Raw genomic sequence first — 57,671 nt, forward strand, 5'->3', positions numbered from 1 at the left:
GAATCGTGTGTGAGGAAATAATACCTTCCATTTTCTGAGGGAGCTATCGCCCTCACCTCCTGAGGATCAAAAAGGCCTCCCGCTGAACCATGAAGCTGCACACTAGTAACCACGTTCCCGTTATTCATATTCATTTCATAAATATAGGGCACCGGTGGAACCGTCCCCCCAGTACCTCCTATAACCAATCTTGTCTGATCACAGTTAAAAGTAATATTCCAGAATTCAGTAGATGTAAAAAGACCTCCCGGGTTTGCATTATTCCAAACAAGACCTCCTGCAGGACTTACTTTTTGAATACGAGCTGTAGACCCATTCGAAACATAAGAATTTCCCGCTATATCAGTAGCAAATGTTCCAAGCCACATAGTAGTGTCATATGGAGTATTGTATGTCCACTGCAGAGTACCAGCCTGATCATACTTTAGCAATTGTAATGGCATAATTCCCCCAATTATATAAACATTACCTGCCCCATCACGTTCACATTCCCAAATACACTTCCAGTTTGTGTTAAAATTTGGCGTTTGTGTCCACGGATCAATTACTACTGTCCGCATTCTATTATAGTCACTTAGCTCAAAAGAAATGACATTTCCCATTATACGATATTGAGAATGTATAACATCACTTACATTTCCCTCGTAAAATGTAAGTGGGGCATGATCAATTATGTCTCCCAATACAGTAGAGGTTCTAATCGTACCATCTGACTGCATCTGAATATCTTTTGAATAACTTAGTTTTACAACAGAAGGGTCTGAACCAGGATGCAAAACAACCGAATATTTAATTCCAATTTCCGGATGAAATTCATACACTACATCAATATTTGGATATAAGTCTTTATATATTAACTTTTGAAATGATGGAATCTTATTAATATTGATTAATTCCCGATTCGAGTTATAAATAGTGTAGCTATGATAAAAAGAGTCCTCATTCTCAGCAATTATTCTGACATTTGGATTAGCACCCACCCAAAAAGCAGTAAGCTCATCACGTGTCTCTACAAGTCGGTTATAAAAATCAGCTTCCTGAAATTTCTGCCAATCTTCATTATTATTAAACCCTTCTGCCTTCCTTGATTTTCTATATTCTTTTTCGGCCTTACTGCGTCCTCTTTTATCCTTGTGTGATAGTTCAAAAATAACTCCCGACTTAGTAAAGTAGTAATTATGATTTCCACCATCATGCGCATAATGAATTTCATCATCACTACTTTTCAACCGATCATCAAACTGCCCTTTATTTTTAATAAAAGAACGATTTTGCCCCAGTTCCCTTTCCCAAGAAGACTGACCTACGGCAAGTTTCGTATTACAAATTAAGAAAACAACAAAAATTTGTAGTAGCAAATAGTTTTTCATACTAAACTCTTATTTTACCTTAACAGCAAATAGTTTTGACCTAAATTGGCAACCAATTTTGTACAATTATAAACTACTAACTACTTCATATTCTATCAAAAAACGAATAGTAGCACAGTAACAAGTAGTATAGCAATAAGTTACCAACAATCTGTAAGGTTAATTTATCTTGTCAAATGTATTCAAGAAAACAATTCAATAGTACAGGGCTGCCCCCTCAATTAACAGAATATTGTGTTTATTTGTTAAATAATTAACATAAAATAGTAGCTCTATTTAAATGAAACCCTAAAATTCCTCTATTTCATCCAGATAGGGTTTATTTTCCATAACCCAAAGTAGCAGGCTGTTATTTCTGGCATCCAATTCCAGTTTCTTACAAATACGTGATCTATAATTCTCAACTGATTTAACAGAAATAAATAACAAATCACTGATTTCTTTACTTGTATATTTCTGACTGACCAACTTTAATGTCTTCAACTCAACCTGAGTCAGTTGTTCCAGTTTCTTAAGCAGGTTTTTTATTTTCCCCTCGCTTTCTTCTTCCATTTTTCGCAAGCCCTGGGCAGAGAATCTTTTCCCTTCCAGCACTTCGTGAATACATTGCACCAGTTCTTCTGATGTATGGTCTTTTACTAAATATCCAACCGCTCCGCTATTAAAGGCTTTACGCTGCATTTCTATATCGTTATACATTGTAAGGATGATCAGTTTTGTCTCCGATTGTTCACTCACTTCCTGACATACCTGTAACCCGGTCATTACCGGCATATCAATATCAAGAATGGCAATATCAGGTGATTCTTTAAGAATAGAATCTGCAGCTTCTTTTCCGTTTGTAAATTCCTGAATTTCTATATCCTCAAAGGAAGCTTCTAAAAGTGATTTTACGCCACTTCTAAAAATCGGGTGATCATCAGCAATAACAACTTTCATGGGATAAAGATATAATTATTTCTTTACATTTTTTGCACACAGACTATTCGAAACGAATGACACAACGGAAGCCTTTCCCCCTATTATCAGAGAAGATAGCCCTACCTCCAATTTTAAGTGCACGTTCCCGGATCGTATTCAGACCAATTCCATCAGAGATTTCCTTTTCTGTAAATCCTCTTCCATTGTCCATGTATTCAAACTGGTAATATCCTCCCTGCTGCACAAGAATAATTTTAAGGGCCGATGCATTCGCGTGCTTGATCGTATTATTAATTGATTCCTGCACAATTCTGTACACCTGTGTCTGGATTTCAAGCGGTAAATCATCAGCAGCTTCCGCTACTTCATAACTGCAAACAATTCCCGAACTTTTCTGTACACGCTCAGCCAACGAAGCAATTGACCTGACCAAACCTATTTTCTCCAGATAGGAAGGGTGAAGTGTATGCGACAGATTCCGCGTCTGGTTAATCATTTCTCCTACTTCCCCGTCCAATCCGTCAAGATTGTCAATTTTCCCCTGTCGGTATAAATTGATTTTTGATTTAATTACAGACAAAGACTGTCCGATATCATCATGAAGATCTCTGGATATACGCGATCGCTCCTCATCGATATTCGAGATTAATTTTTGCGTATAATCTCTTTGCTGCTTTCTTCTTAATCGCACATGACGGTTATGGAAAAATGCTAAAACAAGCACAAGAAAGGATACCGAACTGATAATAATGATGTTAATTCTTGAATTATTCAGCGCATTATCTTTGGCTAACAACTCGATTTCCGCATCTTTCTTTTCCAGATCGTAAATAACCTGTAGTTCAGCCATTTTTTCAGCATTATTTACTTCAGCAAGACTATCATGTAAAGAATAAAACTCTTCATAAGCTGCAAGTGCTATTTCATACCGCCCCAGATCTTTTAAAATCATTGACTTAAAACGAAGACCACTTGCTTCATCTTGTTTTGACCCTACCTTATCCGCATATTCCAGCCCGGTTTCAACATACCCCAAAGCTTCATTGTAATTACCTAAAGATCTGGTAACTGAACCTTTGAGAAAGTAGGCTTTTGGCAGGAAAGGGTAATCACCTGTCATTTCAAAAATATGTATGGCAGAATCTATGTATAACAGGGCGGTGTCTTTCTTTCCTAATTCACTATACGAATTGCTGAGGTTTAATAGTGTCACTCCTATGCCTTGTGGAAATCCCAGATTCTCAGCTTTTATTAATGTACTCCCATAATGTTCACGAGCTGCTTCAAAATCTCCTTTCTCGGATGAAATCAGCCCCAGATTATTATGCAGATTAAAAGCCAGACGTTCTTCCCCGAGTTCCTCCGCATATTTCAAACCTCTCTGCAAATCTTTTTCAGCCTCTTCGTATTGTTTATTATAAAACTTAATCAGACCAATATTATTAAGCATCATACTGATATGATACTTCGAATCAATTTTTTCCGCTGACTTTAGTGCTTTGAGATAATAGTCCATTGCGTCGTTCCGGTTACTCCGCGATTCGGATATAATTCCCAATCCGTTATAACACTCTACGATATTCTCTCCATCCCCTCTTTCAATTGATTTTTCCAGTAGTTCTTTGAACTGCTTTTCAGCAGTATAGCTATCGCTATCTACTAAAATAAACGCTTCCCGGATTAAAGTAGTGTTGTATAGTGTCCAGTCTTCATTTTTCTTCGCCAGCTTCTTGGATTTAATATAGTATTGTGCTGACGAAACCTTTTTCCTGGAAAAATAATAGTAGTTACCATAATACTGATAAATCAAAGCTTCTCTTGAAAGATCCTTTAGTTCTCTTGCAATTTTTATTGCACTATCTCCATAAGAAAACACAGAACTGGAATCATAATACGTGCTCTGTCTTATATTTTTGGCTAAACTGTCAAACTGTTCTTCTAATTGCTCTTTATTCTGTCCAAAGCAAGTGATTATCATTAAATTGACAACACAAAATATGCATAATTTCATGTATTTTGGGATTTCATAAGTTGGCGATTAAATGTAATATTTTTTTAACAATTTGAAAAATAAAATAACAACTTATTTTACTATTCAAACATCTCTAATTGGTAACGTCTACTTTTCCCTTACTCTAAAGAGGAATCAGAATACATACTTCCTTCATAATCAATTAAAAGAAGAATCTCCTTTTATACGCAAGAAAAAGCAACTAAACGAACATAACAGACAACTTATCGACAACAAAAGCCAACTAGTCGAAAAATAATACTAATTAACATTTTATTTATTGTTCGGTAACTAAAAAACCATGTACTTTGCGCCGCATTTTAATTATGCATGCATAATAAATAATAAAAAACAACCGAAAAAACACCATGAAAATCGTATCTACACTTGTATTGTTGATGGCATTAATCTCTAACTACAGTTTGTCTCAATGTACATTTACATCTTCCAACGGAACCGGATATGAAGTTACTATTTCATTAACTCCGTACGAGATTGTACAACTTACCACTCCATCCGATTGTGGTTCTACAGTCAATTATGGAATCAATTTATTCTACTCGGTAAACTTCAGAGGGAAAAGCCCCAACGGAGGTCTGAACACACTGAACGGAATACTTTATATAGGAAACGACCAATTAAGCTTTGACCTACCGGAGCAAGGTGGTTCAGGAGTTACCATGGCGGTTCTGGTTAATCCATGTGATTACCGCGATCAGATTCCACAACCTCCTGTTCAGGCTACAATACATATTCAAGGTCCTGGTATCAGTAATCAGGTAAATGCTCCTTGCGAATTAGCGGGATCTCCTCTACCTGTAGAACTAACTGCTTTTGAAGGTGTTCAAAACGGTAACGGAATCAGGCTAAACTGGACAACTGCCAGTGAAAGAAACAATGATTACTTCATCATTCAAAAGTCTACAAACGGAACAGATTTTGCAACGATTGATTACGTTAAGGGTTCAGGAACGACAACTGTTGAACAAAACTATGTGTTCGAGGATCAGGAACCTGCAAAAGGAGTCAATTATTATAAGTTAATACAGGTTGACTACGATGGAACTCAAGAAGAAAAAGGGGTGATAAGTGTAGATTATACAAAATCCGATAATGTTTACTTTTATCCTAATCCAGTAGCAGGAACTACTTTATTTGTGGATGAAGTGGCAGATGGAAGCTCTCTTCAAATTATCAGCATGCAAGGAACACTAATCAAACAAATGGATCTTACAAGTATTACTGAAATTCAACTGAATGATGTAATGTCAGGCACTTATTTTTTCCGCATTCTTGATAAGAACTTCGGGACTGTTACGACAGAACGTATTATTATTCGATAAATACTATTGAACGAAAACCAGTTTCACCTGTTTACCGTATATTGGTTAGGTGAACTGGTTTTCTTATGAGAAGTATTCTTTCTTTATTGTTCGGCTGTTTGATGTATTCACAGCTATCAGCTACAACATCCCCCTATATTTCGGAGTTAGTAGAAAGTCCCCTTGAAATCGAAGGAGAAAAACTTCTTTATTACCACTCCGCAACCCGCGAATTTCAGCTCTCCGAACAAACAACTCCTGAGGACATTGTTTCAGCATTTTCCCTGTACACCAAAAAGAGTCCCAATTTTGGTTTTGCGCGGGAAGACGTCTGGATCGCCTTCATTATAGAAAATCCACATACACGAAGTATTTCCGGGTATTTACAGTTTGATAACCCTATTATTGATGTTATTGATGTGTATTACTGGGATCAGGAAGATCATAAGTTCAAGATAACAGGACAAACAGGAGATCAACGTGATTTTTCAATGCGCTCGCTCGACAGCAGGTACCCCAATGTATTTACCTCTCTCCCGGCAGAGCAGCAATCCTTCTTTTTGATACGGTTGAATAATGGCGGAGAACAGTTTCACTTCGGATTATCATTCCAAACCAGTAAAACAATACTTGAGCAGGATCATTTTCACCAGTTCTTTTTCGGGATCTATTTTGGAATACTGCTCTTCGTTCTTCTCTTCAATGTTTTTCTCTATTTTTCAATGAAAGAAAAACTATCCCTTTATTATATCGGCTATCTGTTTAGCCTGGGAATCCTTCAGCTTTCTCTCAATGGTTTCGGAAAAGAGTTTGTCTGGACAAATTCAGGCTTCTTAGCGAATCACATCAACCCCTTATTTGCTTCAATGGGCGTGTTCTTTCTGATTCTCTTTGTCCGCTCCTTTCTTCAGCTCAAAAAGATTCTTCCGAAAATAGATCGTAGTTTTGTTATCATCAGCTACGTAGTTCTTCTTAACTCCGTGCTTTCCGTCATTCCCAATGCGCACATCTATTATTTCTCTGTTCTTGCTATTAACGTAATTACCCTGCTACTTACACTTGCTATTATCCCTGTTGCTCTATACGCCTGGAAGCAACATTTCAAGTCGGCGCGCTATTTTACACTTGCTTTTTTAGTTCTCATTATTGCTGTAAGCGCATTTGTTCTTAAAAACTTTGGAGTTATCGAATCCAATCCCTTCTCAGATTATGGCATGCAATACGGGTCTGCTCTTGAGGTTATTCTTTTGTCCGTAGCGATTGTAGACCGCTTCAAACAGCTCAGGGAAAAGGCCATTAAACGCCTCAACGAAGTCAATGAATTCCGAAAAAGAATTAATGAGGAACTGGAGATAAAAATCAGGGAGCGGACCCGGGAAGTTGTTCAGCAAAAGCAAAAGATAGAGGGTCAGCATGCAGAACTTGAATTCAAGAATAAAGAAATGGTCAGCAGTATTTCGTACGCAAGACGTATACAGGATGCTATACTTCCATCTTTGAAAAAACTGGACCAATCACTTCCCGAATATGGTATTCTTTATATTCCCCGCGATATCGTTGCCGGGGACTTTTACTGGCTAAAAAATATCCGGAAGGATGATCAAAATTATATCTGCTTTGCTGTCGCTGATTGTACGGGACATGGTGTACCGGGAGCGATGATGAGTGTTTTATGCCACAATGCTCTGAACAGTGCTCTTGACGAAGTAGATCAGGTTACTCCCGGAAAAATCCTGGATAAGGTCGATGAATTATTAAAAGAAGATTTGTCTGGAACTGAGAACCAAATCCGCGACGGGATGGATATCAGTCTTATTTGTTGGAATACTACCACACAGGAAGTATTCTGGGCCGGGGCAAATAATGCACTTTGGATTTTTTCAGAACATAAAGATACCATTCGGGAGGTTGCTCCCGACAAACAGGCAATCGGTTGGGGTGAAAATAAAACGCCGTTTACCTCACATGCCGTTTCTCTTTTACCCGGAGACACGCTTGTATTGTATACAGATGGTTTTGCAGATCAGTTCGGAGGGGAAAAAGGAAAGAAATACAAAAGCCGAAATCTCAAAAACTATATATTGAATCTTCAATCGTCTGCCCTCCCTCAACTGACAGATCAGTTATCCGAAGAATTTAGTGAATGGAAACAACAGGAAGAGCAGGTTGATGACGTATGTATTATGACTGTCAGGCTTTTTTAACTTCCCGGTTGTAGTTTCCTATATCCAAAAGGAAATCTATATTTTCTTCAATATGGTTTCCGATGACAATCAGATTAACTCCTGCTTCTTTGAATTTGTCTATCGTTTCTATTGATTTAATCCCTCCACCAACAATAATAGGTACTTGAATTTCCTTTCTCAATTTATAGATCCAGTCAGTCGGAACTAGATTATATGCTCCGCTTCCGGCATCAAAATAAATCAACTGAAGCCCCAACATCATACCCGCTAAAACTGTATTTCGGGCAATTGAAAACTGTTCACCGGGAATAGGAGTTGTCTGACTGACATACTGAACCGAAGTCTGTTTCCCTCCATCTACTAATACATAAGCTGTAGGAATAATCTCCAGATTCATTTCCTGCAACTCAGAAGCTGCAGCAATATGATGACCGATTAAATAATCCGGATTACGTCCTGAAATAAGGTTTAGAAAAAACAACGCATCCGCATCATCCGAAATTTGGTGGGAAGCCCCCGGAAACAGGATTACCGGAAGTTGCGTATGTTGTTTTAGTAAAGCGATACATTGTTTGAGATCTTTTGCAGAAACGGTACTACCTCCTACTAAAAAGTAATTTACTCCAGCAAATTCGGCTTTTTGCGCCAGACGAACGATGATTTCTTCCTCTTTCGTTTTTTCAGGATCCACAAGAATAGCAATTTGTCCTGTTTTACCGGAAATTTCATCAAAAATCGCTCTTCGTCCTTTGTACATCGTTTGTATTTACAGTGATAATCAGGTCTTCTCTCGTAAAAATAGCTATTTCTGTAGTATACCACTGATTATCTACTCTAAAATTACCTTTCAGGCGATTCTCAGATAGTGGAACCAGACACAAATCTTCCGCAAAAACTACTCCTTCCCGTCCGGCCAGTTTAAATAACGCTTCTTTTGATGACCAAAGTTTAATCAGGTCGGCTGTCGAAGTGGGATCAAAGTTCGTATACTCACTTCTGTGCAAAAACTTTTCTTTTATCCGGTGCACCTTTTCCCGAACAGGTTCCAGATCAAAACCGACCGGAACATCTTCTGAGAAAGCAATTCCTGCTACATTCGGCGCATGACTGATAGAAATAGCGGGGCCTTTTTCCAGAAACGGGGCTCCATTTTCCCGGTAGGCTATCACACTATCGCTTCCGAACAACTCGTTCTTCAGCAACCGGGTAGCAATGAATTCTCTCTTTCTCTTTGGCAGCAAGAATTTACCAACCCGCTGACGTTCCGAATCTGAAAGTTGTGCGATGTAGCCATCTATTTCAAAATCATCGAAAAACAGCAATTCAATCCTCACCGTTTCGTTGACATTGATCGATTCTCTTTTAAAATCGTACACCATTCTTATTTTGTTGTCTCAGCAACCCTAGGAATTTCAACTATTTCAATGATTTTCGCATGCTCCTTATTTGTCCCTTCCATATCTTCCGCTTCTACCATCTGTAGTTTCAAACGGCTTGTAAAATCCTCGCGAAGTGAATCTGGCGTGCTCAAAAAGATCTGTTCCATTTCCATATTTGTCGAATCTGCAACTACCGGATACGTTTTACCACCAAATTTCACGATATGTGCATCTGCCATATAGAAATAATGAACGTCTGCCCAAAAAGGTTTTGAAAAGTCAACTTTTTCACCTGATTTTTCAAGTGTATAATCCAATGTTGTAGCTTCCTCCACATCAAAATCAGTTACCATTTCAATTGCGTCCCGTTGTGCTTTATACCTGATTTCACGATCCGGAAAGGCAACTGTCACGTTTCCTTTGTCTGAATTCCATTCTCCAAAAGAAGCATAAGGAATTTCATCTTCCCCGAGATACGTTTCCAAAATTACCGCAGTTCCGTCATCCTTAAGATGAACTATCGTCTCAATCCCCTCACAATCTGCACAGGGTAATACTTCTTTAAAAACTCCCGGAGAAACCTCTTCTACATATTCTACCTCCTCATTATTACTCTCTTCACTTTTTACCTCTGATTCTCCCGAACAGGAAAACAAGAACAAAGAAGCTGCTACCACTACACCTGTTGTATAAAATTTCATCACGATCCTTTTTGCTAAGATACAAAACTCCCCAATCTTCCGGTTAAGACTGAATTAAGTTTTAATAATTTCGGGGATCGTTCCACAATTCGGTTCTAAGTCCCAAAAAACCTCCCAGGTAACTTCTTAATTTTCCCCCATGAGATTTACCCAGATACTCAACAGTAACAAAAGCCCTCATTCTCCACTTCGGAACAACCATATAGCCAGTCGTCAATTGCACTTTTGTCCAGTTATACTTATCTCCGTTCCCAATATAAAAACCATATTCTCCGGGTCGGTTATTGTACGACTGAATGATGTCTCCTCCCCAGGAAATACTGTCAGAAAAATCACTTCCTCTCAATGCATATACAACATCGACATTAAAGTCCCACCTCTCACCAACATATCTGAGGCGCGTATTCCATTCAGCAAAATTAGCCCCATACGGATGCGCTAATACAGTTCCCTGATGTGTAAACGATTGTCCGGTTGTCCCATGGGTATAAGTATAGGGTCTTGCAAAATTTACTTCTGTAAGATATCGCAGCCCTTTTATCCCAAATACGTTTCTTCCTTTCACCCCCAATTGCGCAGCAAACTTATTGGCCCACCAACCATTCGCCGCCATGATTTCCTTCAACAGAAAATCATCAATCATCAACTGCCCGTAAACCTGAAGTGACGGATAAATTTTCTGGCTCAACTGAATTCCTATTTGTACTTTGTCGGAAGAGCCTAAGCCATACTCCACAGGTCGGTACAGAATAAAAGGATTTAGGTACTCCCACTCAAAAGGGCGACTCTGACTACCGGCTTTACCACTGTAAATAACAGACTCAAAAAAACTAAAGTTAAATCCTTTGAACAGATTCAGGCTCAGATAGTGTGTCGCAGCATGTTTTCTAAAAAAACCTCCAGCCAGATCTCTTTCACGCAAAAGCTGGTGCAAAATTACATACTCGGCTCTCCACACTCGTAAGCGCAATGAAACAAACGGATAAGGTGTTCCATAACCATCTAATAAAAGAGAACGATCTCCCTCACCAAATTTGTTATTATCTAATCCCACCTGAAAATTAAAGAATTTATTGGGAGAATAACTGATTCTTCCTCTAAGATCATGGTACTGATAGGTTGTAAATCCCTGATTCTGAAATCTGAAAAATGCGGTAGGATATGCGCCGCCCGAATATATAATAGCGTCTCTGTTTGCCAGCCCTCCGGCATACCCCAATTGCATATATAAGCCTTTTACCGGAGCATATTCAATACCTACCCCCACTCCCGTCCGTAGATCCAATCTGTTTTCGGTAATTCCTCCGACAAGATCAGCAACCGGAAATATAGAAAACAGGTTTGTATGTGTATAATCGACCGTATCCTTCTTCATATCCGTCCGACGTTTTGCAATTTGCGGATAAATTGAAGTGTGACGATCAAATGATTTCCACCCGTCTGATTCCGTTGAGTCTTCAACAAAGTATGTATTCCATAGCAATCTCTCCTGACTATATGCCAATCTGAAAACCAAAACGCCTATGACAATCAATAGTATTCTCATCAGAAATCAAAATATCGGTTTTCTAATTGTGTTCTCAACCCAAAACCGACATATAAAGTCTGCGAATCCGATGAGGGAAATGCTTCTTTACGGTACAGCATTGATAAAAAGATCTGTAAATTATTCATCCGGTTAAACCGGTACAATACATCTACCTGCTGCAAGAATAGGCGTCCGTTTTCGATCACAGAAGGAATAGGAGATACAGCCAATAACCGGTCTCCCAACATCCCTGTATTTAGATTTCGTGTCGTACGATATAGATTTGTTTTGGATTCAATTGCTATCCGTTTCCATTCATACGACAAGCGCACAATAGCCTCAGAAAAATTATTCCCTACAGGATGAACCAATGGTAAATTATTATGGGAAAAGTTCAACCTTCGGTTAGGATGTGTATAAAAACCTTCAGGAACAGTATTATACTCTACCTGAAAAAATAAATTCCGGATGCGAAAAGGTTCTGACCATCTCATACCAACCTGATAAGCCGGCGAAAACGACCTGAAATCATCTAACGCCAACTGACCATATACATGAAAGTGTGCCGGCAACTTAACCAACATATTAATCCCAATCATCGAGTTGGACCGGGTTCCTTTTGTTCCTAAAACGGCTGTATTTATAATCGGAACCGGATTATAATACAACCCGTGTACTCTTCTGATTTCAGTAGAATCACCTCTGTCCCATACGGTAGATTCAAAAAAGGAGATTGCAGCAAATTCCCAGGGTTTATAAGTAAAATAGTGTGCTGAAAAACCTTTCTTTTCATATTGTCGCTCGGTAGCATTTGACTGAATCTCCGTACGAAGCAGGTTCAGCTGTTGTCCATAGATTGCTTCTCCACTTAACTTCTTATTGATCCGGTACGAAAACCTGAGATAAGGAGCATTCGCTGAGTAGTCAGAAAGTAGTACCGAACGGTACCCCGAACCTACAAAATGTCTGTTATTACCCAGTGACACTCTTAGAAACTGGAAAGGTCGGTACGTCACTGATCCAGTAACATAGGCATAATCGAACGCATCCCCTTTAAAAGGCTTGGTTCTGGCTGCCCCGGGAACAGAACCATTCTGTTGTATATAATTTCCAGACCCCGGATAATACTCTCCGGACTGCGTAATATAGTGCGCCTGATAATCTGCAAATCGTTGCTGATTTTCTCTGAAATCAGAGGAAAAAGAAACTTTATCTGTGATATCACCTTTTACTTCAAATCCTCTCGTATTACAAAACAAATTAGTCGTTGTTACAGCATGCAAATCACGTCCCAATGAGAAATCTACAATAGGATTTACAGTTATAAAATATCCATTGCCTTTGATCTCAAAAAAGTGTTCCTGAAATAACTTTCTTCCCAGCCATTTTCGCTCTTTCTTATCTTCATTCAAATGGTGGATTTGAAACGTAGTTTCTTCTGTTTCCGGAAAAAAGGAAGCTCCCGTGTAGGTATAAGCATACACCGAATCCGGTAGTATCTCATACGTTGTATGGTACAGTCTGTCTTTATAAAAATCCACCATGGGATAAAATCGCTGCTGAGCAGAAAGTGCAACGGGAAAAAGTAGTAGGATATACAGGAGGAGTTTCACTATCCGGGTAGATTTTCAGCAACAAAAAACGGATTATACAGATTGGGTTTATTATACGTCAATGGCAAACCTGTTTCAGCATTTAGAACGGTTCCTCCAGCTGCTTCGAGTAGCGCCTGACCGGCTGCAATATCCCATTCCATAGTCGGAGCGAATCGCGGATAGCTATGCGCCTTTTGCTTAACAAGATCAATAAATTTCAGTGCGCTCCCCTTTCTCAAATACGTTAATTCACCATATTCTGATTCCAGATTATCCAGGTAGTCTGTAATCATTCCTGAATCATGACTACGGGAAGTCAATACAACTATCGAATCTGAACTCTCACTTTCACCTTTATCAATTTCTTCAATATCCGGAGATGCATTTGTATAAAATGCCTGAAACAATCCCATTTCTTTACCTCCAAACATCATATAATGTTCTACCGGGGAAGCAATTAGTCCGAATACTGGTTTCTCATCTACCACAAGGGCAATGTTTATGGCAAACTCATCATTTCGATTCACAAATTCTCTTGTTCCGTCAACCGGGTCTATCACCCAGCATTTGTGCCAGTCTTTTCTTTCTTTAAAATCCCGGTTCTTCATTTCTTCACCAATGATAGGGATTTTTGTAGGAGCTAAAAACTCTTCGATAATCTGCGAAGATCGATAATCAGCCTCGGTAACCGGACTCCCATCCGACTTAATGATCGTATCGAAATCATTCACATACACATCCAGAATCTCATCCGTAGCGGCAATAGCTGCACGAATGGCTGCCTGAATTTCACTATCGAATTGATTGATGGTCATGAATTGATTAATTTTAACAAATCTCCGGCTAAAGAACTTGCGCCTATACGGAACAGATCAGGAGTTAGCCAATCTTCTCCCAACTCCGCCAGTACAACATCTCTATACAAAGCCGCATCATCAAAGGTACGAATTCCTCCACTGGGTTTAAATCCTATTTTTTTTCCGGAAGCTTCAAATTCTCTTCGGATTTCCTGACACATAATCCGCGCTGCTTTAAATGTTGCTCCTATTTCACACTTTCCCGTCGAGGTTTTTATGAAATCAGCTCCTGCAGAGATCGCAAGAGCAGAAGCAGACCGGATATTTTCATCTGTTTTTAATTCCCCTGTTTCCAGTATGACTTTTAGTTTTGTTCGCCCTGAACTCTCCTTTAATAGTATGATTTCATGCTTCGCAGCTTCCATATCCCCTCCGAAGAATAACCCTCTGTTAAGGACAATATCAATATCATCTACTCCACTTTGTGCCGCTGCCTGCACTTCCGTTTGCTTCAATCCGGTGAATGTCTGACCATGTGGAAACCCTCCGGCAACTACTGCAGTATGAATTTTCGAATTCGTAAGACGAGATACAACATGTTCACCAAAATTGGGAAAAACGCAAATTGCTGCCACAGCATTTCCCTGTGTCTCATTATCGAGTGCAAAATCAATCAGCTTGTCAACCGAATAAACAGAATCCGTAGCATTCAAAGTTGTCAGATCGATGTAGGAGAATAATTCTTTGGCCAGTAACTTCATGGAGTAAAATTTACTCAAAAATGCGAAAATAGATTGTAAATATCAAAGAAAACTTACCGCATATAAACAAAAATCCCCTCGTCTAAACGAGGGGATATCAATTTCTTATCCAAGTCTGAAATATATCGGAACGGTGTATCGAACTCGCACCGGTCTACCTCTCTGTTTTCCAGGAGACCATTTCGGCATGGCTTTCACCACTCGCTCGGCCTCTCTGTCTAATTCAGGAGTAACTCCCCGTACCGTCTTCACCTGAGTGATCGCACCGTCTGTTTCGACAACAAACTGAACGTATACACGTCCCTGATCTCCCATTTGAACGGCCATTTCAGGATATTTAATATTCTGCTGAATAAATTTCATCATGGCTTCTTCTCCACCCGGGAAAGAAGGTTGCTCTTCAGGGAAGTCTACAATCTTCTCAGGTGGCGGCGGAGGTGTGTTTGTCACCTTAGGTGGTTCCACATCCGGTGGGGCAATAGACATTTGCGTCTCTTCCTCATCGTTTTCTACCTCGTTCACCTCATCTGTTGGTGGTGGTGGAACTTCAGGTTCCTCCGGTGGTGGCGGAGTGTCTTCCGGTGGTGGTGGTTCTTCCTCCACAACCTGCTCAAACTGAATTTCCTTATTGATTGCATCATCTTCCCCGCCGTCTCCGTTTCCGGAAGAAACGCCATAAGTAAACGCAACCAAAACAAAAGCTGCCGCAAAGAACAATCCTACACCAACCAAGGCTGGTCTCAATTGTTCCGCATCAACTTCCGGGTTCTTTTTAGGTTCCATATTTACAATTTATCCGTTGCTAATATAGCAATTTTATCAAAAACTATGCCTAAACTAAAGATTCCTTCCCATAAATAAAACGGAATAAAAGAATCCCCATTAAACATCCTATAATATTAGCCAAAATATCCCAAATTTCAAAATATCTGCCCGAAATAACACTTCCCTGTATCAGTTCAATTATAATCCCAAGAACTATAACTCCCAAAACTACCACAAGTAGCGCTTTTCTTTTCAACCATGAATACACATACTGTTTTTTTAGTCCTACCAACCATAAATGTGTCAGCATACCATAAAAAAACCAGTGCATCAATTTATCGAAAGCAAACAGGCTAACAACGTGCTGAGGCATTTCATCTCCCGGAGCTAAACTGAGTGCTATAAGCAATATCAGCCATAAAATACCGGGTATTAAATACCGCCAGAACATACTTACCCTACAAGAGCCTTGTAATCATCAGCAGAAAGAAGGGCATCAAGTTCTGAAGTATCTGACAACTTCACTTTGATCATCCACCCATCACCGTAAGGATCACTGTTTACTGCTTCAGGATTAGCTTCCAGTTCCGTATTGAACTCAAGAATTTCTCCACTCACAGGCATAAACAAATCGGAAACGGTCTTTACCGCTTCAACTGTTCCGAAAACTTCTTCTTTATCAAGAGTCTCGCCTTCAGTCTCAACTTCTACATAAACGATATCACCCAACTCACTCTGAGCAAAATCCGTGATTCCGATTGTAGCAGTATCTCCTTCAACACTCACCCATTCATGGTCTTTTGTGTATTTTAGATTTCCAGGTATGTTCATTTTATCTGATTTTTCTTTTGGCAAAATTAATCTTTTTGGTCAATCTCACCCCATGTAAAGGGATATTAAAAAAAATGCCTGTGCTGCAGAGATAAAATCTTACTCTCATTCCTTTACAGCACAGATATATATCTTATTGTCTACTAACTTTTACTCTGAAAATTTCCTCTCCCGACTGGATTGTCAAATGATATACACCAGTTGATACATCTGTTAGGTTCAACTCGTATAATTCTGTCCCGGAAATGATCTCAGAAAATAACTGTTTACCCGACATATCAAACAAGGAGACAATCACATCCTGAAGATTTCCACCGGGTAATTCCACGTAAAGTTTACCTCCTGTAGGATTCGGGTAAACTGTGATCAATTCTTCGGAGTACTTTTTCAGATTTGTTCCTGCATTAGCATACGCTCCCTCCATTGATGTAGCCCCGGTGTTACCCGGATCCAACCAGGGCTTTAAACGAGCCTGGTTCGATGTTCCGTTTCTATCCCAATCCGAATACAGTTTCCCGTACAAATCAGGGGAGCTGGTAGATGCACAGGTAGAAAGTCCACCTGACAGTTGTCCAACAATACGCCCGTTCTGATTAAAGATCGGAGATCCCGAAGAACCACCTTCTGTAACACCATGACCATTTGTTGTCGCAGCCCATCTTACACGCCAATGTGCATCAGTTGCCCCACCATTATAGGTAGAAGATAATAATGTTGTTGAATATGTTGAGATTTTCTTTGCACTTCCAGCAGGATGATGAATTCCGACTCCCGAAGTGGCTGCAACATCTCTTCTATCCCAACCTGCGAAATACGCTCCGTATGAATGCGGAATATTTGAATTCAGCTCTGCCAGATAGAAATCTGAACCTGCCACCTCATTGTCTCCCGGAGGATTGTTTAAAGTTCCGTTAGCCGATGAAGCTCTAACCTGGCCCCCAGACATGGTCTGTGAACCTTTGGAAGGATCAAAACCATTTCCCGATGGCTGACATACTGTTTTTTGATAATTCCAATACCAAACCCAGGCAGAAATATTAGTTCCGACTGACGGCTCTCCACAATGCCAGGCACTTAAAATGTAGGGTTTAAAATCCATTGCCGTATTATTAACGACAGCACCTGAACAGACAAATACAGATCCTCCCTGATTAAAAGAGTAATGAACAACTGAATTAATCTGATCTTCCCAACCATTTCTTTCTGGAGTACAAGCTACATCAACCTGACAAGACGCTGCTTTCAAAGAAAAATTATTATCCGAATATACACCAACGTGATCCTGAACACCTCTGTAGAAATACGCAACTTCTCCAATTGCGATTTCAGGACGCAGGTAGGTTCCCTTAGGTGCAAAATATTCTATTGTCAGCAAATCTCCCTGTACCATTTCCATTGCCCGGAAGGTAGGAGTATTTGATGTGTAGGCACCTAAAATCTGCTTCTTATTCTTGTTATATACAAAAAGCTCTGCCCCGGTCGGCAACTGAATATCCTTTGAGAAGTACAATCCTAATGCCTTTGCATTCTCTGCGGTAATTGATAAACGCCATACCTGAGAACCATCTTCAAGCTCGTACCAGGTTCCTGAGTTTTCGGGGTTCAGGTTAACCGGAATAATTACACCAACCCGATATGGCTTACTCTTCAAATCTTCCTGTTGATCTTCAATAGACAATTGTTCTGTGTCAGGAGCTTGAAGCGAAACTACCTGATGATTTACCTGAAAGGAATTCCATGATTTTTTAAAGGATACCGGGATCCCCCCCTCACTTACTTGTGCCTTCAAGGTTGTCATTCCCAACAACACTGCACCGGCATAAAGTAAATACTTTTTCATTCTATTACAGTTTATTATGGTTTAAAAAAGGTAAAGCAACAAAAGTCGGAAAGAGAGACAAATGTATCAAATTATTTGTTTCGGACAAATAGCCCGTAAGATCATAATTACTACATCATTACTATAATCTTACTCTACAATTCTTATTTTTGCCTAAATTACAATGCATGAAGAAAAAAGTTCTGCTGGTAGAAGATGAAGCCTCCCTGAGAGAGATGATTAAGTTAAATCTGGAAATGGAAGGTTTTGAAGTTGAGGATACTTCTGATGGCAAAATGGCTTTGGAAAAAGCAGACAAACTTGACGAATATGCACTTGTGATCCTGGATGTAATGCTCCCGCACGTGAGTGGATTTGACATTTGCCGCACTTACAGGGAGCACTCGAATGTCCCCATCCTATTTCTCTCCGCAAAAGGAACAACAACAGACCGGATTGCCGGGTTAAAACTGGGAGCAAATGATTACCTGCCTAAACCCTTTGATCTGGAGGAGTTACTGCTCCGGGTATTCGTTTTGACAGGAAAAAATGAATCTACTACAGCAACCGAAAAGTTGCTGATTGGTAATAAATCGGTTGATTTTAAAACATTTGATGTGGAAGAAAACGGAAGCCCGGTCACAACACTCACCAAGCGAGAAATTGATTTACTTCAACTGTTCAACCTTCATTCGGGAGAAGTTGTTTCGCGTAACATGATACTGGATGAGATTTGGGGGGTTGACCAATACCCTACCTCAAGAACTATTGATAATTATATTCTCAACTTCCGAAAAATCTTCGAAAAAGATCCTAAGCACCCTGTTTATTTCCATTCTATCAGAGGGGTTGGATACAAATTTACTCCCTGATACTGATTCAAAATATTACTTTTGCAGAATAAAATTTACGAGCATCATGTATTCAAACAGGCAAAAACAAAGACGATACGACATTACCTACCTGAAGATGGCTCAAACATGGGGAAATCTTTCACATTGTAACCGAAAAAAGGTAGGAGCTCTGATAGTAAAAGACAGAATGATCATATCTGACGGATACAATGGTACTCCCTCCGGATTTGACAACGACTGTGAGGACGAGAACGGTATGACAAACTGGTATGTGCTCCATGCAGAAGCTAACGCGCTTCTAAAAGTTTCGAGATCAACCAACAATTCTAACGGAGCAACGTTATATCTTACACTATCGCCCTGTAAAGAATGTAGCAAACTTATTTTGCAGGCCGGAATTGCCCGGGTTGTGTACAGAGATGAATATAAAGACCGGTCCGGAATTGACTTTTTGATAGAAGCCGGAATAACGGTAGAACAAATTTCCTATACGGATGAAGAATAACATAAAACTCTTTTTTCCCCTGATTGTTGCTCTGGCACTTGCCGGAGGTTACTATATGGGTCTTCAGTTAAATAAGAACTCACTTATAACTTACGGAAAATCCTCTTCCGATCTGGGGGCCAAGTTTGAAAGTATTCTGGAGGTTATTGAGGAAAGATATGTTGATACGATTGACAGGGATCACTTTTTAGACAAAGCCATCAATGACGTTCTCCACAAACTCGATCCGCACTCAAACTACATTCCTTCTTCCGAGGTGGCTCGTATGATGGAAAGTATCGACGGAAAATTCGGCGGGATAGGTGTCCGGTTTATGTTACACAGAGATTCCCTTGCTATTACACATGTCATCCCTCTCTCTCCTTCTGAAAAGGCTGATATACTCCCCGGAGACCGTATTATAGAAGTAGACGGAGTAGAACTAAGCACAATTTCTCTCAGCAATAGCTGGGTAATGGATCATCTGAAAGGAGAACCGGGAACCAAGGTTGCTGTAAAAGTTTTCAGAAATGGTAAAACATCAAAACATGTCATAACACGTGGCATTATTCCCTTGGAAAGCATTTCATGCGCTACGATGATCACTCCCGATGTCGGATATATTCGTTTAGAACAATTTTCCCAAACCTCTTCGGACGAGTTTTACTCTGCCGCAACGATTTTGAAGGTGAAAGGAATGAAAAAACTCATTTTTGATTTACGTGATAACGGAGGTGGCGTACTCGGTAGTGCCATTGAAATTATTGATGAGTTTCTGGAATCGGGGAAACTTATCGTCTATACAGATGGTGCGAACCAACCCGAGAGAAGATACACTTCCTCTTCGCGTGGAATTCTGAAAGATATTGAGGTTGCCGTTCTTATCAATGAAAACTCAGCTTCAGCCAGTGAAATTGTTGCAGGAGCTATTCAGGATAACGATCGCGGTATGATCATTGGTCGCCGTTCTTTTGGAAAAGGACTGGTACAGGAAGATATTCCTCTTCGTGACGGGAGTAATATACGTCTTACGGTTGCTCGTTATTACACCCCAACCGGGCGCTGTATTCAACGCCCGTATGGAGAAAACGTTGACTATACAGAGGATTTCTTCCACCGTTATGAAAACGGAGAATTATACGCTGTGGATTCTACTCTATTTGTGGACTCTCTCAAATACACAACACCTGGTGGACGCACCGTATATGGAGGCGGGGGAATCATGCCGGATATTTTTGTACCCTATGATTCGAGCCACTCCAGTTTTTACCTCTCCGAATTACGTTACGGTCTTGCCTTCGGTCATTTTGCCTTCGATAAAGTAAATGAATGGGGAAGAAGCAAGTGGAAGAATGAGGATATCTATGCTAAAACATTTTCTGTTTCCGATGCATTACTGAATGAATTTTTAACGTATGCCGAAAAAGAACTGGGTATTGACCGGGATATCACGGGGGAAGAAAAAAGCAAAGCCAATCTACGCAAATACCTTAAAGCAGAAATTGCCCGACAAATCTGGGTAGAACAAGGTTACTTCAGAGTCATTATGGAATCAGACCCGGAAGCATTGAAAGCTATCGAAGTCTTGCATTAATTCAGTATTAGATTATAGATTGAGGGAGCTTGGTAACTCCCTCATTTTTGTTTATTGCATTTTATATCGCTTGCGACATAAAATATTTTTACTTACATTTGTATCGCGAACGATATAAATTAATTAATATGAACCGCTTTACATTACAATTTATCTTCCGGTTACTACTAGGTGCTGCTCTCGTCTATGCGGGAACAGGTCATCTCACTTTTCTGCGTTCAGAATTTCAGGCACAGGTTCCACAATGGCTTCCTATGAATACGGATCTCGTAGTTATACTTTCCGGTGTCGTAGAGATTGTACTGGGACTATCCCTATTAGTAGGAGGGAAATACAAACAAACTGTAGGTTGGATAACAGCTCTGTTTTTTATAGCCGTGTTCCCAGGGAATATTGCACAATACCTTAACGGAGTTGACGCATTTGGTCTGGATACCGATCAGGCACGATTGATCCGCTTGTTTTTTCAACCTGTTCTCGTAGTTTGGGCGCTGTGGTCAACCGGAATTTTAACTAAAAAAATAAACTAATGAAAACTGATTTCTATTCATTCGATGCAACAACTCTCCAGGGAAAAAAAATCAACATGGAAGAGTTTAAAGGAAAAACAATTTTAGTTGTAAATACAGCTAGTAAATGTGGTTTTACTCCTCAACTGGAAGGATTGGAGGATATGTACAAAAAACATGCAGATCAGGGATTGGTCATCCTCGGATTTCCATGTAATCAATTTGGTAATCAGGAACCGGGAGACGAAGAGTCTATCGCAGAAGGATGTGTAATCAATTACGGTGTTACCTTTCCGATGTTCGCTAAGATTGAAGTTAATGGTCCTAATACACACCCCTTGTTTGGATTTCTTAAATCAAAATTAGGTGGATGGTTTGGAAGCCGGATCAAATGGAATTTTACTAAATTTCTTATCGATAGTAACGGGAAACCCATCAAGCGATTTTCCCCCATTACCAAACCTGAGGCAATTGAAGCATACATTCAGAAGCATCATTTATTAAATGCGTAGTTATGAAATATGAACAGTTAAAACTGGATAACCAGATCTGTTTTCCTTTATATGCGGCTTCCCGATTGGTGATAAGAGAATACCAACCTATGCTGGACAAACTGGGAATTACCTATCCTCAGTATCTGGTACTCCTTGTACTTTGGGAACAAAATGGTCAACCGGTAAATGATATTGCAAAGAAGTTAATTTTGAATACCAATACCATTACCCCTTTACTTAAACGTTTGGAAACACAGGGGATCGTTACAAGAGAACGATCTAAAGAAGATGAGCGTAAAGTAATTGTTTTACTTACCGAAAAGGGGAAAGCACTACAGGATGAAGCTTCCTGTATTCCCATGCAATTAGCAGCAGGAATGCAGGCTACTGATGTCACAACAGAAGATTTAGCTGAACTCAAAAATCAATTGCACGCTTTTATAGATTTCATGAAGAAAAAGGCATAAAAAAAACGGAGGTTCTAACCTCCGTTTTTTTGGTAACAATAAACTAACCTGCATCAAATTGACAGACTACTTTGCCAATTCTTCTTTTACAAGTGTGGAAATGACCTTTCCGTCAGCTTTTCCGGCTAACTCTTTAGAAAGCGGCCCCATTACCTTACCCATATCCTGTGGTCCTGTAGCACCTACCTGAGCAATTTTTTCACGAACAGCAGCACGTATTTCATCCTCTGACATCATCTCCGGCATATATGCTTTTATGATTTCAGCCTGCAACAATTCTTCCGCAGCAAGATCTTCACGTCCCTGTTCTTTGTACAACTCGTATGTTTCAATACGTTGTTTGTACAACTTCATGATAACTTTTGTCTCCACTTCTTCCGTTACTTCACCAGCTCCTGATGTCGCCTCAAGTAAAAGTTTAGACTTAATATCACGCAATGCAGCAAGCTTCTCTTTCTCCTTTGCGAGCATTGCCTGTTTAATATCGTTGTTAATCTTTTCTGTTAATCCCATTTCCTTTTTCTATTAATCTACGTTGTCGTGTAAGAATGAATTATTCCCCCGCAAATCAGACTTTCCTTCTTCATCACTTCCAAATAATCCGAATCTGGATACACTCGACTCAGATGAATGTGGCGTATCATCCAACGTTATATTTCTACGCATAAAAGCAGGCTCTTTTTCCAGCTCCGAAATACCATCCGGTTTTTTCAGCTTACTGGTATACTCACGAATACGCATCATTCGCTCCTCTGCTTTTCGTTGTTGTTCTTCCGGAGAAAGTCCTGTTTCAACACTCTCCGTGTTTTCAACTTTTGCTTCCAGATCATCCTCCAACACGTAACGCGTTACTTTTTCTTCTTTCTGACTTTCTGTTTCCGAAGGTTTTTCGAAGCTCACTTCCTCAGTGATTTCGTTTTTCACTTCCCAGTCAAATGAAATTGATGCCTGCGAATCTTCTTCTTTCTCTGTATCTTCATGAACAGAAGTAAAAGTTTCCTCTTCTTCATCAAGGCTATAAAAAACCTGTTGTTGTTTTGGTTCTTCTTCTAACTTTGGCTCTTCAGCTACTTCATTTTCAACAGTAGTATTTACCTCCTGCTCACTCACCACCTCTTTTTTCAAAAAAGGCATTTCTTCCACCTCTTTCTGCGGTTCTTCTACCGGAGTTGACATCGGTGTTTTAATCTCTGCTTTGGCTTCTTCCTCCAGTTTACGGAATGTTTTTTCCGGAGCTTTTTCAAAACCCGTTACCGGAGAGGAATTAAAACCCGTTGCAATCAGTGTCACGCTAATACCATCTCCAAGAGAAGTATCCTGACCATGTCCCCAGATCACATCTGCTGTTGAACCTGCTTCATCCTGGATATAATCCGTAATATCCGCAATTTCATCCATCAGCACCTCCTTATCACCATACGTAATGTTCAACAATACGTATTGCGCACCAGCAATATCATTATCATTCAACAATGGAGAAGAAAGCGCTCGTTGTACTGCCTCTATTGCACGGTTTTCACCTTCAGCCATTGCTGATCCCATGATAGCCACACCACTATTACGCATAACCGTGTTAACATCATTAAAGTCAACATTAATAGCTCCGGTTACCGAAATCACTTCTGCAATTCCTTTTGCAGCAGTAGTAACTACATCATCTGCCTGTGCAAAGGCATTCCCCAGGCTAAGGTTCCCATACATCTCACGCAAACGCTCATTGTTAATAACCAACAAGGTGTCTACATTCTGACGCATTTCTTCAAGACCTGCTTCGGCTTGCTGTCTTCTCTTTCTTCCTTCGAAATTGAAAGGAACAGTAACAATACCTACGGTAAGTATTCCCAGATCTTTGGCAAGCTTCGCAATAACCGGCGCAGCACCTGTACCTGTTCCACCACCCATTCCGGCAGTTACGAAGACCATTTTTGTATTCTTTTCAAGAACTTCTTTGATCTCCTCAATATTTTCAATTGCGGCATTCTTTCCTATTTCAGGAATAGACCCCGCTCCTCTACCTTCAGTCAGACTTGGTCCTAACTGAATTTTTACGGGAATCGGAGACATCTCCAAAGCCTGACAATCAGTATTACATACTACATAGTCAACTCCTTTAATTCCCATACTAAACATATGGTTTACGGCATTGCTACCTCCACCCCCAACTCCGATCACTTTGATAATCGAAGATTGTCCTTTTGGCATATCAAATTCCATACGATTCAGGTTTTTTACTGTTTATTGTTGTCTATTGTTTCTTATTCCTCTTCTTCAAACCATTTCACCCCTTTGGTGATCAACTTCTCAAAGAAACTTCCTTTGGTTCTCTTCGAATGCGTTTTTATAGTACTTGAAGCATGTGTCATGGACTCCCGCTCCATTTTCTGGAATCCTTTGATCACCAAACCAATCCCGGTTGCATAAATCGGGCTAGTCAGGTTATCAATATTCGGAGATGGTGCCAGATGCTCGTTCGGATATCCCACACGTGTATCCATTCCGGTAATGTATTCGAACAATTGTGTTACGTGCTTTAATTGCGCACCCCCACCCGTTACCACTATTCCTCCGATCAATCTCTTTTCGTAACCTGAATTACGGATTTCATAGTGTACATGTTCGATAATTTCCTCCATACGTGCCTGAATGATACTCGCCAGATTCTTCACAGAGATCTCTTTTGGTTCGCGACCTCTCAATCCCGGAATACAAACGATTTCGTTATCCTGACTTTCGCTTGCCAAAGCAGAACCAAATTTTTGTTTCAACAACTCTGCCTGACGCTTCATTATCGTACATCCTTCTTTGATATCTTCAGTAATCACGTTTCCTCCAAAAGGAATTACAGCTGTATGTCGAATAATTCCTTCATGGAAAATAGCCACATCTGTAGTACCACCACCGATGTCTACCAAAACAACACCTGCTTCTTTTTCTTCATCAGAAAGTACAGCCTCAGAAGAAGCCAAAGGTTCAAGAATCATCTCATCTACCGTAAGCCCTGCTTTATCCACACATTTTTTAATATTCTTTGCTGCGGAAATTCGTCCTGTGATGATATGGAAGTTTGCCTCCAGACGCACACCGGAAATACCAATCGGGTTTTTGATCCCCTGGTCACCATCCACAATGTACTCCTGAGGAAGAACGTGAATAATTTCTTCACCCGGCTCCATTACGAGCTTGTACATGTCATCAATCAGGGCATCAATATCGATTTGCGAAATTTCGTCTTCATTGGATTTACGTGTCAGAATACCCCGGTGCTGCAAACTTTTGATATGTTGCCCTGCAATACCAACATTCACCACATTGATCTCAAGGCTTCCCTCAACTCTCTCCTGCGCCTCACGGACAGCAGTCACTATCGACTGAACTGTCTGTTCAATATTTGATACAACACCACGTTTCACACCTAATGACTCGCTGCGTCCCATGGAAAGAATTTCTATTTTTCCATGTTCCGTTCTGCGACCAACAAAGCAGGCAATCTTTGTGGTTCCGATATCCAGTCCTACTACAATTTCATTCGACATTACAAACTCCTTTTGGTGCAAACTATTTGTTTCTTAAACTTCAAATTTATTGTCTCATATTTCCCCCATCCGGCAAATGGCATTGCCTCACGGTAAAAAATCTTTAACTTATCAAATCGTTCTTTAATAACCGCTTCATCATCAATCTTTCCAAAAACGATTTGCTGCATTCCTACTCTCGGAATCAACACAAAATCACCATTTTCTTCAATATGGATCTGGGTGATTTGAGCGTGCAAGAAGGCATCATTACAAACATAGTTTGTTATTGCATAGATCTGAGGCAGAAGACTAATACTTTTCAAACTGTCATTGTTAATTATTTCGTTTATATCCGGGTCATACAGCTTATCTCTAACCTTTCCTGTAACCGGAATTACACGTGCTGTATAGATCGGTGACAAAGGCATTTTTTTTCCTTTGTCGTCCAGATAATAGCTTTCTCCACGGGTATTAAAGACCCGTGCAACCGGTCTCCGGATCTTTCCTGAAATGGTCCACTCGCCACTTAAAGACGCATAGACTTTAGCCTCCTCAATTTCAGGCATTTCAACCAAAACCTGCTCAATAAATCCGGTATTCAGTTCTTTACGCTGAATGGATTCAATTTTAATTCCTTTTTTTACCAGTCGCTCCTTTACATCTTCTGAGCTTAAAAAGACATTGTCTTGTGGTGTTTCAAGAACAATTTCCGGAAAATCCATTACACGCTCTTCGTGTGACTTCTTTGTAAATCGCATAGCAATAATCACTCCTATACAGAAAAGTCCCCAACCGATGTATTTAAGATTTGCTTTCATATCAGCCTTTCTCTTAGGGGTTGTACAATTCGGTCAATATCTCCTGCACCAATTGTCAGTAAAACGTCCCAATCAGATTTGGTCACGTACTCTATCGCTGCATCCGGAGACAACACCTGTCCCTTATCGCCTGACACTTGCCCCACTAAAGCTTCACTTGTAATCCCTTCTATGGGAAGTTCACGAGCCGGATAAATAGGAAGGACTATCAACTCATCTAATTCGGAAAGTGAACGGGCAAATTCAGGCATAAAATCACGTGTTCTACTGAATAAATGCGGCTGAAAGATTCCCAAAACACGCTTTTCCGGATACAACAAACGGATCGAGGACAAAAGAGCCTTGATTTCCGTCGGATGATGTGCATAATCATCTATATAAACCCTGTTCGGTTCTTTAATGATGTACTCAAAGCGTCTTTTGACACCTTTAAATGACTGCAACCCTTCTATAATTGCCTCTTTTGAGACTCCAAGTTCCAGGCTAACCCCAATCACTGCCAATGCATTCTCAGCGTTATGAATCCCGGGAACACCCAATATTACATTTTGCCACACTTCATCGTACACACGTATCTCCATACGAAATGTACCTGCTTCGTACCGCAAATTCATCCCCTGAATGTCTGCTTCTCTGCTTAACCCATAACGAATCTGTTTACAAGCAGAAGGCAATTGAATGGTATCATGTATAAGCAAAAAACCCTCAGGATCAATTTTATTGATATACAATTCAAATCCTTCCAGCAATGCCGAAGCACTTTCGTATATATCAAGATGATCTGCATCTACCGCCGTAAGCACTCCTCCAAAAGGATGCAACTGTAAAAAGGATCGATCAAACTCATCCGCCTCGACAACACTGATATCGGAAGAAGAATCTAACAACAAGTTGGTCCCGTAGTTGCTACTGATTCCTCCGAGAAAAGCATTACAACCAATACTCTGATGCAGTACATGCGCTAACATTGTACTAGTCGTTGTCTTACCGTGTGTTCCTGCCACACCAATTCCTTTCGTATACCGGGTAATGTATCCCAGCATCTGCGCCCGTTTCATCATTACATACCCCATATCTCTAAGAGCTTCTAACTCTCCGAAATCTGTGGGAACAGCGGGGGTATAGATAACAATTGTCGATGTTTTGTCTAGCTTTCCGACAACTGCTTCTCCCCAATCCTCAAAATGTATATCGATTCTCTCTTTTTGTAATGTATCTGTAAGTGGAGATGGAGTTTTATCATAACCGGACACCTTCTTCCCCATCGCATTAAAATATCTTGCCAATGCAGACATACCGATACCTCCGATACCGATAAAATAGACGCTATGTACTTCTTTCAGATCCACTATATCACGTTGATAATTTCCTGTACAATATCCTGCGTTGCATTTGGCTTCGCCAGAGTTTCAATAGCATCACTCAATCCTATCTGCGCTTCCGAATCTCCTGCAAGCTGTAAAATTTCATTCGCTAATACACTCCGGGCTTCAGTATCTTTCACTAATCTGGCTGCCCCTTTGTTCACTAATGCCATAGCATTTTTTGTCTGGTGATCTTCTGCCACATTCGGTGACGGAACAAGAATCACCGGTTTTTTTACCAGGCAAAGTTCAGACACCGAGATCGCTCCTGCTCTTGAGACAACAATGTCCGCTGCCGCATACGCCAAATCCATTTCAAAAATGAAAGGGTTTAACCATACACCATCCGGTAAACGATCCTTCCATTTATTCAATAGAGCATCTGCATAGTATTTACCACACTGCCAGATTACCTGAATATTATTTTCGGCAAGCTTCTGGACACTTTCATCCATTGCATCATTTAATGTTTTGGCTCCCAGACTTCCTCCGATTACCAAAACGGTTTTCTTCGCTTCCGACAACCCAAAATGCGCAAATGCTTTATCCTTCTTCCCTTCAATTTTTGTCACTTCAAGCCGAACCGGATTCCCTGTAACTGCAATCTTTGAAGGAGGAAAAAATCTTTCCAACCCCTCATAAGCAACACATATTTTAGCTGCTTTTGCAGCCAGCCATTTGTTGGTTTTGCCAGGAAATGAATTCTGTTCCTGAATGACAGTAGGTATTTTAAGTGCATTCGCCATTTGCAAGGTGGGTCCTGAAGCATATCCTCCAACACCAATAGCTACCTGTGGATCAAATTCTTTCACAACTTTTCTTGCTTTCATCAGGCTTGAAAGCAATTTAAAAGGCAATACTAAGTTTTGTACTGTGATCCTACGCTGTAACCCTGCGATAGGCAGCCCTACAATTTTATATCCGGCAGCAGGCACTTTTTCCATTTCCATTTTTCCCTCTGCACCAACAAAAAGAATATCGCACTGCGGAAACTTTCTTTTTATTTCATCTGCAATAGCAATAGCCGGAAAAATATGTCCTCCGGTTCCTCCACCACTTATTATTACGCGTTTCAGTTCTTTCATTCTATGCTTCTTTTACTTGTTGCGACCGCGCTACACTCTGGATAATCCCCAGTGAAACACATACCATTACCAAAGCAGACCCTCCCATTGCCAAAAAAGGCATGTTCTGTCCCGTAACCGGGAAAATACCCGTACACACCAACATATTTACAGATGCCTGTGTAATCAAAATCAAACCGATTCCAACACACAAATAGACTTCAAAAAGTCGCTCGGATTTCAGACCAATTCGAATTATCCGAAACAACAAAATCAAGTATGTCAGAATAAGACCAACAGCACCAATAAGACCAAATTCCTCAACAAAACTGGAATAGAAAAAATCTGCGTATGCCTCTGCTGTATAGAGCTTGAGTTTTCCTTTACCCGGGCCCACTCCACTAACTCCGCCATTGTGTATCGCTAACTCAGCATTAATTGACTGCGCATTTGTCAATACATCTTTCTCTTCTGCTGCCCGATTCAGAATCCGGTTTTCCCAGGTTTCGTAACGCGGAAGGATATTCAGATCCGGAGCTGCCTTATGCAAAGCAACCATCAATCCTCCAGCTACGATTCCACCGCCTATCAGGGTAAGAATCATCTTCAAGCGGACCTGTCCGATAAACATAATAACCAACGCAATAGCAAAAATAATGGCTGCTGTAGAAAAGTTATCTTTTGCAATCAACGCAACTATCAATAAAACAGGCCATATAACCGGCCAGAATCCTTTTTTCCAATCATGCAAAACATCTTTCTTCTTGACCAAAAGCCTAGACAGATATATAATTAAGGCTAATTTGGCAAAATCAGAAGTCTGAAACGTCAGTGATATAATCGGTATTCTGATCCATCGACTGGCATTATTTACCGTAACACCAAAGAAGAAAGTAAATATCAATAAGGCTATTGACAGGTAAAAAATAAATCTTGCCAGACGGGAAAGCAGAACGGGACTTTGCTTATGCACCCAAAACATCAACCCAAAACCAATGATTACATATACGAAATGCTTGAAAAGGTATTTAAACGGTGTCCCTCCTTCAGTTTTCACCAAAATAGGAACAAAACTATAGACCGTTATTAATGAAAAAGCGAGCATAAGGATTGTTAAAATCCAAATAGCCTTATCCCCTTCCAAATATTTTAATACACTCTTTACCATTAGCTGTTACAGCTTCTACTTTTAGAAATACACACAAGAATTCTCTTTTGTGATGATCTATTCATCGCACAGATTTCATCCCCGTGATTATACGTCGATATCATTAAAGAGCTCGTACAGCTGTCTTAAATTGATTTCCTCTATCCTCGTAGTTTTCGAATAAATCAAAACTTGCGCAAGCAGGAGAAAGTAAAACCGTTTCTTCTTTAGCTGCCAATCGATATCCAAAAGCAACTGCTTCTTCGGACGAAGAGGCTTCGACAATGGTAGGAACCACCGATTTAAACGTCTCAATGATTTTTGAGTTATCTGTTCCCAGGCAAATGATCGCTTTCACTTTCTCTTTTACCAAATCAATTAGTTCTGAGTAATCATTTCCTTTATCAACACCACCTACTATCCAAACAGTTGGTTTCTCCATACTCTCCAGTGCATACCAGGTAGAGTTTACATTGGTCGCTTTTGAATCGTTAATAAATTCAATTCCGTTTACCCGCGCCACAAACTCAAGTCGGTGCTCTACGTTTTGAAAATCGGACAAACTCTCGCGCACAATTTCCTTTCTGATTTCCAGAATTCTTCCTGCAATCCCTGCAGCAAGGGAATTTTGGGTATTGTGCTTACCCTTCATTGCTAAATCGTGAATAGACATAGTGAACTGGTCTTTAATTATAATTGTTATTTGTTTGCTATCTGAAAAGCCGCCAAAACTGACCGGCTGTTTTATTGAGAAAGGGACACAATTTGTTTCCGGCTTTCTCTTTTTTATCTCGCTTGTAATGATCGGATCGTCCATATTGTATATGAACCAACTATCATGATCCATGTTTTGTAGAATTCTGAACTTAGAATTCACGTAGTTCTGCATTTCATAATTGTACCGATCCAGGTGGTCAGGAGTAATATTCAACAGAACCGAAATTGTAGGTTTAAATTCAAACATTCCGTCCAACTGAAATGAACTCAGCTCAAGAACAAACCATTCTCTGTCTTTTTCTGCCACCTGACGAGCATAACTCGTACCAACATTCCCTCCTAACCCGGCATCAAACCCTGCTTTCTTCAGCAGATGATGGATTAATAAGGTTGTTGTCGTCTTTCCATTACTTCCTGTAATACATATCGTCTTAGCTGCTGAATAATATCCTGCAAATTCAATTTCCGAAACCACCGGAATATTCTTTTCTCGAAGCGCTACTACCAAGGGTGCTGTATCAGGAATCCCCGGACTTTTCACAACCAAATCAGCTGTTAAAATTTCAGACTCAGAATGCTTCCCTTCTTCAAAAGGAATGGAATTCTCTTCCAACTCCTTCTTAAAGGCAGCCTTAATCTGTCCGCGATCAGAAACCAGTACTTTATTACCAAACTTTACAGCCAGTAATGCTGCGCCGACCCCACTCTCACCGGCACCCAAAACAACGATATGACTATTTGTATAGCGCACTATCTCAATTTCAGTGTTACGATACTTATTACTGCCAACAGAATTCCTACAATCCAGAAACGGGCTACAATTTTTGCTTCATGCATACCTAACTTCTGGTAGTGGTGATGGAGCGGAGCCATTTTGAAAATACGCCGCCCATCTCCAAATTTTTTCTTGGTGTATTTGAAATACCCCACCTGCAGCATCACTGACAGGTTTTCGATCAGGAAAATTCCACACAATACAGGAATCAACAATTCTTTACGGATGGAAATGGCAAAAACAGCAATCATCCCTCCTAGTGCAAGACTACCCGTATCTCCCATGAACACTTGCGCCGGGTAAGCATTGTACCACAAAAATCCAATACAAGCCCCCACGAAAGCAGCAATAAAAATCACCATCTCTTCCGCCATAGGGATATACATCACATTGAGGTAATCTGCGAAGCGGGCATTGGAACTAACATAGGCAAAGACAGCCAAAGCGATACCAATAATTGCAGAAGAGCCTGTGGCCAATCCATCCAGACCGTCCGTCATATTAGCTCCATTTGAAACGGCAATCACGATAAAGATTACGATCGGAATGAACCAAAGCCACCCCCAGTTTGTGCTATGATCCCCTCCAAGCCAGTTGTAATTGAACTCGTTGTTTTTAACAAAAGGAATGGTAGTGGTCATGTCTTTGGTACGAATCCACTTAAATGTTTTATTTTCCTCAAGAGAAGTATCATGAAAATGAGATACTTCCATTTCATTCGTCTGAAGCACGTAATCTTTAGGAACTTTTTTATGCACCTGCACATCGGGATGAAAATACAGTATGGACCCGACGATCACTCCCACTCCGATTTGTCCGATTACTTTAAACTTCCCTTTTAACCCTTCTTTATTCTTCTTAAAAACTTTAATGTAATCATCCAGAAACCCAATCAACCCTAACCACACGGTTGAAATCAACATGGTAATAACATAGACGTTATCCAGTTTAGCAAACAATATGGTCGGGATAAGAATTGCACTCAGGATAATGACACCTCCCATTGTCGGGGTTCCTTCTTTTTCCTTTTGCCCCTTCAGGCCCAGATCACGCACTGTTTCACCAATCTGCAATTTTCTCAGATAGTTAATGATTCTGCTTCCGAAAACAATTGATACTATTAGCGAAAAAATCAGTGCCATTCCGGCACGAAACGAAATGTAGTCGAACAATCCCGCTCCGGGGAAGTCTAATTCATCCAGGTATTCAAATAAATAGTACAGCATTATTTCTCCAGTTTTATAAATAGTTCGTTAACAATTGCTTTATCGTCAAAGTCGTGTTTCACTCCGTTTATCTCCTGATAGGTTTCATGCCCTTTCCCTGCAACCAGAATTATATCTCCCGGTTCAGACAAACTAATGGCCGTCTTTATAGCTTCTTTGCGATCAGTAATGGAAATTGTCTTTTTAAAATTATGACCTCCCACTCCTGCCATCATATCTTCAATAATAGCAGCCGGATCTTCTGTTCTCGGATTATCTGAAGTCAGAATAACGCGATCTCCCATTTCACACGCTATTTCAGCCATCTTCGGTCGCTTGGTTTTATCTCTGTCTCCACCACAACCAACGACTGTAAAGACCGTTTCGTTTCCCGTTCTGATATTTGCGATGGTTTTCAGTACATTCTCCAGTGCATCCGGCGTGTGCGCATAATCAATAATCGCAGTAACACCTGTTTTACTTACCGTATATTCAAACCGCCCGTTGACCGATCCCAACTTGCTCATTTCAGTAAGTACTTCTATTTTATCTTGTCCCAATAATTGACTTACCGCAAAAACTGCGAGTAAATTGTAGGCATTAAAATCTCCGATCAGTTTAGTCCAGACTTCTGTTCCATCAATAGAAAGTACCAATCCACTGAACTGATTCTCCAGCACCCTTAATTTATAATCCGCCATTGACCGGATTCCATACGTACTCTTTTTTGCCAGCGTGTTCTGGAGCATCACACTACCATTTTTATCATCGGCATTTGTCAAAGCAAAAGCGGATGACGGAAGCTGATCAAAGAATGCCTTTTTCGCCTGGATATATTCTTTAAATGTTCCGTGATAATCCAGATGATCGTGCGTAATATTTGTAAACACCGCTCCCGAAAACCTAAGTCCTGCTATTCTATTCTGATGAATTGCATGCGAACTCACTTCCATAAAACAATATTCACAACCTTCTTCCACCATTTTCGCTAACAGCGTATTCAAAGCAATCGGATCGGGCGTCGTATGTGTCGAAGGAATATCTTCATCGCCAATTTTATTAACAACCGTCGAAAGGAGTCCTGACTTATAACCCAAGCCTGAAAACAGCTGATGCAACAGTGTTGTCGTTGTCGTTTTTCCGTTTGTTCCTGTAACTCCAACCAGTGTAATTTTTTCAGAGGGGTTATCGTAAAAATTAGAAGCAATTATTCCCAATGCTCTGGAAGAGTTTTCTACCACATAGTAATTTACTCCTTCCACTACATCAATAATTTTTTCGCAAATAATAGCCCGACATCCGGCAGCAATTGCACTCCCGATATAATCATGACCGTCATTCGCCACACCCTTAACAGCAACAAAAAGAGTTCCTTCCACCGCTTTTCTCGAATCAAAAACCACTTCCCCGACTTCGTAATCAGTGGTTCCTGTCACCTCTTTCAATGCAACTCCGTATACTATTTCTCTGACCTTTTTCATCATCTCAATTCCAGCTTTATCACCCCTCCTGCGGGAGATTTCACTCCCGGCATAATAGATTGGTGAACGACATGTCCTGTACCGGACACTTCAACATACAACCCCTCGTTCCCCAACAGGTACAATGCGTCTTTCAATCCCATTCCTACGACATTAGGAACCAGTCCTTTTACCACTTCTCTTTTATTCAGTTCGACAAACTTTTCCTTAGCAGTTGTCGAAACCCAATCGTTTCCACTGTTCTTTTTCTTTTTAATGTGCAGGTTATTCAAGATCATATCTAAATCTCCGCTATGTCCATCCAACGAAGGTGGTGTAACCTGCGCCAGTAATTGCTGTTCATTTATAGCTTTCTGGTACTTCAGGTGAGTTGAATACACTTTGTTTGCAATAGCTGAGAAAACAGTCCCCGAAACCTTTGACCCGTAAATATTCCTCGATGGAGCTGCAATTACTACGATACATGAATAAATGGGATCATCTGCAGGAAAATATCCACAGAATGACGCCTGGTGCTTTAACCCTTCTTCACTATCAGGTCCTGCATCCAATCGTGAAGTACCTGTTTTTCCTGCGATCTTAAAATTCGCGGATTGCAAACTCTTCCCTGTTCCGTTTTCCACGACCCCTTCCAGACATGCTTTCAGAATATTGATTGTATTTTCTGAACAAATATTCTGTCGCAATACCACCGGATCAAATTCCTTTTCAACAATTCCGTTTTTGCGGATCTGACTCACAAACTGCGGCTTCATAACAGTCCCGTTATTAGCCACAGCATTATAAAACGTCAATGTCTGGAGTGGTGTTAACTGTATTTCATAGCCTATTGACATCCAGGGAATAGAAATCTTTGACCAGCTTGGGTCACCCGGTTGGTACATGGTTGGTTCTGGTTCTCCTGCAATTTCAAGCCCTAACGACTCACTAAGCCCAAATGAACGAAGGCGATCCACAAACTTCATAGGATCATCTTTGTATGCCTCATCCACTACTCTTGCAATTACATTTGACGAAAGTTCAAATGCTCTTTTTATACTAATCCATCCGTATGCGCGGTTTCCTGTATCATGCAATTTGGCATTATAAAAATTAAATACTCCTGTAGCCTTAACCGTATCTTCAATGTTTATTTTGCCATCCTCTAATAATGCCATAAGAGAAGCTAACTTTATTGTTGATCCGGGGTAACTTTTTAGTCCTACAGCAAAATTGTATGTCTCAAAATATGCCCCTGACTCCGTTCTCTGTAGATTTGCAATAGCCTTGATTTTTCCTGTTTTCACTTCCATCACAATAACAGAACCATGTCGGGCATTTTCACTGATCAATTGGTTCATCAGTTCATTCTCCGCTACTTCCTGAATATCTTTATCTATAGTTGTAACGATATCTGATCCGTCTACTGTTTCTTTCAATATTGATCCGGTAGGTTTCAAACCTGTTTCCAAACGCTGCTTTAATTCAATCCCCTGCTCTCCGGCAAGCACTTCATCATACGCAGCTTCCAAACCTACCCGCACATCTTCGTTCACATATCCTAAAGTCCGGTGTGCAAGAATTCCGTGAGGACGTTTCCGAACGATCGTTTCTATATTATCGATTATCCCGCCTTTATTTCTCCCTTCCCGGAAAATCGGAAATGTCCGGAGCTTTTTCCTTTCTTCATTCGTCGCTTTTCTGCGGATCAAAAGAAAACGATTACCTGAAGCACGCGCTTTTCTGATCATCTCAGCATATCCACGTGAAGATTTTTCAGGATACACTTTGCTCAACATCAAAGCCAATGAATCCAAATCCTTATCAAAGATTTCTTTTTTCACAACAGTAGGATCCATTCGAATCTCATAAAAAGAAACAGATGTAACCAATGGATTTCCTTTATCATCCAAGATCTGCCCTCTGCGCGATTCGATAGGTACCTCCACCATTTTTATCCGCTCAGATTCTCCCACAAGGATATTATCTCTCCCTTCAACCTGGATCATAACCGTTTTGACCAACACGGTAAGCATGATGAGTACAAACCCGAAATACATCAGGTACACTTTCCATAATATGCTTTTTCTCTCTTCCAGAATTACTCCTTTTCTTCTTTTACCCGTATTACTTTCGGAGGATCAATTGATTCAATCAATCCCGTCCCTTCCAGTTTCTCCAGCAATTTCCCCCTTGCCGTCTCTTCCTGAAAACGTGCTTTTAACTCAACATAATCAGACACAATCTCATCCAATTCTGCTTCTGTCTTTATTACATTATCCGAGACTTGTTTTACATAATACCCTTTGGTAATCAACAAAAGCAAGAGCAACATTACATAGAAGATAAACCCGAGATTTTCGATCACGAATTCACGTGTAAGAAAATCTCCACTCAGGATCTGGGAAACTGTTTTTGAACCCTTCATTTTTTTTCCGGGTTTTGCATTATCAGGCTTCTCAGCTTCCTGCTGCTCTTTATCTACATACTTATTTGACACCCGTGTCCAGTTTTACAGCAATTCTCAGCTTAGCACTTCGCGACCGTGAATTCCTTTCCATTTCTTCATCAGAAGGCAATATTGGTTTGCGATTCACTTCTTCGAGGGGTTTTACAATATTTCCGTAAAAGTCTTTTTCAATCTTTCCGTCAAAACTTCCCCGTTTCATAAAGTTTTTCACCAACCGATCCTCCAATGAATGATAGGATATCACGACCAGTCTCCCCCCCGGTTTCAATACCTCTACAGCTTGTTCCAGCATTTTCTTCAACACGTTGATTTCGTCATTAACTTCAATGCGAATCGCCTGAAAAACCTGCGCAAGAAACTTATGCTCTTTTCCTTTTTGTGCAATCGGTTGAATTACTTCTTTTAGTTGCCCGGTGGTTATTATCGGTTCAATCTGGCGCGCTCTGACGATAGCTTCAACTGTTCTTTTCAGACTCTGCACTTCTCCGTATTCGCGCAAAACACGGTACAGGTTCTCCTCATCGTATTCGTTTACTACATACCGGGCCGTCAGTTTTCCGGATTGATTCATCCGCATATCCAGCTCATCGTCCATTCGAATTGAGAACCCTCTTTCACCACTATCAAACTGATGAGAGGAAACACCCAAATCCGCCAGTATTCCATCTACCGGAAGAAGCCCGAACATACGAAGCTGATTTTTGAGATACGCAAAATTTCCTGCAATAAACGTAAAGTTAGCTGCATCCCATGCGTTGTTTTTCGCATCCGGATCCTGATCAAAACCAATCAGATGCCCTTTTTCTCCAAGAAGTTTAAAGATTTCACGAGAATGCCCTCCTCCACCAAATGTAACATCCACATAGCGCCCGTCAGGACGAATATCCAATGCGTCAATACACTCATTCAGGAGAACCGGTATGTGGTACGTTTCTTCGTTATTCTTCATTTTCTAATCCACCCATTACTTCATCTGCCAAATCGGCAAAATCAGCCATGTTCGAATCAATCATGTCAAAATAATGGTGCTTATCCCAGATCTCAATCCGGTCATTATACGCAATCAACATCACCTCTTTCGACAAACCTACCCGTTCCATATGTGTTACTGGAATATGAATACGACCAGCAGAATCAAGCCCTACGGCTTTCGCTCCCTGATGAAACAGACGATAAAACATTCTGTTTTTCGGCTTAAAGAGATTCATCTTTGACAATTGCTCACTCAACTTATCCCATTCATTCATTGGATAAAGCGTTAAACAATCTTCAAAACCTTTATTTAACATGAAATTTTCCTGGGCAGCAGGCGAGAGTTGCTTCCTCAATCCCGAAGGAAAGAGAAAACGCCCTTTAGCATCGAGCTTCACCTCATATTCACCTACTAATCCAGCCATGACTTCTAATAATGGGTAAAATTAAGGAAGAAATCCCCACTTTTTACCACTTCTTTACTCATTGTTGAAAACTTAATACGATCAAGAAGCACATAAGGTTACAAAAACAACTCAAAAAACCATTATACACAGTACTTTTAGAGGAATAATAAAAAGTGGTAAAAAGTGGTAATTAAAAATCGTTTGTGAACAAATAAGGGGAGTTATCAACAGTAGAACATGCAATAAACAGCAGAAAAGACGTATTAAAAACACGCTTTCAAATCAGGAAAATCAGAGTTAAACACTCCTCTCAGGAATGGTTTATTTCGTAAATTCGACCTAAAAAATAAAAAATGGTAACAGCCTGGATCGGCTCTCTGTGTATTGTACTACTTATCCTTTTTCAGGTACTACTCGCATTAGGATTCCCTCTGGGCGAATACTCAATGGGAGGCAAGCATAAAGTATTTCCACCAATACTTCGGATTGCCAGTATTGTGTCAGCGATACTACTGAGCTTTGCTCTTTATGTTTTACTGAGTTTAGGAAACGTTATTCAACCTAACGATTTAACCACCTGGCATGACTATGCAGGCTACTCTTTTGGCAGTTATCTTTGCCTTAATACCATCCTGAATTTAGTTTCTCCAAGTAAAAAAGAACGAGCTGTTATGACACCACTATCTGCTATTCTGGCTTTTTGTTTTTTTTACACCACTTACAATGCTGCAGGATAATACAGCAGCTATTCCTCGTCCTTAAAAAACCCGGAAAACACCCTTTTAATTGCCTCAGCACTTCCTGTAATAATAGGCCCCAGATAATCAACAACTGAATCAGCTACAGCTCCTCCGGCTTTATCCGCAACTTTTGTACCTAATTTCTTTACAACACCTTTCAGAACTCCCTTCAATGAGGTATCTTCTTTTGCCCCAACAGCAACAAATGCTTTCTTAATTTCCTTTTGGGAATCCTGCGGCAAATACGACTCAAAAAGTGTAACAAACGCATCTGTTGTTAGCCGAACAAGTTCGGGAGAAAAGGAACCATCCGTAATGTGATTAAGCTGCTTCAGTTTTGCCCGCAAATGATCAATGAGGTACGGGTTACCAATTTCAATTCCGATCTTATCATTGTCTTTCAAAAAAACCGGACGTTTCAGCATTTCTTTCAACTCGTCATCCAACTCCTCTTTACTTGTCTGTCTTAGCTTGGACTCATACAACAGATTTCGGGCCTTTGCACGAGTTACTCTTAGTTCTGATACCAATTCATACAAATCGGGATTCTTTTCAAAAAGACCTAATTGTTGAAGTTTCATAAAAAGGAGGATATCAAAATCCCGTTTTGACATTGATCCATATGCAGGAGTCAGGTAGTCTTGTAATAATTCGGCAAACACTTTTTTTACCTCTTCACCACTTCGTTCATCCAGTTTCTTTAAAATATTCTGCATGGCATTGTAAGTTCTGTTGTGTCAATTTCATAGCCCATCCCCTAATTTCATCTAAAAATGAGGTAGGGTCAATTTCAAATATAACACTTTATTGTTATACCTATTTTCACTTGACACACCTTCTTTTTTACCTCACTTTCAGCACACAAAACGCGTGAATTAAAGTGAAAAAAAATTTGCATGTATGGGATTTTATGATACATTTGGTACTCAAGCATATGGTAGGCCTACCTCTTCTTGACGAAGTCCTTTATTTACATAACTAAATTTCAAAACAATGAAAAAACTTGTTTTTGGTATTGCTACCTTAGTGGCAATCACATCATTTCACTCCTGCCAGAAAGAAAACATCTCTGCTAGTGATTCGAAAATTACACAACAAAAAGCTAACAGTACTATTCGATCAGCGAATGGGGAGTTAGTTTTTGAAGACGAAGCTCATTTTCTAACCAGCCTGCCTCATCTTGCAGAAATGAACGATGCCGATCGTATAGCCTGGGAAAAAGCAATTGGTTTCGAATCTCTTTTATCAATCGAGCAAAGAATAATGGAGCAGGAAAACCAACGAATAGAGAAATTTTTCGAAGGTGTTGACCCCGGATTAACAGTAGCAGAATATGAAGCAATGGGGCTATACTACCAACCTTCGGAAGAATACCTTAACTATCTGCAGACAGGTGTTCTTGAACGACTGGAAGAAAAAGACGGATCCATTTCTACACGCGTATCTGTTACCGATCCATCCTTTCACTACGTTTTGGGAGCGTCCAGAAAAGTTCATGTAGGCGATCAGCTATATGAATTCAACGGAAGTGTTCTGAAGGTATATGACAATACCGGAGCAATAGTCAAAGAAATAGACTATAACTCTCAGGAAAAGCTAAATGGGGAGTATAACTTCACACGTGGAATTGGTCCTTCAGGAAACAGAGGAGGATGGATTAACGATCCGGCAAGAGGTTCTGACTATAGATACAGAAGTTTTGTGACTTTCTCCTCTTCTTTTACAACTTCTTCACTTTCGCAAAGCTACTATTGGTATGCCCGTGCAGAACAAAGAAGATTTGGTAACTGGGCAACAAGAAATAACTATCTACCAATATGGGGATTTCAGGCAAGCTGGAAGTTTGACTATTGGGTAATCTACAATGGAGCTCCTTATGGAACAGCCATTGACAGCGACTCCCCTTCAAACATGCTTAACAACAGTAGTGGTTACGCAACCTCTCCTTATGGGTTGTCCAATTTGAATACAAACTATACAGTAAGGTATCTGTACCCACATGGTCTTTATTCAATCAATCCGGCTACGGCAGGTTTCAGCTTCTTCGAAAACGTACGCATATACAGTAACAGCTACAGCAGTTCCTTCACTGGAGGAGCAAGCGGATACAGCTTCGTATTGTACAATTAAAATTTTTGGGCACAATATTTAGACTGTGCCCTGCTTTTTCACACAACTAAAAAGCGGATTCACCGGGATGTAAACGACTCCCGGTGTTTCTTTTTACCAGGCAACAACCTGTACTCCAGGTGAATAATGAATTTTATCCGGTTGTCCTTTTACTAACGCTGAAAATCTGGGGTAAGACAAAGTCAATTCCTCAACATCAATCTTTTTCAGAGGCCATTCTATATGGTGAATATCGAATTCACGTATATCCTGCCCTACATCCTGAAAAAGAGCATACCGTTCTGTCAACCACTTATCAAGAGAATCTTTTTGAAGGAGAGTCTCCCCTGTTATAAAAGACAGCTTCAATACATCTCCGAAACTTCCGTTTGTTGAGGCATATTTACCCTTCTCTCTCTTCATACCTGAATATCTGTATGGAAGTCCTGATAATCCTCTGGCAATTTTACAAGACAATAATTTCCCTCCTTCTATACTTAGAAAATAGACTCCCTGTTTATTGTTTCTTCTTACATAGGTACGTATATTGATTTCATCGAAATCCGAAACTGGAGAAAATGCAGGTAAAATCCGGGGACGGATTTTATTCATTGTAAATGCCACAACAGAAACCCATGCTTCCCCTTCAAAAAGATCAATTTCCAAATTCCCGGGAACACATGTTCTCAGTTCATCAATCGCTACTTTCCAATGCAAAAAAACAGCTTTATTCCATTCCTGATAGTACTTCCATTTTCCTAAGGGCAGCACATAAGGTCTGTGTTCCGTTTCTTTGAGCAAGTCTCGAATTGTCATCCTACTCTATTAATAATTCCCTACAGATAACAATACGAGTGTACACGCATTCTCTGTACTTATCCCGTTCTCGTTCAACACTTTTTCGAAATCCAGATTCTCTGCTCCTGGATTAAAGATCACTCTTTTCGGATGCAGTTTCAGAATATCTTTGTAAAATCCTTTTTGATTTCTTGCAGACAAATACATGGTCAATGTATCAACAGGTTCGTGAACGGGTATGGAACGAACGATAGATGCTTCCCCTACTACTCCCTCTCTATTTCCAACAGCAATAACCGGATGTTGGTGTTTTTGTAACAACAACAAAGCCTGATAAGAATAACGATCTTCTTTCGTACTTGCCCCCAACACTAATGTCAACTTCTTTTCACTCATAACCAATCTTTTGAACATTTCCTTTCCTTCTCAGAGAAGATTCGTAAATCGTTATTACCGACAACATCATTAGTAAGCAATAAAATGTATCCTCTACCGGGATTGTATACAGACGAAATCCTATTATCTCACTTTCATTATACCATACTACCTGATCGGGAATAAAACTCCCTGTAAGAACTCCATTGACCAGTAAAAACGGAATCAGAATAAACAGAAAAGCTAAATAAAACCTCCCCAAATACGCTCTATTATTCGTAAGCACAAACTGATGAACAGACAGCAATAGTATTAGAAGAATTGCTGTCAGAAAAGTGTACCACTTCTCCCATCCCGTAATCAACAACCCTACACTTAACAAAAGCCATACTACATTGATTCTCTTTCCCCATTTCTGAACTGAATTATTTTTATCATAATAACGGATCACCTCATAGATAAAAACGCAAGCATAAGGAATACAAAAGAAGAATAGCACTTCTTCAATCGGAAGATTCACAATTGATAATCCCACAAGATAATTCTGGTTAAACCCCCAAAAACCAAAACTCGTAAAGACACTGTCCCAAACAATAAAAACAAATGCTACTATAACGATAGAAAACCAGATTTCTTTTTGGTTCTGCCTCATCAAAACTCTTTCATCCCACGTTTTAAATAGTGGATATGAAATAGAAAATATGTTTAGAAACAAATATAGATATGTAAGCATTATTTCCCTTTTTTTCTTTTCAGGTAGCCAGCCGCTTCAACAAAATATTTCCGAGGCACTAATAACATCCCGAAACATTCACCGTCTTCAGGTCCTAAATGTTTATGATGTACTTTATGTGCTTTCCGAAGCGCCATGAAGTACACATTCTCTGTGTGTTTAAAAAAAGGTAGTCGCTGATGAATTAAAACTTCGTGAACAAAAAAATAACAAATTCCGTACAATGTAATCCCAATTCCCACATACAATTTCCAATCCAGTCCATCCATAATCCCGAACATAATAAACAACCAGGATGGAATACCGAAAACAGTTGAAAAGAAGTCATTTCTTTCCAGTTTCTTGTTATGTGGAACATGATGATCTCTGTGTAAACCCCAGAGAAAACCATGCATTACATATTTATGTAAGAACCATGCGAAACCTTCCATAAAGAGAAAGGTCCCTGTAACGATTAATATGTTAATGATAATCTGCACACTACAAATTTAACCCGAAATAGGTTGTTCCAAGTCAAAAAGTGTCATGAATTTAACATAAAAAAAGGACGTGGTTATTTCCACGTCCTTAATTACATTTATTACTAAACTAAAACAATCTATTTAATCACCACCTTAACAGGTTTCAATGTATGTTCTTTATCTGAGTCAATGCGTAGTAAGTATACTCCACGAGATACTCCCAGATTGTGTAGCTGAACCAGCGTCTGTCCTTTCACTAATTCCGTGCCCTGTGCATACACGCGCTTTCCACTCATATCATACAAACCTATACGTACACTGCCCAAAGACTCCTTAACAGCTATCTCTACAAACAATTCATCACTCGCCGGATTCGGGTAAACATGTAATATATCTTCTGTTGCTTCACAAGAAGACTGGACGGGTCCGTACAACGTCTCAGCTCCATCCGTATCCACCTGTATCAATCGGTAATACATTCCATTACCCTGTACGGAGGCATCTCGATACACATACGCGGATTCTGTATTCGTAGTACCAGCTCCCGCCAACTCGCCCACATAATCCCATTCATAGCCATCACGGCTGCGCTCGATAACATAGTGAGAGGAATGCTGCTCTGTGGCTGTCTCCCAACTCAATTCTACTCCACCTGCCGGCATACACTCCGCACGGAAACCAGTAAGCGTAACAGGTAAAGGACTGTTGATCGAACTGCCATGTAACCAGAATTCAGAGAAACCGGAGATCGTGTACTCCGTATACAATCCATTCGCATCAAATCCCGATATAACAGAAGAAGCTGTTCCTGATCCACTGTTATTCCAGATTGTTGTAACACCCGACGGGCAGTTATCCGTAGCCACACTATTCACCAAAGATGGAGCAGACGGGTTCGAATACTTACTCAGGTACAAATCTCCATACGTTACCGTGTTATCGTTCATATTCGCATTGCTGTTGGCCACAGGACTCAAAGCACTGTATTCACCACCATCGAAGTACAAACGAACATCAACCGAACCTGAGGGCTGAATCTGAGGGGTTATCACCCAACGACGTCCCAATACGGCCGTACGGTTCTGAGGGGTAGGGATAGCACAGGCATCTATTTCAAAAGGAGCTACCTGAACATACGATGTTGCAGTTACATTGCCCAGATTCTGTCCATGAGAATTAATGGCACAAAGCAAACGACCCGAAACGCTGTTGTAGAAATGAACCCAACCGTTTTCGGAAACAACACAGGTGGCTGATTCTCCATCGATCGACAGGAAACCACTCGGGTTAGGAACCGTTACACTCGTTGAGGCACAAGTACTCGCAGGACATCCTCCCGAACTACTCGCACGAACATAATACGTCGTGCCACTACCTGGACTCACATTTATCGATGGACCCGTACCAATTACCGTACTTCCGCATGAGCCCGAGAACCATTCATAATGAGCTCCACTCACTAAGGTACCACCGCTTTGGGTCAGTGTGACCTGATTCCCCTGACAGTAGGTACCTCCTCCTGTTACGGAAGTAGGAGCTGTTGAGGGACTACCCACAGTAAAGCTCACATCGCTGCTGCAATAACCTACTGTAGCTCGAAGCGTTACTGCACCCGTATATGCTCCCGGCAGGTAATTAGATCCCGAAAAACTTCCCCCTCCGGAAACAATCGACCAGTTCACCGTAGGGTTATTGTGTGCCCCGCCCAACGTATACGTCAAAGGAAGGGTTCCTCCTGAACAAATACCAGCGGTACTCGTAGTATTTGTTACTGTCGTGTTCTGACGGTAACGCAATACAGCTGATTGTCCCGTGAAGTCATGTCCCGTGGCTCCACCACAGGTGTTCGCTGCAGAAGAACACATATTTGTTGTAACGTTAATTCGATGCGCACCATTACGGTTGGCATTAAATGAAACAGAATTTGTTCCTACTGAACTAAGTGTTCCGAAACCGGAACAAGTTGTACCCGCTCCCCAGGCCTGCATATAAGCCGTACTCATAGCAGTTCCACAAGCAGCAGTTCCCAGATTCTCTACCGTATAGTTAACGCCATTGGTTAAAGACAAAACCGAATGCGTTCCGGAGCCCGCACACCAGGTTCCCGACCAATTCGTACAACTTGGTGCTGCCGGAATCGTTCCATTAGCAGAGGCAGTAGAACCTACTTGTGTGGGAACAGGTCCTGAACCCGGCACTATTGTCAACCTCATCTGAGGTCGTGAATTCGAAAAGTGATCGTGGTAATTCGGCATTGTACACCCCACTTCAACAGGACGTTCATCACCATGATCCATATATTCATAAGAAGTTGTCCGATACCCGGCATTATAAACCCTGACAGCTCCTCCTGCAGTATACCCTGAATTATCAAAACAAATATCAACCAACAAATTATCACATCCATTCCAACCAAACGGAGTGGAAAAAGTAATCGTTCGCCAACCACCAGAAGAAAAATTACCAGTAGGCTCAGAACTGTTATAATATACGGTTGTAAGTCCAACGTCATCCATTCCTGCAGGAGTGGCAACAGTCGTATTTTTCATTTTTACAGAAAATCCCTGCATATTTCTACCCGGAGTACCTGTCACATAAAGCGCCAATGAAGTAATATTCCCTGTAATTCCTCCAGCATTAATAATATCTGCTCTTCTAATCACGTATTGTGCCCGTGAATCAGTAAACTCCGTATTAATAGCAGCCAATCCTGACTGAGAACTGGTTGAGGTACCTGACCCCAAGGTTATTGTAACTTGCGAAAAGCCATTAGGAAGAAAAAATAAAATGGTTAGGAAAAATAAACCCAACGTAACAATGCGTTTGGATTTCAAGGTGATAAAAAGTTTCATATTTCAGTAATATGTAGATTGAATAATTGTCAAAATTAAAACAATTTACCCCTACAAACCAAATCTTTAAGTATTTATACTTATTTCTATATCAGGTATTTTACCAGTAAAACCAAGAGGTTTTGGAAGTATCGGAACACATACGCGTTGAATATTTAACATATTATCGTTAAAATATTTTTTTATTAACGTTCTGTTATATCATCAGAATGTTTCAAATCTCTAATCTGGTTATAATTAGATCGTAAGCCTTCATCCCCAGGAAACAGGTCAATTCCTGTCTCCAATACATAAAGTGCGGAGTCTATTTCATTATTCAGGTAATACCCTCTGGCTAGCAGTTCGTAATTCCCTTCTTTCTTTTCATAAGAGAATAACAGACGTGCTGTATTCAGGTATTGTCGACTATTCCCACTTCTGTCATAAGCATCTAACGCTGCGTAATACGCAGGCAGGAAAGTGGAATCTAGCTCCACCACCTTTTCAAATGAAAAAGCAGCCTCTTTCCACTCCGCTAAATAGGTAGCAACTCTTCCCCTATCATACCATGCATTAAAAAAATAAGGCCAGATTTCCGTAGCACGAACAAAGTGATGGTACGCCTCCTGCTGCAATGCCATTCGATTTGTAGGAAGCAATCGCGTATTGTCTAATGATTCCTTCATCAAATTGGTAGCAAGTAGATTATGAGCCTGTGCCGAATTATCTAAATGTATGATATCATGACGCATTAGTGTCACTGCATCTTTCCAATCTGCGTTTCTTATAACAGTACGACCAGCAAGCAGTACCAACGCAAAAATAACCAAGTATTCTACTACCCCTCTTTTCTTAAATGAAAAATCAGATTTAATAGCAAAAACAATACCTCCCAACAACAAGCAAAAGCCAGATGAAGCTACAAATACCAATCGCTCACCCACCATTCCAGCTACTAACTCCACCCAGTTACTAAAAAGCAGAATAGATATCAGATACCAACCAATTGCTACACTAATTACAGGGTTACTCCGCAAAAAGTAAAAGGCCCCGAAAATCAATCCCGAATGAAAAACAAGTGAAACCCAAACCCAAATACTTAACCAGCTCGTAGTATGAACCTTCTCATATCCATAATAAAACGATAGTTCTTTAGGAAATAACATTATTCGCGCATATTCTCCAAGCACAAAAAATCCTGTGCTCACCCTTTCACTTCGAGTATGCGGTGCTACTAATGTATTTTCAACATATTCTAACGTACGCCCACTATCTCTGTGAATATCAGAATCAGCAGATGGTACCCTCTGAGCCCACTGCTCAATTGTCTCTTGCTCTTTAAGAACAATAGAATTTGCAGACCAGTCCACCTGAAATAAGTAGAAGACCAGTATCACCAAAGGTATAAACCGAATTAAATTGAATTTGGGCTTCCAATAATCTATAAAACCGACCAAAGACAACACAATAAGCGAATAAGTAAAAACTCCTAAATCAATCGCTGACTTATTCCAAATTATGACACTCATTAACACAATTAACACCGTAAAAATCAGAGCAATAATTCTTTTTTGAAAAAACAACCAAAAATAAACTATAACTGCCAGTACTTTCAGTACTTTACCAAAAATGGAAAAATCAACTTCTTTTTCAAAATACTGGAAAATAAAAAAGCAAGTAATCGTCACCCCCGCAAAAATTGCAGGATAAAAACTATTTGTTTTTTGATTTTTTGTAAAAAAGAAATATCCGACAGACAGTAATAAGGCACTATCTATAAAATGGAAATCTTTTGAAAAGAAGACCATAACCAGACATTGTCCTATCAACTGCAACATCCCAGATCGGTAGTTAAAAGACAAAACCCACAGTAGCGGAACAATACTCACTATAAAAAACACATAATAATCGGTATAAATCGTTACTCCTAATAATCCCCAGGATACAGCAGAATACAACCCTGTTGATACAAGTGATCCTTTTGTCAATCTTTCCCATTGAAGAGATTTAATTTTCTCCATGACTTCAAAAAATAAAACATTTCCCGCAAAAGGTAATACCAACATTATAATCAAACGTTCTGGGATCAAATCTGAGGCTATAATCGCACTCGGGATTATCAAAATGGCAGATAGTGTAAGAAATCTTTTTCTAGTTATAGAAAAAAATAAAGCATGTGCAACCGGCAAAAAAATCACTAACGGATAGACGCTCTTCTTTGATAGCATTCCCAAAACAATAAACATAGCGCTCCAAAACAATGAAAACCAACTCCTTTTTGAGATAAATTTAACAATACATAATGCTGCCAACAGTACAAATAGTAAAGCCAAAATTTCATCTCTATTTTTGATGCTGGCAACAACCTCTGTATGAACAGGGTGCACAACAAAAATCAAAACAGAAACAAGTGACAGATACAAGTTCCTATCTCCCAACCATCTGATAAATAATTTGAATAATAATACAGATACAATAGCAAACAACACAACACTCATAAAATGGCTAACCTGCGCACTTTCTCCAAAGAGGGAATGCTCTATCGCAAATGAAAGATGAACAATAGGTCTGTAACCATATGAATATCCCATTTCATCACTATAATACGGAGAAGTCATTATTTCTTTGAAATTCGATATCCCGCCGGATGTTAAAGGATGGTTTTTGGTTACCAACTCATCATCCATATTATAATCGTGCGGTATTGTATTCGCAAATAAGAAAAAAGCCAGAAAGCCAATAAACAACATATATCCAAGAAAGGATTTCTGCTTGCCTGAAACTGATTCTTTTTGTTGTTCTGATGTATTTTTATTTCTTTTTGTCATAGTAGAGTCTTGTGTCTGGAAAACCAAATTAGACAAATATTTTAGTAATCACCTCTTAACAGAACATTACTCATAGTAAAACAACCCGGGATACATCAACTCTATTGAATGTTTTATATGATTACTATTCTTAAGAATCACCTTTTTTCCTGTATTCGCCAACTTAACAGCTAATTCAAGTTGTTGAGATTGCTCAATTATATCCGTATTTTTTTTGTAGGTTACATAATCAAATACAAACTCTTCACGATTCTCCCGGAGTAGTTGTTCGTATTGAAACTGCAAATGATTTTTATTTACCTCAATAGTGGCCTCAGAAAGAGGCAGTGTCATTTTCTGTTCTTTGGCAAAGTAGAGCAACGCCTGATTATCTCTGGGGAAACAAGGTCCTCCAAACCCATAGCCATAACCAAGATATTTACTTCCGATTCTAGAATCTGCCCCTATTGCGCTCAGCACTTTATCTTCATCTCCACCCGTCCTTTTTATCAAATCACCGATAGAATTAGCAAAAGAAATCTTCATTGTCAGGAAACAATTCGTTGCCAACTTGGTAATTTCAGCACTCAACGTATCCATTACATGATATTCTGGAGATGAGATACACATTCTTGCGTATAGGTTCTTAAGGAAAATTGTTGCATCTGGATGCCCTTCACCAATCAAGATCTGATCCGGGTTTTGCTGATCTCTCATTATAGATCCCTGTGCTATGAATTCAGGATTATACGAGATAGAATAATTCCAATCTTTCATTTTCACTGATAACTCATTACAATATCCCGGCATTACCGTTGCCCCAATGATTATATGTTTTAACTCTTCAGGTTTCTTCAATTCCATTAATTGGCTAACAACAGACTCAATATAACTGTGCGAAAAGGAATTGTCATGTTGAGATGGGGTGGGAACAATAATATAGATTATATTTACTTGTTCTTGTTCAATAACCTTGATATCTGTGTATGAAGAAAAGTTACATGATGCACTTAAATACTCATTAACCAATGGTTCCGGAGAAGAATATGTTTTAGCATTTAACTGATTCACATACTCCTGATTTACGTCAATTCCAATCACCTCATATCCTGACTTCTCAGCATTAAGTGCGAAACACAGCCCTAATCTCCCAATTCCAATAACTGCCAACTTTTCCATCTCTATTCTACTCTTGATTTTACCACAATAGGTAATTCTATATCATTCATTCCCCAGTTTGATTCATTCAAGCCCCATGTTTGTTGTTTTTCAACAAGCTGCATTCCGCCCTTATTTACGATACTATAATCCAACGAGGGTTTGTTTTGCAAAAACCTAATCGTTCTAATTGCATCATCAGACTCCCAACCATCTTCATGATAGATGTGATAAACAGGAGCTTTATAAGGAAAAATAATTTGTTTTTTACCCCGAGCTATTGCTGCCCATAACCCCATACTATCAATATGGATTGAGTACATATCTAATTCAGGATATCCTTCTATGTCCAACCAATCTTCTCTGGACATCAAAGTGAAATCACCACATGCATCAAAATCGATGGTAAAATGGGCAAATTGTTTTTTGTGTGTGACTTTCCATACCTTTAGAACGAAAGCATTTAACATTTTAGCAACTCTTGGAAAGTAGTACACAAATCTCGGGAGCGAAAGAGTTTCATGTCCCTGAACCTTTCCAAGTCGTTTAATTATATTGTTTTCTGCAAATTTCAATTGCTCTGCAATTTCTCTAAGCTTCATTACATCACTTGGGATATCACATCTGTTTGCCCTATAGTAGTGATTCTTCAATAATCTTTTCTGAGACAAAACCTGAAAACATACATCTGAAAAAAGGATATCTATATTTGTACACAAAATAAACTCGCCACTTGCTCGCCTAATTCCAACATTTTTAGCAATCATTTGGTATAATGGGATACTTTCTGAATTCTTATACTTGTTGTGTACTTCAGGAGGAACAATAACATATTTTACATCAACCAAATCATTACTATTCGGTGCAGGCAGCACTTCATGTAGGAACGGTTTATCTTCCGGAGGGTTCCAGTCTACAAGAACCAATTCGATAGGCAAATTCCACTTTTTTGCCTGTTCAAAAATACCTTTTACGAAAGTGGAGGTTCGGAGCAATAAATCTCCTCCGTGATTATCATTTCTTGATGTAGCAACAATTGTCAGATAATAACTCATTTCAACAATAAATTTCAGGTAAATCAATAGTATTTAATCCCCAATCGGCATGATTATTATAATTCATACTTTTCTTTTCTTTTAGCATTTTTTGGGACTCTCTCTGAAAAAAACGATAAGCCGTATTCTCTTCTTCATTTCTATTATCTGCAAGATATCTTCTTTCATGCTCCTGGTGATAAACAGGAATATCCAGAACATATTCCTTCAGCCCGGACATAGCAGCCTGAACAACGAAAAGAGAATCAATATGTAGAGCAATTGGTGCGCTCTCGTAATATGCTCCAATTTCTTTCCAAAATCTAGTATGCATCATCATAAAATCCCCACTACTTTTACAATGAAAGCGAAATTCAACATTATCATAATACACAGGAATACTTAGTCTATTTAATAGGGATTCAATTTTAATTGTATTTATCATATACCAATTCACAACTCCGTATCTGATTTTTAACCATAAATACAGTAGTCCTGAATAATACTTCAACTTGTGTGTATGCCCTTTAAGGTTAATACAAATTAATTTCTTTCTCCCATTGTCGTATTCAAAATCAATTCGATTGGCTCTATAATACCTATCCTGATATAAATTTCCTGATATCTTTTGAATGAATTTATCAGGAAAAAGAATATCTGGATTCATAGCACATATAAATTCCCCTTTACTTCTTCGGATCCCAACATTCTTCCCCAAATATTCTATTACGGGAATATTCTTAATTCCATTCTGCTCAATAAATTTTTTGTGATGCGCTGGTAGCACTGTAATAATTCTAATTATTACATTTTCTGTAGATTTCGGCCAACGGATAAATTCCTGAATACGTGGAGACTCAGAAACAGGGTTATAGTTAACAAATATGATTTCCGCACTTATATCAAATTCAACAAGTTGAGAAAATAACCGACTCACACAATTTTGTAATCTCTGTTTAAAATCTCCACCATAATTATCATTTCTTCCAGTAAAGACAAAAGATATATAAGGCGATTTGTTCATTTATAACCTGTACAATTGGGGTTAATTAGACTCTACCTTTACATTCGACTCAATCCATCTGTACAACTTACTTATTCCCCTTTCTAAGTTAATTTTTGGACTCCAACCTAAATCATGGGAAATCAATCTATTATCAGAACACCTCCCTCTTACTCCTGTAGGTCCCTCAATATGGCTGATTTTTACTGATTTACCTGCTACTTTAGCAATTACTTCTACAAACTCATCGATTGATACCATTTCTTCAGATCCAATATTATAGGGTCCTGAAAATTCAGAACGTATCAACTCTATAACTGCATCCAAACAGTCATCAATATAAAGAAAAGACCTTGTCTGTTTTCCATCTCCCCACACATCAATTATCCCATCATTCTCAACCAAAGCAATCTTTCTGCACAAGGCAGCTGGCGCCTTTTCCTTTCCATTATTCCACGCCCCCTCTTCTCCGTAAATATTATGAAAGCGCGCTATTTTTACATTCAAATCATAATTCCTACTAAATGAAGCATACAAACGCTCACTAAATAACTTCTCCCATCCATACTCGCTATCAGGTTGAGCAGGATAAGCTGTATTCTCTCCACATTTAGGATTTTCAGGATCAAGTTGGTTATATTCCGGATACATACAGGCTGAAGAAGAATAAAACAGTGCTTTTACTTTTTTTGCAGAAGCCACTTTAGCCACATTCAAGTTTATTTGAGCCGAATTATGCATTACATCTGCATCATGCTCTCCTACAAAAATGTAACCTGCACCTCCCATATCTGCTGCTAACTGATATAACTCATCAATCCCTTCAGTGATCACCTGACTTACAAATGTATAATCCCTTAAATCACCTAAATAAAATTCATCAGCTAAAGACTCTGAAAATTCAGGAAACTTCAAATCCACTCCAATTACATACTGACCTTCTTTCTTTAGTCGTTTGACAAGATGTGAACCAATAAAACCTCCTGCACCAAGAACAAGTGTTTTTTTCATTTTTCGGTATTTGGTTGATATAACTATATGCGTAGCTCCACATAGTCTCCATTACAAATATAATGATAATTCTCCAAAACAGTTTTGTATTGCTCTCCGTATCAACATGATTTACTTCCCCTTTTTATTACTCATTTTTACATTGTAATAAAATTCCATAATTGTTTTGGAGTTATGATCCAGCGGATACTTATACAACTCTATAAAACGCGTATTGTATCCCTCCCAACGAGAGGAAGAGTCAATTATAGAACTCATAGCCTGATAATTCCTTAACGAGTACTCTTCGTTTACTTCTATTTCAAATTGTCCGGAGTATTTTTCTATTCCTGACCAATCCCAATCTGGGGAAAAAGAATAATGATCCTGCTTTATAAGAATACGATCTGTCTCTGAAGAAAAAACAAGATTTAGTAACCTCGAAAACGGAAGAGGATCCGATGTATGTTTATCTAAAAAAGATATATTAAAAAAAGGATCCTGAACATAGTAATCTGAGATTTCGTTACTATACACGACAGTAAATTGATGTGTGTAAAAAGTATTTTCAAATCCTATATCAAATGTTTCGGAATTGTATCCCAAATCAGAATAAACTTCGTGTAAGAAATGAGCTGAACCTCCGCATCTTACTGTCGCAGAATCAAACAAAAAAACGGAATAATACCGTTCACCTTTCCAATTAACCCAATTTTCATCGAACAATGCCACATCCCTTCCCCCGACTCCTCCGTCAATTAATTCTGCCACTTTTCTGCGGATAAAAGAAGTTTTCTCAAAATCAGTCGACATTAACTTCGTTTCGTGACGTAAAAAATCCAAAAATTCAGGATAGGCTTGATGCTCAGAATACTTAGGTTCCTGATTCTCTTGCTCACAGGCAAAGACAAAAAACAATAAAAGCATACAAATACTAATTATTACTCTCATACCTCCCCCCTGCTCTTTTCTTCCGACCATCGTAAAACATATTTTCTGAAGTAATAAATTGAATAATTGACCACTTTTGAAACATAAAATCTGAAAAAATAATACACCTTGGTTAGTGCTGATCTAAATGAACTATAGGCACTATACGCATAAACACTGCGAAATAAGTACAATAAAATCAACGCAAAAAATACATTTATTTTATTCAAAATCAGTAAAAACAAAATAAAACCTGCAATAATAGAATGACGATACATATAGGCTAGCAATACTTGTATCGAAGAAAAAAATTCTGCTTTTTTATTGATGCTCGCATGAAGTACTTGTATTACTAAAACAAAAACAGGAAATAAGAAGTTAAATGTGTTAAACAACAGAAACAGCCCTAACCAAATGATATATAACACCAATTCTACACGAAAAATATACTGCCAAAGGCACCAAACCTTATTTTTCCCCAAATCAATAACAATAGAATTTGTCCCCGTCTTTTTATCATTCTCATAATCTTCCAGTTGTCCATTCAGAAAATTACGGCACTCCCATAAATATGACCATAGCAAATAAACAACAGAAAAAATCAGCTGCATTTCGCTGAGATGATTTATAGGAACAATGTGTACAACAATGATAATCAAGGGTAACATACGCTCATAAAGTCCGGTAAGGAGGAGAGCCAATATTCCTCTCTCCTTTATTCGTAGTGGTCGAAAAGAATAACTCATATTACATACCATCTGAAGAACGACTAACCCTATGATCCAAGGTGAAAGAACAATGGAAAGCGAGATTGACAGACCACCAAGAACAACGATTAACCTCCCCCCATATCTAACAGGTAACATGTTAAATACATTTGTCTTTCCAACTTCCTTATCTGATTCATAATCTGAATAATCATTAATAAAATGACCAAACACGGCCAAAAAAGCAAGCAGAACAAAAAGCAATAAATCAAAAATGGATAGTATCACTTCTCCATGAGCTAAATACTCAAATAATAGAAATGTAAAGACACCTGATCCGATTTTATCTATCCACCATTTATCTAGCTTAAGCGTTTTAGTAATTCTTCTAATTAACATCGTATCGTTATGATGGCTTTTTAGGAAGTTTACAAAATGTCATCACCCCTTATATAAACTGAGGAATTCTATATAGAGACTCGATGTATAGATATCTGATCCAAAGAATGTAGCGGGTTCTTTTGTTTTAGGGTTAATATCCAACTTATTATTACTTGTATAAAATGGCTCTACTGTTTCATATAGTTTTCTTTTGTACGACTCTTCGATAAATTTGTCCGTATCAATCTCTTGAATAAAAGCCCTTTCTTCAAGATATAAAAGAGAAATCAGAAAATATAAATCATCAAGCAAATTATCTTTTCTATAGCTGGAGTTATAGAAGTCATACAATCTTTCAATAATAGTATCATACAGTCGGTTTTCTTTTTTCAGATTAACTATATCATAATAATGAAGCCGACAAATATGATAGACTTCTTGAACATACGTTGTATAGTATGTTGTTTCTTTTAAATTATTTAATACCTGCTTCGAGACTTTTTCAAATACATCTTGATTATCCTTCAATCCCAGATAAAGTAAATTATTACAATCTACAATAACTTCGTGATCATCCAAATCAATATGCTTATTCTGCAGAGGTTTACATTTCTTGACCATTTTATTATAGTACAGTATGGAAATATAATCTGCAAAAGAATAAATGGACAAGTATTGATCGCTAATCCATAACTTAAATACCCCATTCTCTTTTTGACGCATAAGAATTTTCCTGTTTGGAATTTTTATTCCCATACTCCCCAGAAAAAAAGAACTCATCGAAGTTGTATCACTGTCATTAGGAACTCTGTATTTTTTATCTATGGCCCCAAAACTCCAAAGTTTACCTCTAAACGAATTTGACAATAGAAATTGAACCGAACTTTTCAATAGCTCTGCTATTTTAGGCTCTTCTTTTGCGTGTAATAAGTTTACAGCAACTGATGCTGAACAAAAATTTGAGTTTACCGGATATTTCATCCAACCCTCTGAAGGATGGTAATATGGCTGTAAATACATTGTTTTAAATGATCCATCTGAAGAACGATTTTCAAACATATAGTCCACAACCATACCCCAAAGAGCATTACAAGAATTGGTATCCATAAAGGAATTACTCATATCTCATTCCCTTTCCTAACTATTATTTCAAAAGGGACTGCTAGCATTGCTGTGTCCTTAATTGGATGCAAAATTTGATTTACCAGATTTCGATCCGAAACCTTGACTAAAAGAAAGGCTTCTTCTTTAAGGATCAGTTCGTCCTCTCCTTTTGAGAGAAATAACTCAGCGAAATAGATCCTACTATTCAGTATACTCTTAGGCATAGCAAACTCAATCAGGTATTTCCCTTTTTTCTCTATTGCTTGTGCTTTTTTACTCAAAGAAGTAATAATAAAAAGCAAATTGTTAGAAATATCAAAAAACTTAACTCCAATTGTAAAACTGATATCTTCCAGCAAATGAACTTCAAAAAATAATTTGAAAGATTGAAAACTACACAATCCGTCTTCTAAAACAGACTCCTCTTTAATCCCATAGTTAAGCAGCTCTATTTCAGCATTTTTAAACTGGATTTCTTTAAACACATAGAACGGAGGTTTACTTACTATTTCAAAGAATTTATTGTAATTATCTCGCTGGTATTCATTCAAGACTTCTGTTGTCCCAATCTTCTCTAAATTTCCAGTTTTAAAGAATAAAACCTTTGAATAATCAACTCTGCTTTCAGATAAAACGTGACTTACATTTATAATTGTACCACCTTTCTTCAACAACTTTGAAGTTATATCTCTTGTCTCCAATTGGAATTCTGCATCTCCAACACTGAGAACTTCATCAAACAAATAAATATCAAAATCTAAATGTGCCATTATACTAAACGCCAACCGCAAGTACATTCCATTCGAATAATTTTTTACCGGTTCATCGATGAATTTTTTAATTCCAGAAAAGGCAACTATATCATCAAACTTCGTCTGAATTTCTTTTCTGGAAAACCCATGTATTTGTCCATTCAGAAATACATTCTCTCTTCCACTCAATTCAGGATGAAATCCCGTTCCTATATCCAATATACTTGCTACCCTCCCACAAATATGAACTTCACCCGATGAAGGTTTTGTTATTCCGGCCAACACTTTGAGTAGAGTCGATTTACCACTGCCATTTGGACCTATTATACCAACATGTTCTCCTTTTTTTATCTCAAAAGAAACATCTCTTAGAGCCCATAACTCTGAAGTACTATTTCCATTCTCATCCTCCATAGAATGACGAAGATGATAGCTTTTTGATAAATTATTGACTCG

Annotated in this window: 52 protein-coding genes and 1 pseudogene (1 of these 53 cut by a window edge); 10 read left to right on the top strand and 43 right to left on the bottom strand. The window is 39.2% G+C overall.

Annotated elements, in window-relative coordinates; genetic code table 11:
* The 3 genes from ABDZ97_RS16505 to ABDZ97_RS16515 form a co-directional block, all read right to left on the bottom strand.
* Positions 1-1,370: the start of a DUF7948 domain-containing protein gene (locus ABDZ97_RS16505; RefSeq protein ID WP_343790429.1), read on the bottom strand. Its footprint begins 2,974 nt before the window's first position; 1,370 of the gene's 4,344 nt are visible here — the first part of the coding sequence; the start codon lies at positions 1,368-1,370; the stop codon falls past the left edge of the window.
* A gap of 288 nt (positions 1,371-1,658) precedes the next feature.
* On the bottom strand, positions 1,659-2,309 hold the full coding sequence (locus ABDZ97_RS16510; RefSeq protein ID WP_343790432.1) for a response regulator: 651 nt from the start codon (positions 2,307-2,309) through the stop codon (positions 1,659-1,661).
* A 43-nt stretch (positions 2,310-2,352) separates the two neighbouring features.
* Entirely contained in the window at positions 2,353-4,302 is a 1,950-nt protein-coding gene (locus ABDZ97_RS16515) for a tetratricopeptide repeat-containing sensor histidine kinase (protein WP_343790435.1), read from the bottom strand.
* Positions 4,303-4,670: 368 nt separating this feature from the next.
* Between ABDZ97_RS16515 and ABDZ97_RS16520 the strand changes: the two genes are divergently transcribed.
* Entirely contained in the window at positions 4,671-5,645 is a 975-nt protein-coding gene (locus ABDZ97_RS16520; protein WP_343790438.1) for a T9SS type A sorting domain-containing protein, read from the top strand.
* Positions 5,646-5,710: 65 nt separating this feature from the next.
* Positions 5,711-7,828: a 7TM diverse intracellular signaling domain-containing protein gene (locus ABDZ97_RS16525; RefSeq protein WP_343790441.1), complete on the top strand. Its 2,118-nt coding sequence runs from the start codon at positions 5,711-5,713 to the stop codon at positions 7,826-7,828.
* Here the strand turns inward: ABDZ97_RS16525 and ABDZ97_RS16530 are convergent.
* The 11 genes from ABDZ97_RS16530 to ABDZ97_RS16580 all read right to left on the bottom strand — a co-directional run bounded on the left by ABDZ97_RS16530 (position 7,815) and on the right by ABDZ97_RS16580 (position 18,007).
* The gene (locus ABDZ97_RS16530) at positions 7,815-8,567 is read right to left on the bottom strand and encodes a phosphoglycerol geranylgeranyltransferase (protein WP_343790444.1); all 753 of its coding nucleotides are present in this window, start codon (positions 8,565-8,567) and stop codon (positions 7,815-7,817) included. The genes ABDZ97_RS16525 and ABDZ97_RS16530 overlap by 14 nt on opposite strands.
* Entirely contained in the window at positions 8,539-9,189 is a 651-nt protein-coding gene (locus tag ABDZ97_RS16535) for a 4'-phosphopantetheinyl transferase family protein (RefSeq protein ID WP_343790447.1), read from the bottom strand. Before ABDZ97_RS16535 ends, ABDZ97_RS16530 begins: the two co-directional genes overlap by 29 nt.
* Positions 9,190-9,191: 2 nt before the next feature.
* Positions 9,192-9,890, bottom strand: coding sequence for a copper resistance protein NlpE N-terminal domain-containing protein (locus ABDZ97_RS16540; protein ID WP_343790450.1), 699 nt, complete (start codon positions 9,888-9,890; stop codon positions 9,192-9,194).
* A gap of 61 nt (positions 9,891-9,951) precedes the next feature.
* Complete coding sequence (locus ABDZ97_RS16545; RefSeq protein ID WP_343790453.1) at positions 9,952-11,436, bottom strand: hypothetical protein; 1,485 nt, start codon at positions 11,434-11,436, stop codon at positions 9,952-9,954.
* Positions 11,436-13,031: a hypothetical protein gene (locus ABDZ97_RS16550; protein WP_343790456.1), complete on the bottom strand. Its 1,596-nt coding sequence runs from the start codon at positions 13,029-13,031 to the stop codon at positions 11,436-11,438. The genes ABDZ97_RS16545 and ABDZ97_RS16550 overlap by 1 nt, the downstream gene beginning before the upstream one ends.
* Complete coding sequence (locus ABDZ97_RS16555; protein WP_343790459.1) at positions 13,031-13,828, bottom strand: 3'(2'),5'-bisphosphate nucleotidase CysQ family protein; 798 nt, start codon at positions 13,826-13,828, stop codon at positions 13,031-13,033. Before ABDZ97_RS16555 ends, ABDZ97_RS16550 begins: the two co-directional genes overlap by 1 nt.
* A complete protein-coding gene (gene deoC, locus ABDZ97_RS16560) occupies positions 13,825-14,571 on the bottom strand; it encodes a deoxyribose-phosphate aldolase (protein ID WP_343790462.1) in 747 nt (248 codons plus the stop codon). Before deoC ends, ABDZ97_RS16555 begins: the two co-directional genes overlap by 4 nt.
* A gap of 105 nt (positions 14,572-14,676) precedes the next feature.
* Positions 14,677-15,354: an energy transducer TonB gene (locus ABDZ97_RS16565; protein ID WP_343790465.1), complete on the bottom strand. Its 678-nt coding sequence runs from the start codon at positions 15,352-15,354 to the stop codon at positions 14,677-14,679.
* A 49-nt stretch (positions 15,355-15,403) separates the two neighbouring features.
* A complete protein-coding gene (locus ABDZ97_RS16570; protein WP_343790468.1) occupies positions 15,404-15,745 on the bottom strand; it encodes a VanZ family protein in 342 nt (113 codons plus the stop codon).
* A 44-nt stretch (positions 15,746-15,789) separates the two neighbouring features.
* Entirely contained in the window at positions 15,790-16,167 is a 378-nt protein-coding gene (gene gcvH, locus ABDZ97_RS16575) for a glycine cleavage system protein GcvH (protein WP_343790471.1), read from the bottom strand.
* A gap of 133 nt (positions 16,168-16,300) precedes the next feature.
* On the bottom strand, positions 16,301-18,007 hold the full coding sequence (locus ABDZ97_RS16580) for a T9SS type A sorting domain-containing protein (protein ID WP_343790474.1): 1,707 nt from the start codon (positions 18,005-18,007) through the stop codon (positions 16,301-16,303).
* 167 nt (positions 18,008-18,174) lie between these two features.
* Here ABDZ97_RS16580 and ABDZ97_RS16585 point away from each other — a divergent pair, with 167 nt between their 5' ends.
* The 6 genes from ABDZ97_RS16585 (at position 18,175) to ABDZ97_RS16610 (ending at position 22,388) form a co-directional block, all read left to right on the top strand.
* The gene (locus ABDZ97_RS16585; protein WP_343790477.1) at positions 18,175-18,858 is read left to right on the top strand and encodes a response regulator transcription factor; all 684 of its coding nucleotides are present in this window, start codon (positions 18,175-18,177) and stop codon (positions 18,856-18,858) included.
* Between the two features lie 46 nt (positions 18,859-18,904).
* Positions 18,905-19,345 carry a deoxycytidylate deaminase gene (locus ABDZ97_RS16590; RefSeq protein ID WP_343790480.1) on the top strand — a complete coding sequence of 147 codons (441 nt, stop codon included), beginning with the start codon at positions 18,905-18,907 and terminating at the stop codon, positions 19,343-19,345.
* Positions 19,335-20,918 carry a S41 family peptidase gene (locus tag ABDZ97_RS16595; RefSeq protein WP_343790483.1) on the top strand — a complete coding sequence of 528 codons (1,584 nt, stop codon included), beginning with the start codon at positions 19,335-19,337 and terminating at the stop codon, positions 20,916-20,918. The genes ABDZ97_RS16590 and ABDZ97_RS16595 overlap by 11 nt, the downstream gene beginning before the upstream one ends.
* A 128-nt stretch (positions 20,919-21,046) precedes the next feature.
* Complete coding sequence (locus tag ABDZ97_RS16600; RefSeq protein ID WP_343790486.1) at positions 21,047-21,448, top strand: DoxX family protein; 402 nt, start codon at positions 21,047-21,049, stop codon at positions 21,446-21,448.
* Entirely contained in the window at positions 21,448-21,939 is a 492-nt protein-coding gene (locus tag ABDZ97_RS16605; protein WP_343790489.1) for a glutathione peroxidase, read from the top strand. Before ABDZ97_RS16600 ends, ABDZ97_RS16605 begins: the two co-directional genes overlap by 1 nt.
* Positions 21,940-21,941: 2 nt before the next feature.
* Positions 21,942-22,388, top strand: a complete 447-nt coding sequence (locus tag ABDZ97_RS16610; RefSeq protein ID WP_343790492.1) for a MarR family winged helix-turn-helix transcriptional regulator — start codon at positions 21,942-21,944, stop codon at positions 22,386-22,388.
* A 66-nt stretch (positions 22,389-22,454) separates the two neighbouring features.
* Here the strand turns inward: ABDZ97_RS16610 and ABDZ97_RS16615 are convergent, their stop codons facing one another.
* The 14 genes from ABDZ97_RS16615 to mraZ all read right to left on the bottom strand — a co-directional run bounded on the left by ABDZ97_RS16615 (position 22,455) and on the right by mraZ (position 38,320).
* A complete protein-coding gene (locus tag ABDZ97_RS16615) occupies positions 22,455-22,901 on the bottom strand; it encodes a GatB/YqeY domain-containing protein (protein ID WP_343790495.1) in 447 nt (148 codons plus the stop codon).
* Positions 22,902-22,913: 12 nt separating this feature from the next.
* A complete protein-coding gene (gene ftsZ / locus ABDZ97_RS16620; RefSeq protein ID WP_343790498.1) occupies positions 22,914-24,602 on the bottom strand; it encodes a cell division protein FtsZ in 1,689 nt (562 codons plus the stop codon).
* Positions 24,603-24,643: 41 nt separating this feature from the next.
* Positions 24,644-25,921 (bottom strand): cell division protein FtsA, encoded by a 1,278-nt coding sequence (gene ftsA, locus ABDZ97_RS16625; RefSeq protein ID WP_343790501.1) that lies wholly within the window; start codon positions 25,919-25,921, stop codon positions 24,644-24,646.
* Positions 25,921-26,721 carry a cell division protein FtsQ/DivIB gene (locus ABDZ97_RS16630; RefSeq protein WP_343790504.1) on the bottom strand — a complete coding sequence of 267 codons (801 nt, stop codon included), beginning with the start codon at positions 26,719-26,721 and terminating at the stop codon, positions 25,921-25,923. The genes ftsA and ABDZ97_RS16630 overlap by 1 nt, the downstream gene beginning before the upstream one ends.
* Positions 26,718-28,070 (bottom strand): UDP-N-acetylmuramate--L-alanine ligase, encoded by a 1,353-nt coding sequence (gene murC, locus ABDZ97_RS16635; protein ID WP_343790507.1) that lies wholly within the window; start codon positions 28,068-28,070, stop codon positions 26,718-26,720. The genes ABDZ97_RS16630 and murC overlap by 4 nt, the downstream gene beginning before the upstream one ends.
* Positions 28,070-29,170: an undecaprenyldiphospho-muramoylpentapeptide beta-N-acetylglucosaminyltransferase gene (murG, locus tag ABDZ97_RS16640; RefSeq protein WP_343790510.1), complete on the bottom strand. Its 1,101-nt coding sequence runs from the start codon at positions 29,168-29,170 to the stop codon at positions 28,070-28,072. Before murG ends, murC begins: the two co-directional genes overlap by 1 nt.
* A 1-nt stretch (position 29,171) precedes the next feature.
* Entirely contained in the window at positions 29,172-30,317 is a 1,146-nt protein-coding gene (locus tag ABDZ97_RS16645) for an FtsW/RodA/SpoVE family cell cycle protein (RefSeq protein ID WP_343790514.1), read from the bottom strand.
* 103 nt (positions 30,318-30,420) lie between these two features.
* A complete protein-coding gene (gene murD, locus ABDZ97_RS16650) occupies positions 30,421-31,764 on the bottom strand; it encodes a UDP-N-acetylmuramoyl-L-alanine--D-glutamate ligase (RefSeq protein ID WP_343790517.1) in 1,344 nt (447 codons plus the stop codon).
* Positions 31,764-33,014, bottom strand: coding sequence for a phospho-N-acetylmuramoyl-pentapeptide-transferase (mraY, locus tag ABDZ97_RS16655; protein WP_343790520.1), 1,251 nt, complete (start codon positions 33,012-33,014; stop codon positions 31,764-31,766). The genes murD and mraY overlap by 1 nt, the downstream gene beginning before the upstream one ends.
* Entirely contained in the window at positions 33,014-34,477 is a 1,464-nt protein-coding gene (locus ABDZ97_RS16660; RefSeq protein ID WP_343790525.1) for a UDP-N-acetylmuramoyl-L-alanyl-D-glutamate--2,6-diaminopimelate ligase, read from the bottom strand. The genes mraY and ABDZ97_RS16660 overlap by 1 nt, the downstream gene beginning before the upstream one ends.
* Positions 34,474-36,513: a penicillin-binding protein gene (locus ABDZ97_RS16665; protein ID WP_343790528.1), complete on the bottom strand. Its 2,040-nt coding sequence runs from the start codon at positions 36,511-36,513 to the stop codon at positions 34,474-34,476. The genes ABDZ97_RS16660 and ABDZ97_RS16665 overlap by 4 nt, the downstream gene beginning before the upstream one ends.
* Positions 36,514-36,554: 41 nt before the next feature.
* On the bottom strand, positions 36,555-36,953 hold the full coding sequence (locus tag ABDZ97_RS16670) for an FtsL-like putative cell division protein (protein ID WP_343790531.1): 399 nt from the start codon (positions 36,951-36,953) through the stop codon (positions 36,555-36,557).
* Positions 36,943-37,872, bottom strand: a complete 930-nt coding sequence (gene rsmH / locus ABDZ97_RS16675) for a 16S rRNA (cytosine(1402)-N(4))-methyltransferase RsmH (RefSeq protein ID WP_343790534.1) — start codon at positions 37,870-37,872, stop codon at positions 36,943-36,945. The genes ABDZ97_RS16670 and rsmH overlap by 11 nt, the downstream gene beginning before the upstream one ends.
* Positions 37,862-38,320: a division/cell wall cluster transcriptional repressor MraZ gene (mraZ, locus tag ABDZ97_RS16680; protein WP_343790537.1), complete on the bottom strand. Its 459-nt coding sequence runs from the start codon at positions 38,318-38,320 to the stop codon at positions 37,862-37,864. Before mraZ ends, rsmH begins: the two co-directional genes overlap by 11 nt.
* 335 nt (positions 38,321-38,655) lie before the next feature.
* On the opposite strand from mraZ, the gene ABDZ97_RS16685 reads away from it, so the two are divergent.
* Positions 38,656-39,039, top strand: a complete 384-nt coding sequence (locus ABDZ97_RS16685) for a hypothetical protein (RefSeq protein WP_343790540.1) — start codon at positions 38,656-38,658, stop codon at positions 39,037-39,039.
* 8 nt (positions 39,040-39,047) lie between these two features.
* Here ABDZ97_RS16685 and ABDZ97_RS16690 read toward each other — a convergent pair whose 3' ends face one another.
* Positions 39,048-39,758 carry a hypothetical protein gene (locus tag ABDZ97_RS16690; RefSeq protein ID WP_343790543.1) on the bottom strand — a complete coding sequence of 237 codons (711 nt, stop codon included), beginning with the start codon at positions 39,756-39,758 and terminating at the stop codon, positions 39,048-39,050.
* 277 nt (positions 39,759-40,035) lie between these two features.
* On the opposite strand from ABDZ97_RS16690, the gene ABDZ97_RS16695 reads away from it, so the two are divergent.
* On the top strand, positions 40,036-41,172 hold the full coding sequence (locus ABDZ97_RS16695; protein WP_343790546.1) for a hypothetical protein: 1,137 nt from the start codon (positions 40,036-40,038) through the stop codon (positions 41,170-41,172).
* Between the two features lie 93 nt (positions 41,173-41,265).
* On the opposite strand, the gene ABDZ97_RS16700 is transcribed toward ABDZ97_RS16695, so the two are convergent.
* From ABDZ97_RS16700 to ABDZ97_RS16765, 14 genes and pseudogenes are all read right to left on the bottom strand, one after another.
* Entirely contained in the window at positions 41,266-41,967 is a 702-nt protein-coding gene (locus ABDZ97_RS16700; RefSeq protein WP_343790549.1) for a YqjF family protein, read from the bottom strand.
* 9 nt (positions 41,968-41,976) lie between these two features.
* Complete coding sequence (locus ABDZ97_RS16705; RefSeq protein ID WP_343790552.1) at positions 41,977-42,345, bottom strand: CoA-binding protein; 369 nt, start codon at positions 42,343-42,345, stop codon at positions 41,977-41,979.
* Positions 42,338-43,057: a lycopene cyclase domain-containing protein gene (locus ABDZ97_RS16710; RefSeq protein ID WP_343790555.1), complete on the bottom strand. Its 720-nt coding sequence runs from the start codon at positions 43,055-43,057 to the stop codon at positions 42,338-42,340. The genes ABDZ97_RS16705 and ABDZ97_RS16710 overlap by 8 nt, the downstream gene beginning before the upstream one ends.
* Positions 43,057-43,536 carry a sterol desaturase family protein gene (locus ABDZ97_RS16715; RefSeq protein ID WP_343790558.1) on the bottom strand — a complete coding sequence of 160 codons (480 nt, stop codon included), beginning with the start codon at positions 43,534-43,536 and terminating at the stop codon, positions 43,057-43,059. The genes ABDZ97_RS16710 and ABDZ97_RS16715 overlap by 1 nt, the downstream gene beginning before the upstream one ends.
* 119 nt (positions 43,537-43,655) lie before the next feature.
* A complete protein-coding gene (locus tag ABDZ97_RS16720; protein ID WP_343790561.1) occupies positions 43,656-46,370 on the bottom strand; it encodes a T9SS type A sorting domain-containing protein in 2,715 nt (904 codons plus the stop codon).
* Positions 46,371-46,555: 185 nt separating this feature from the next.
* Positions 46,556-49,177: a glycosyltransferase family 39 protein gene (locus tag ABDZ97_RS16725; RefSeq protein WP_343790564.1), complete on the bottom strand. Its 2,622-nt coding sequence runs from the start codon at positions 49,175-49,177 to the stop codon at positions 46,556-46,558.
* A gap of 66 nt (positions 49,178-49,243) precedes the next feature.
* Complete coding sequence (locus ABDZ97_RS16730) at positions 49,244-50,335, bottom strand: nucleotide sugar dehydrogenase (protein WP_343790567.1); 1,092 nt, start codon at positions 50,333-50,335, stop codon at positions 49,244-49,246.
* Positions 50,336-50,337: 2 nt separating this feature from the next.
* Positions 50,338-51,369 (bottom strand): hypothetical protein, encoded by a 1,032-nt coding sequence (locus tag ABDZ97_RS16735; RefSeq protein WP_343790570.1) that lies wholly within the window; start codon positions 51,367-51,369, stop codon positions 50,338-50,340.
* 1 nt (position 51,370) lies between these two features.
* On the bottom strand, positions 51,371-52,372 hold the full coding sequence (locus tag ABDZ97_RS16740) for a hypothetical protein (protein WP_343790573.1): 1,002 nt from the start codon (positions 52,370-52,372) through the stop codon (positions 51,371-51,373).
* 21 nt (positions 52,373-52,393) lie between these two features.
* Positions 52,394-53,362: an NAD-dependent epimerase/dehydratase family protein gene (locus ABDZ97_RS16745; RefSeq protein WP_343790576.1), complete on the bottom strand. Its 969-nt coding sequence runs from the start codon at positions 53,360-53,362 to the stop codon at positions 52,394-52,396.
* Positions 53,363-53,473: 111 nt separating this feature from the next.
* A complete protein-coding gene (locus tag ABDZ97_RS16750; RefSeq protein WP_343790580.1) occupies positions 53,474-54,292 on the bottom strand; it encodes a hypothetical protein in 819 nt (272 codons plus the stop codon).
* Positions 54,289-55,377, bottom strand: coding sequence for a UbiA family prenyltransferase (locus tag ABDZ97_RS16755; RefSeq protein ID WP_343790583.1), 1,089 nt, complete (start codon positions 55,375-55,377; stop codon positions 54,289-54,291). The genes ABDZ97_RS16750 and ABDZ97_RS16755 overlap by 4 nt, the downstream gene beginning before the upstream one ends.
* 42 nt (positions 55,378-55,419) lie before the next feature.
* Entirely contained in the window at positions 55,420-56,481 is a 1,062-nt protein-coding gene (locus tag ABDZ97_RS16760; protein WP_343790586.1) for a hypothetical protein, read from the bottom strand.
* A pseudogene (locus ABDZ97_RS16765) lies at positions 56,478-57,578 on the bottom strand (ABC transporter ATP-binding protein); the annotation flags it as partial. The gene ABDZ97_RS16760 and the pseudogene ABDZ97_RS16765, both read right to left, overlap by 4 nt.
* Positions 57,579-57,671: the final 93 nt, after the last annotated feature.

Source organism: Wandonia haliotis (assembly GCF_039523435.1).
Lineage (GTDB): Bacteria > Bacteroidota > Bacteroidia > Flavobacteriales_D > Crocinitomicaceae > Wandonia > Wandonia haliotis.

Excerpts from the sequence above, each read along its gene's own strand:
- ABDZ97_RS16510 (WP_343790432.1), bottom strand. The coding sequence starts at position 2,309 with ATGAAAGTTGTTATTGCTGATGATCACCCGATTTTTAGAAGTGGCGTA.
- ABDZ97_RS16590 (WP_343790480.1), top strand. The coding sequence starts at position 18,905 with ATGTATTCAAACAGGCAAAAACAAAGACGATACGACATTACCTACCTG.
- ABDZ97_RS16630 (WP_343790504.1), bottom strand. The coding sequence starts at position 26,721 with ATGAAAGCAAATCTTAAATACATCGGTTGGGGACTTTTCTGTATAGGA.
- gcvH (WP_343790471.1), bottom strand. The coding sequence starts at position 16,167 with ATGAACATACCTGGAAATCTAAAATACACAAAAGACCATGAATGGGTG.
- murG (WP_343790510.1), bottom strand. The coding sequence starts at position 29,170 with ATGAAAGAACTGAAACGCGTAATAATAAGTGGTGGAGGAACCGGAGGA.
- ftsA (WP_343790501.1), bottom strand. The coding sequence starts at position 25,921 with ATGTCGAATGAAATTGTAGTAGGACTGGATATCGGAACCACAAAGATT.
- ABDZ97_RS16585 (WP_343790477.1), top strand. The coding sequence starts at position 18,175 with ATGAAGAAAAAAGTTCTGCTGGTAGAAGATGAAGCCTCCCTGAGAGAG.
- ABDZ97_RS16720 (WP_343790561.1), bottom strand. The coding sequence starts at position 46,370 with ATGAAACTTTTTATCACCTTGAAATCCAAACGCATTGTTACGTTGGGT.
- ABDZ97_RS16595 (WP_343790483.1), top strand. The coding sequence starts at position 19,335 with ATGAAGAATAACATAAAACTCTTTTTTCCCCTGATTGTTGCTCTGGCA.
- ABDZ97_RS16735 (WP_343790570.1), bottom strand. The coding sequence starts at position 51,369 with ATGAGTTATTATCTGACAATTGTTGCTACATCAAGAAATGATAATCAC.
- ABDZ97_RS16580 (WP_343790474.1), bottom strand. The coding sequence starts at position 18,007 with ATGAAAAAGTATTTACTTTATGCCGGTGCAGTGTTGTTGGGAATGACA.
- ABDZ97_RS16520 (WP_343790438.1), top strand. The coding sequence starts at position 4,671 with ATGAAAATCGTATCTACACTTGTATTGTTGATGGCATTAATCTCTAAC.
- ABDZ97_RS16540 (WP_343790450.1), bottom strand. The coding sequence starts at position 9,890 with ATGAAATTTTATACAACAGGTGTAGTGGTAGCAGCTTCTTTGTTCTTG.
- ABDZ97_RS16760 (WP_343790586.1), bottom strand. The coding sequence starts at position 56,481 with ATGAGTAATTCCTTTATGGATACCAATTCTTGTAATGCTCTTTGGGGT.
- ABDZ97_RS16515 (WP_343790435.1), bottom strand. The coding sequence starts at position 4,302 with ATGAAATTATGCATATTTTGTGTTGTCAATTTAATGATAATCACTTGC.
- ABDZ97_RS16645 (WP_343790514.1), bottom strand. The coding sequence starts at position 30,317 with ATGGTAAAGAGTGTATTAAAATATTTGGAAGGGGATAAGGCTATTTGG.
- mraY (WP_343790520.1), bottom strand. The coding sequence starts at position 33,014 with ATGCTGTACTATTTATTTGAATACCTGGATGAATTAGACTTCCCCGGA.
- ABDZ97_RS16605 (WP_343790489.1), top strand. The coding sequence starts at position 21,448 with ATGAAAACTGATTTCTATTCATTCGATGCAACAACTCTCCAGGGAAAA.
- ABDZ97_RS16700 (WP_343790549.1), bottom strand. The coding sequence starts at position 41,967 with ATGACAATTCGAGACTTGCTCAAAGAAACGGAACACAGACCTTATGTG.
- ABDZ97_RS16745 (WP_343790576.1), bottom strand. The coding sequence starts at position 53,362 with ATGAAAAAAACACTTGTTCTTGGTGCAGGAGGTTTTATTGGTTCACAT.
- ABDZ97_RS16545 (WP_343790453.1), bottom strand. The coding sequence starts at position 11,436 with ATGAGAATACTATTGATTGTCATAGGCGTTTTGGTTTTCAGATTGGCA.
- ABDZ97_RS16615 (WP_343790495.1), bottom strand. The coding sequence starts at position 22,901 with ATGGGATTAACAGAAAAGATTAACAACGATATTAAACAGGCAATGCTC.
- mraZ (WP_343790537.1), bottom strand. The coding sequence starts at position 38,320 with ATGGCTGGATTAGTAGGTGAATATGAGGTGAAGCTCGATGCTAAAGGG.
- ABDZ97_RS16660 (WP_343790525.1), bottom strand. The coding sequence starts at position 34,477 with ATGATGAAAAAGGTCAGAGAAATAGTATACGGAGTTGCATTGAAAGAG.
- ABDZ97_RS16610 (WP_343790492.1), top strand. The coding sequence starts at position 21,942 with ATGAAATATGAACAGTTAAAACTGGATAACCAGATCTGTTTTCCTTTA.
- ABDZ97_RS16535 (WP_343790447.1), bottom strand. The coding sequence starts at position 9,189 with ATGGTGTACGATTTTAAAAGAGAATCGATCAATGTCAACGAAACGGTG.
- ABDZ97_RS16710 (WP_343790555.1), bottom strand. The coding sequence starts at position 43,057 with ATGCTTACATATCTATATTTGTTTCTAAACATATTTTCTATTTCATAT.
- ABDZ97_RS16755 (WP_343790583.1), bottom strand. The coding sequence starts at position 55,377 with ATGTTAATTAGAAGAATTACTAAAACGCTTAAGCTAGATAAATGGTGG.
- ABDZ97_RS16555 (WP_343790459.1), bottom strand. The coding sequence starts at position 13,828 with ATGACCATCAATCAATTCGATAGTGAAATTCAGGCAGCCATTCGTGCA.
- rsmH (WP_343790534.1), bottom strand. The coding sequence starts at position 37,872 with ATGAAGAATAACGAAGAAACGTACCACATACCGGTTCTCCTGAATGAG.
- ftsZ (WP_343790498.1), bottom strand. The coding sequence starts at position 24,602 with ATGGAATTTGATATGCCAAAAGGACAATCTTCGATTATCAAAGTGATC.
- deoC (WP_343790462.1), bottom strand. The coding sequence starts at position 14,571 with ATGAAGTTACTGGCCAAAGAATTATTCTCCTACATCGATCTGACAACT.
- ABDZ97_RS16665 (WP_343790528.1), bottom strand. The coding sequence starts at position 36,513 with ATGTATTTCGGGTTTGTACTCATCATGCTTACCGTGTTGGTCAAAACG.
- ABDZ97_RS16600 (WP_343790486.1), top strand. The coding sequence starts at position 21,047 with ATGAACCGCTTTACATTACAATTTATCTTCCGGTTACTACTAGGTGCT.
- ABDZ97_RS16705 (WP_343790552.1), bottom strand. The coding sequence starts at position 42,345 with ATGAGTGAAAAGAAGTTGACATTAGTGTTGGGGGCAAGTACGAAAGAA.
- ABDZ97_RS16530 (WP_343790444.1), bottom strand. The coding sequence starts at position 8,567 with ATGTACAAAGGACGAAGAGCGATTTTTGATGAAATTTCCGGTAAAACA.
- ABDZ97_RS16725 (WP_343790564.1), bottom strand. The coding sequence starts at position 49,177 with ATGACAAAAAGAAATAAAAATACATCAGAACAACAAAAAGAATCAGTT.
- ABDZ97_RS16740 (WP_343790573.1), bottom strand. The coding sequence starts at position 52,372 with ATGAACAAATCGCCTTATATATCTTTTGTCTTTACTGGAAGAAATGAT.
- ABDZ97_RS16750 (WP_343790580.1), bottom strand. The coding sequence starts at position 54,292 with ATGAGAGTAATAATTAGTATTTGTATGCTTTTATTGTTTTTTGTCTTT.
- ABDZ97_RS16685 (WP_343790540.1), top strand. The coding sequence starts at position 38,656 with ATGGTAACAGCCTGGATCGGCTCTCTGTGTATTGTACTACTTATCCTT.
- ABDZ97_RS16565 (WP_343790465.1), bottom strand. The coding sequence starts at position 15,354 with ATGGAACCTAAAAAGAACCCGGAAGTTGATGCGGAACAATTGAGACCA.
- ABDZ97_RS16690 (WP_343790543.1), bottom strand. The coding sequence starts at position 39,758 with ATGCAGAATATTTTAAAGAAACTGGATGAACGAAGTGGTGAAGAGGTA.
- ABDZ97_RS16695 (WP_343790546.1), top strand. The coding sequence starts at position 40,036 with ATGAAAAAACTTGTTTTTGGTATTGCTACCTTAGTGGCAATCACATCA.
- ABDZ97_RS16525 (WP_343790441.1), top strand. The coding sequence starts at position 5,711 with ATGAGAAGTATTCTTTCTTTATTGTTCGGCTGTTTGATGTATTCACAG.
- ABDZ97_RS16730 (WP_343790567.1), bottom strand. The coding sequence starts at position 50,335 with ATGGAAAAGTTGGCAGTTATTGGAATTGGGAGATTAGGGCTGTGTTTC.